The organism is Candidatus Njordibacter sp. Uisw_056, assembly GCF_047730085.1.
In the GTDB taxonomy this organism is placed as follows: Bacteria; Pseudomonadota; Gammaproteobacteria; order Pseudomonadales; family Balneatricaceae; genus Njordibacter.
Genome location: NZ_CP159830.1, coordinates 47501 through 104623, shown reverse-complemented (window position 1 = coordinate 104623; position 57123 = coordinate 47501). Strand labels below are relative to the sequence as shown.

The window sequence follows — 57123 nt, the reverse complement described above, 5'->3', positions numbered from 1 at the left end:
AAACGTGACTGAATACGGTGGTGGAAATCAAGGCGCATTAAGCCAGCACTGGCTAAAATGATGGCATCGTATTGGCCTGCATCTAGCTTGGCCAAGCGGGTGTTTACATTACCTCGCAAATCTAATAGTTGCAGGTCTGGACGCAAGGCCTTGACTTGCAACTGGCGACGCAGGCTGGACGTGCCCACTTTGGCGCCTTGTGGAAGGTCATCTAAGCAGCTGAAGTAGTTACTTACGAATGCATCACTGGGATCTTCCCTTTCACAGATCACACAGAGCCCCAGACCCTCTGGAAACTCCATTGGCACATCCTTCATGGAATGCACTGCAATGTCTGCTCGACCTTCTAACATGGCCTGCTCTAACTCTTTAACAAACAGACCTTTGCCACCCACTTTTGCTAACGGCACATCAAGGATTTTGTCCCCCTTAGTCTTCATGCCTAAAATTTCTACAGTAAGGTCTGGATGATAACGCTCTAGCTCTGCTTTTATAAAATAAGCCTGCCAAAGAGCAAGTTGGCTTTCACGTGTGGCGATACGGAGGGTGGTCATAGGCTTTAATAACTGAGTGAACATTAATATAATCCATAGTGTATCAAATTGCTCTGCTTGGTGTTTGAGATAGACACCATAATGGAGCTGATTTATTCATCAGTAGTAGGTAAAATACAGGCCTAGCAGTTCACTATTTATTAAGAATTCATTTATGCCTTCTGATTTAACCCCTGAAATTGAAAATCCTCGCCGTATTCGCAGTTTTGTTAAACGTGCGGGCCGTATGACTCCATCTCAAGAACACGCTTTGGAACACTATTGGGCCCTGTACGGTTTAGAACTTAATCAGGGGGCTCTGGATTTTTCAGACCTATTTGGTAATGACCACCCCATCATCATGGAAATTGGCTTTGGTATGGGGGACTCCCTGTCTACCATGGCTGCCACCATGCCAGAAAATAACTACATTGGTATAGAAGTTCATCGCCCAGGGGTTGGTCGGCTACTTAATAACCTAGCAATCCAAGAACTAAGCAACGTAAGGGTATTTTGTGAGGACGCTATTGAAGTGATGGCGCAGTGCATTACCGATAATAGCCTGGCCGGTGTACAGCTATTTTTCCCAGACCCATGGCACAAAAAAAAGCATAACAAGCGCCGTATCGTGCAGCCTAATTTCGCTCAAGATGTTCGCCAGAAACTCGCCACTGGTGGTGTATTTCATATGGCCACAGATTGGCAACCTTATGCAGAACACATGATGGAGGTAATGGAGCTAGCCCAAGGTTATAGAAACCAAGCGGGTGACACTCAGTATTCACCACAACCGGAGTTTCGCCCTAGCACCAAATTCCAACGTCGTGGTGAGGGCAAGGGGCACGGAGTGTGGGATTTGATGTATCAGAAACAATGCTAATCAACCAGCGCTCTATTTGGGATAAAGCACCATTTGTGTGCATCGAAAAATGGCAACTGTTTTACCAGATTCATCATGGCTCACAATAGCATCCCAAACCTGAGTAGATTTTCCTAAGTGAGCAGCAGTTGCAACACACCTAATAGTCCCCTCTCTTGCGGTACCAATATGGTTCGACTTTAATTCAATAGTAGTAAAACCAATGGCCCCCTCTGGAAGGTTAGCAGTGCTGCCATAACCTGCACACGTGTCTGCTAGGGTGACAATGCTGCCTGCGTGAAGATAGCCGTTAATTGCAAGTAACGATGGTATAACTTTAAGCTCTGCCTCAACCCCTTCGGAAGCCACACGTGTGACGTGAAGGCCAAGATGCCCGGGTAAGCTACCTAAACTGATATCATTAAAAAATTTAGGAGTGAATTTTTTTGATAGCATCATTTTTTCCTTGCAAACTAACTAGCAACTGAATGATCTGGTCGCATCCGGACCAGAAGCTGAGCAACATTATTACATGACCTAAGGGGTCTCCGTTGGGTGATGACTATGTGGTCTATTGCCAGCCATGGGTTTAGCGCATTAGTCAACAAGGCAACCTATAAGGCCAGTTTGACCTTAGCGTTAGTTGGCGATAGGGTTAACTCACCCATTTATTAAAATACATCGACTAGGGTTGCCTAATTTATGACTCCTGCAATAGACCAACTCACGCGTTTAGGTGTTCACCACAATGTGCACGAATATACCCACACCGCCAAAGTGGCGTCATACGGAAGAGAAGCTTCAGATAAACTGGGTGTGCCTCCCCAAAGGGTATTTAAAACACTGGTAGTGGATGCTGGAAACACGACTTTGGCGGTAGCGGTAATACCTGTTGATCAGCAGCTCAACTTAAAGCTTATGGCCACAGCCATTGGCGCAAAAAAAGTAGTTATGGCAAACCCCGCCGCAGTGAGCCGAAGTAGTGGCTATGTACTGGGTGGCGTGAGCCCAGTAGGCCAAAAGCGAGCACTCACTACGGTTATAGATAAGCGTGCTAAGGATTATGGCAGCATTTATGTGAGTGGTGGTCGCAGGGGATTAGAGGTTGAACTGGCTGCGGGTGATTTAGCCATGGTAACCCATGGCTTATTCGAGATCATTTCTTAAGCAGTTATAACGGCACTAGTTCAACTAGAACTTAATCGCTAAAGGTGACGTAACTGGGGTCGAGGTCTACTACCTGTGCGCTCATGGATGCAGAGGTGATACCCATATCGATAAGGCCCTGCACTATCATGTTGCTAAGCGCTTGCTTTTGATCTGCTGTGCGCCCTGCCATGATATGAGACGTGGCATGGATAAAACGATCCGAGCCTGTGCCTGCAATATGGTGGTCGTAACCTGTGCAGCGTACTTTAATATGATCAGACTCAAACAAACCCGATTTTACATGGGCGTCAAACACGCACCTTAATAGCTGGGTGGGCGTAACACTGCTGCTAAGCTGGTTAGAAATTTCTATGACGCAATGTGGCATGTGCAGGCCCTATTTATTAGTGTTATGGGTAACGTTTTTAGTGATACTGACCACTTCGGTCGTGCACAGCATCAACAAATATTTTGGCACTTTCTGGGTCTACAAACTGGTGAATGCCATGGCCTAGGTTGAAAACATGACCATCATTTTTACCAAAATCTGCCAATATACGACCTACTTCTGCCTGAATAGTGGGTGCGTCTGCGTAAAGCACACTAGGATCCATATTGCCCTGAAGCGCTACTTTATCTCCCACACGATTGCGGGCTTCACTAACTTCTATAGTCCAGTCTAAACCTAGGGCATCAGCTCCTGTTGCTGCAAGTTGCTCTAACCACTGGCCACCGTTTTTAGTGAACAAGATAACAGGGACTGCTCTCCCTTCAGATTCGCGAGTAAGGCCATTAACAATACGCTGCATATAATCTAACGAAAAGGCTTGATAACATGGGCCACTCAATACGCCACCCCATGTATCAAAAATTTGTACCGCTTGAGCACCTGCTGCAATTTGAGCATTTAAATAAGCAATCACTGAATCGGCTAATACACTGAGTACTTGATGTAATAGCTCTGGGGTTGAATACATCATCGCTTTGATATGACGGAAGTCTTTGCTGGAACCCCCTTCAATCATATAAGTTGCCAAGGTCCAAGGGCTACCAGAAAAACCAATCAACGGAACATCGCCAGACAATGCACCACGGATAGTGCTCACAGCATTCATAACGTAGCCTAAATCGGCATCTATATCTGGCACTGTGAGCGCTGCAACATCAGCTTCAGTGCGCACTGGCTTTTCAAACTTAGGTCCTTCTCCAGCCTCAAAGTATAGCCCTAGGCCCATTGCATCGGGCACTGTTAGGATGTCTGAGAATAGGATAGCTGCATCTAAATCATATCGACGTAATGGTTGCAAAGTGACTTCACAGGCAAAATCAGCATTCTTGCAAAGGCTCAAAAAATCCCCAGCTTCAGCACGTGAAGCACGATATTCGGGTAAATAGCGACCCGCTTGGCGCATCATCCATACCGGCGTTACATCAACAGGCTGGCCCATAAGAGCGCGAAGAAAACGGTCGTTTTTTAATTCAGGTTTAGAAGCAGTCATGGCAAGAAATAAGGCCTTAAAGCAGTTAGTAAATATTGCTGCCCATGATATAGATCACCTGCCTAATTGTCACGGATTGTGGCAACTATACAAGTGACCTACAGATGTTCTAAATAGGTTTATCAGGTTTAGTGGTAGAGTTTAGACTTGTAGATAATCTAAAATACCATCTGCGGCTCTTCGCCCTTCGTCGATGGCAGTGACCACTAGGTCAGAACCACGTACCATGTCACCGCCCGCAAAAATTTTCGCATTCGTAGTTTGAAAAGCGTAATTTTTAGCTATTAAATCAGACTCTTGGGCCACTTTAACAAGGTCCCAATCATTTATCTCAACCCCTGCATCAGCCATCCACTTTGTTGGACTTGGGCTAAAGCCAAAGGCTACGATAACCGCATCGGCAGCTACAACTTCTTCACTACCTTCAATCACAATAGGTCGGCGACGGCCATTTTCATCAGCTTCACCCAACTCAGTTGTGACTAATTTAATACCTGTGACCTTGCCATTTTTACCGATTATTTCAACAGGAGAGCGGTTAAATAAGAACTGGACACCCTCTTCCTTAGAGTTGGCCACTTCCTTAATCGAACCAGGCATATTAGCCTCGTCACGACGATAAGCACAATACACATTAGCTGCAGCTTGGCGAATTGCAGTGCGGTTGCAATCCATAGCCGTATCACCACCACCCAGTACCACAACTTGCTTACCTTTTAGGTCAATAAAATCAGCTGGATCTTTTTCAAAGTCCATGCGGCGGTTAATGTTAGAAATCAAATACGGCAAGGCCTCGTGCACACCCTCAAGGTTCTCACCAGGGAAGCCTCCACGCATCGATTTATAAGTGCCCATGCCCATAAAGACGGCGTCATATTCATCCATTAACTGGTCTAGGGTGATGTCTTTGCCTATTTCTACATTAAGTTTAAACTCAATACCCATACCTTCAAATATTTGACGGCGCTTAGCCATAACAGGTTTTTCTAGCTTAAATTCGGGGATACCAAAAGTAAGTAGGCCACCAATTTCTGGGTACCGATCAAACACTACGGCAGACACACCTCCTCGTGTTAAAACGTCGGCACAGGCCAAACCGGCAGGCCCAGCACCAATAACCGCCACTTTTTTACCCGTTTCAACTACATGGCTTAAATCAGGTGTCCAGCCCATAGCAAAGGCAGTATCAGTAATGTATTTTTCTACAGAGCCAATGGTCACTGCCCCAAAACCATCATTGAGGGTGCAGGCACCTTCGCATAAGCGGTCTTGCGGGCATACGCGGCCACAAACTTCGGGCAGTGAGTTAGTTTGATGACACAACTCCACAGCCTCTAGAATATTGCCTTCAGACACCAACTTGAGCCAATTAGGAATGTAATTGTGCACTGGGCACTTCCATTCACAATAGGGGTTGCCACACTCTAAACACCGATGGGCTTGGGGCTTGGCTTCTACCGGCGTATAAGACTGATAGATTTCCGCAAACTGGCGTTTACGCAAGTCTGGGTGCACCTTAACTGGGTCTTGACGACCTACGTCGATGAATTGAAAATGATTTTCTAATCGTTGAGCCATAATAGCCTCGTATACCTGGTAATGTATTTTAAAAACGTCGAATTATTCAGTCTTGGTGCGGGTGTTGGCCATAAGCTGCTGTAAATTCGCGGCTTTGGGCTTAACTAACCAGAACTTGCTGATATAATCTTCGAAATGACGACTTAATTCCCTGCCCCAACGGCTTCCCGTTGCTTCATGAAAATCATGCAAGATAGAGCGCAAATAACTACGATACTCTTCCATGTGCTCGCCACGAATGCGGTGAATTTCCACCAATTCGCTGTTGTATTTGTCTACAAAGGTGCGATCTACGTCTAATACGTAAGCAAAACCACCAGTCATGCCTGCACCAAAGTTATAGCCTGTTTCACCAAGCACAGTCACCACGCCACCTGTCATGTATTCACAACAATGGTCGCCTGCACCCTCAATCACGGCATGAGCGCCTGAGTTACGAACGGCAAAACGTTCGCCTGCACAGCCTGCGGCCATCACAGTGCCACCTGTTGCACCATACAAGCAGGTATTACCCATGATAGAGGTGACATTAGATTTAAAGCTAGATCCTTTGGGAGGATATATAACCAGCTTACCACCTGCCATACCTTTACCTACATAGTCGTTAGCGTCGCCTTCTAAGTACATGTTTAAACCACCGGCATTCCACACACCAAAGCTTAGGCCTGCAATACCTTTAAGATGTACTTCTAGCGGATGTTCAGACATGCCATTGTTGCCATGCACTTTAGCAATAGCACCAGACAATCTGGCACCTATCGAGCGATCACAGTTGGTGATATTAAAGCTAAAGTCGCCACCTGTTGAATTGGCAATAGCCTCTGCCATTTCATCCAACATCCTTTGGCTCATAGCGCCGGGGTCGTATGGCTGGTTTTTAGACACTTGGCAAGTGTTAGGATGGCTTGGGTCGATACCGTCTTGGCTCAACAAGGGCGACAGGTCTAAATTACGTTGTCTAGCAGTCACTCCACCACTAATTTCCAGTAGCTGCGTCTGGCCTACTAGCTCTTCAATGCTGCGCACACCTAGCTGTGCCATCACTTCGCGAGTTTCTTGCGCAATAAAAGTGAATAGGTGCTTCACCATTTCTACAGTACCGCGGAAATGATGATCTCTGAGTTGTTCGTTTTGTGTGGCCACGCCTGTAGCGCAGTTGTTAAGGTGACAAATACGCAGGTATTTACACCCTAAGGCCACCATAGGTAAGGTGCCAAAACCAAAGCTTTCTGCTCCTAAAAGTGCAGCTTTCACTACGTCTAGACCCGTTTTAAGGCCACCGTCTGTTTGCACTCTCACCTTGCCACGTAGGCCATTGCCTCGTAAGGACTGGTGGGCGTCAGCAAGGCCCAGTTCCCATGGGGAGCCCGCATAGCGGATAGAAGTGAGTGGGCTGGCTGCTGTGCCGCCATCGTTACCAGAAATAGTGATCAGGTCTGCGTAGGCTTTTGCTACACCTGCAGCAATAGTGCCCACACCTGGCCGCGATACTAATTTCACCGACACAAGGGCTTCAGGGTTTACTTGCTTCAAGTCAAAAATAAGCTGGGCCAAATCTTCGATAGAATATATATCGTGATGCGGTGGTGGAGAAATTAGGGTGACGCCAGGCACAGAATATCGCAGAGTGGCGATAAGGTCGTTAACCTTGCCCCCGGGAAGCTGCCCTCCCTCACCTGGTTTTGCACCTTGAGCCACTTTAATTTGTAACACTTCTGCGCTCACTAAGTAGGCAGGGGTAACACCAAAACGGCCAGAAGCAATTTGTTTAATTTTAGAGCGTTTGTTAGTGCCATAACGCAGTGGGTCTTCGCCACCTTCGCCAGAGTTAGAGCGGCCACCTAGCTCGTTCATAGCCATAGCTAAGGATTCGTGTGCCTCTGGAGACAAGGCGCCCAATGACATGGCGGCGGTGTCAAAGCGTTTGAATATTTCACTTAATGGCTCTACTTCACTAATATCGATCGCGTTAGATGGCTTTAGCTTTAGTAAGTCGCGCAGCGAGGCAACGCCGCGCTCATTGACTAACTTAGCATATTTTTTATACACGCCGTAATCACCCGTTTGCACGGCAGCTTGGACGGTAGTGATGATGTCTGGGTTATAGGCGTGATACTCGCCACCATGAATGTATTTAAGCAGACCACCTTGTTGGATAGGCTTACGATCTATCCAGGCTTCAGCAGCTAATAGCTGTTGGTCAGACTGGAAATCACTAAATTGCGCACCTTCTATGCGGCTAGCCACACCGTGGAAACACAGGTCTATAATAGGACTACTGATGCCAATGGCTTCAAACAACTGTGCGCCTCGATAAGAGGCAATGGTAGAAATACCCATTTTAGACATGATCTTAAGCAGGCCTTTATTAATCCCTTTACGGTAAGACTTATGGCAATCGATTGGGTTGCTAATAATCTCGCCAGATGCCACCATGTCGTTAATAACCCGATAACTAAGGTAAGGGTAAACCGCTGTAGCACCAAAACCGATCAACACTGCAAAGTGATGGGAGTCTCTTGCGCTGCCCGTATCCACAACAATGTTTGCATCACAACGCAAACCTTCATTAGTTAGGTGGTGATGCACCGCACCTGTAGCCATACAGGCTGGTATAAGCAACTTGCCCTTTTCAATCTCACGGTCACTCAGTACCACAATGCCTATGCGCTTGCGCACAGCTTCTGCTGCTTGGGCACACACATCTTTAATAGACGCTTCTAAGCCTACTTCTGGGTCATAATTTAGGTTGATGATTTGCACCTTGAAACCAGGCACATTCATGTGTAATAAGTCGGTGTATTTACTAGCTGATAAGATGGGAGAGCCTAATACAATCCGCTTGGCAAGCTCTGGACCCTCTTGGAAAATATTACGCTCTTTGCCTAGGCATGTTTCCAACGACATCACTACAGCTTCACGCAGTGGGTCTATGGGTGGGTTGGTCACCTGAGCGAATTGCTGACGGAAGTATTCGTATACGCTGCGCACACGGTTAGACAGCACGGCCATGGGCGTGTCATCACCCATAGAGCCTACGGCTTCTTGCGCTGTTTCTGCCAATGGACGGATCACCTGGTCACGCTCTTCAAACGTCACTTGATGCATTTTCATGTGGCGCTTAAGTTCACCTTCGGTGAAGTCTTCAAAACACTGCTCTTCATCCAAGGTGCCTTCTAGGCGGATGGCCGACTTACGCAGCCACTTTTTATAAGGCTGAGAGGCTTTAAGGCGGTCATCAATGTCTTTGGTGTGCATGATTTCGCCGGTATGGGTGTCCACCGCCAAAATTTGTCCCGGGCCTACGCGGCCTTTAGCGACAACATCCAATGGGTCATATTCAAATGTGCCAATTTCAGAGGCTGTTACTAGATAATCATCTTTGGTCATAACCCAACGTGATGGGCGCAAGCCATTGCGGTCTAGCAGACACACAGCATAGCGGCCCGTGTTTAATACCATGCCTGCAGGGCCGTCCCACGCTTCCATATGCATGGAGTTGTATTCGTAAAAAGCACGTAGTTCGGGGTCCATCAATTCATCATTTTGCCACGCTGGAGGCATGATCAAACGCAATGCACGAAACACGTCCATCCCACCCAACACCATAAGTTCTATCATGTTGTCCATGCTGGACGAGTCTGAGCCAGTAGTGTTTACCACGCCTTCAAGCTCTTGTAGCTCTGGGATAAGTGGAGTGGATAATACGTTTTGGCGAGCTTTTGCCCAGTTACGGTTGCCTTCAATGGTGTTTATTTCGCCATTGTGCGCTAAAAAGCGAAAAGGCTGTGCCAATGGCCAGCGAGGCAAGGTGTTGGTAGAAAAACGCTGGTGAAAGGTACAAATGGCTGTGGTTAACGTAGGGTCACCTAAGTCTTTGTAAAATACCGGTAGGTCTACCGGCATCATTAGCCCTTTGTAGGAAAGCACACGGTGAGACAAGCTACATACGTAAAAATTTTCGTCTGAGATTAAGGCATACATGGTGGTTTTTCGAGCCACTAATAAACGCGCTTCTAGCACTTCACCGCGAAGGCCTGGACTGTTTACGAATACTTGCTCGATACGCGGCTGGCAATCAGCGCCAATGGGACCAAGGCACGATGGATCTACTGGCACTTCACGCCATCCCACTACTTCAAGGCCATTGTCTTCTATGGCTTGATTTAGTACATTGCGAGAATGAGAAGCCTTATCTTCATCTTGGGATAAAAACACCATGCCCACACCAAAGGACTCTGTCAGCTCTTCAGAAAAGTGATCCAATGCCACCTTGCGCATAAAGACCTCTGGCATTTGTAGCAATAAGCCACAGCCATCACCCGTCTTACCATCAGCGGCAATACCACCACGGTGGGTCATACAGGTAAGGGATTCTATCGCCTTTTGCAACAAATCATGGCTAGGATCACCCTGCATGTGAGCAATGAGTCCAAAACCACAGTTATCTTTGAATTCTTTGGGATTAAAAAAACCAGCGTTCATCGGCATCTCTCTCGCTAATCTGGATGGCAGTGAGCCCATCACGGGTGTTAACAAGTGCTACAAAAACTGCTTCTAAATGAGACAAGAATCAGTAGGACACTTGCTTTAATTACAAACTTCTATAAGAGCTTATAAATTTATTGAATCAACAAATGGACAAGCATCCTACATGAGAAAACCACGGCAAACAAACTATTTGGGGTATAAGCTAGATAAATACCTACACAATTGGCGACGTTCGCCGAATTTGTAAAAATTATTCACCACTTGTGTTGAATTTATTACGAATCTGCTGTTGAATTTTTAAAACAGGCCGCGCCCATGGTTGCTGATTCCGCAAAGCTATAGGTAGTGATGATATGGCACTTTGAGCTTTACTAGCGCTTTCGTAGTCTCCAACAAGCAACATATACCAAGGCTGACCACCGCGGTCTAGTTTAATGGCATAAAGAGGCTGCGTAATATTTTTGTCCACTATAAAGGCTTCTAACGTGGTCTCCAGCCGGGCACCAAGAACCTGCAAGCTATAATGGTCGCTTGGTAATTTCAATACCTCCTTGTAACTGTATGGTTGCTTTGTCTTGGAAGTTGCCAAGGGCCAGGCCTTTAGCACCGATACAGGTATTAGGGCGGCCGCTTGCTTTGCCGGTGGTTGAGTTACCTGTGCTGCTGGCTTAGGTGACAGCTTTAGTTGAACCTTGGGCTGGGGACTCACATTTTTTGGTGCTGGAGACAGTTCAATAGGCTCCAAAGGCGGCAGTGCAGTTGCTATAGGCTCTATTACAACAGGTTGAACAGCCACTGGGGCCGATTCCACATGACGCTGCTCCAGCACATTAGCAGACACATAATTAAATAACCAAATACCCGCCAATACAACTAACACAAGGGTAGTGGCACCTATGTGAAGTAATGGCAAACCCGCTTGTTGAACGAAGCCCCCCTTATTAATGGCCTTATTAGCCAGCATATTAAGGTAACCAGGATTACCTTTGGCTAACTGATGTAATTGCAATAATTGGATAGGCGCAAGGCCATGATTGATACCAATCCGCTGCAGCCGTTGGCGTAAATAATCAGCACTTTCTTCCTGATTAAAGGGCGAAAGCACTAAATGATAAAACCGCTCCTGCCTAAGCTCGGCAAAATGGGGAGTTTCAATTCGCTCTACTACACTGTGATCTGCACATAAAATGACCTGGGGGCGGGCGTCTATTTTTGCATTGCGGGGCAATAAATTAGCTAGGAGTTCTAGCCCATCTTCGTCTAGCCACTGGGCGTCATCCACCACAATTAACAGCACTTCTTTTTGCAGTTTCAGCTCTTGGGCCAGTGCCTGTATCGCCATAATGCTGTGTTCTAGGCTTGCCTGGTTAGGCAGCTGCACAGGCAGTTGTTGGGCTAGTTGACGCACTACCCATGGCGCAGTAGCTGGTTCTTGCAATGCCAGATGAACGATACATGCCTTAGCAGGTTGAGCACGCAAAAACTGGTCAATAAAGGTCGTTTTACCAGCACCAGAAGGAGCACTGATCAGTACCAAGTAATCAGAGAAGTGGCTTAGATGCAGCAATGTCTCTAATTGCCGGCCCCGGGCTTTGGCTTGGTATTCAAAAGCCATTAAATTATCACTTTGATGACTCACTTCTTGCTGGTCTAATTGGCGCAGATAAGTGGCATAAGCTGATTTAAGGCTGTCACCCGTATTAGATTTTGGCAGAGGCAGGGTCACGGTCCTAACCCCCTAAACTGCCAAAGACTGGTCAAGGGTCTGCTGCAATAAATCACTACTAAAATCTGAAGTGACAATCGCTTCACCTAGCTGCTGAAGTAGGATTAAACGAATGGTGCCATCGGTGACTTTTTTGTCTACCTGCATATGTGTTAAGTAGGCTTTCCCATACATCTGGCTTGGGCCCCATAAGGGCAATCCAGCAGCTTTTAACAGGTTTTGAATACGCAGCACTTGTTGGTGTGAAATCCATCCCAAGCGCCACGATAAGTCAGCCGCCATAGCCATACCAGCACCGACAGCTTCACCGTGTAACCAGTGACCATAGCCCATTTCAGTTTCTATAGCGTGGCCAAAGGTGTGGCCAAAGTTAAGTAGGGCTCGCTGCCCATGCTCCAACTCGTCTGCAGCAACAATGCGGGCCTTGCAGGCGACGGATTGGTAGATAGCTTGGCTTATTAACTCAGGAGCCAGTTGACGCAGCTGATCTATATTCTGTTCTAGCCAGGTAAAAAAATCGGGTTCGGCAATAAGGCCATACTTAATCACTTCTGCCAGGCCTGCACAGAGCTCACGAGGGGGCAACGTTTGCAGGCTTTGGATATCAATAATTACACACTGAGGCTGATGGAATGCACCAATCATGTTCTTGCCAAGGGGGTGGTTAACGCCTGTCTTTCCACCCACAGAAGAATCTACCTGAGATAACAAGGTAGTAGGTATTTGTATAAAATTCACACCACGCTGATAAGCGGCAGCAGCATAGCCGGTCATATCCCCTATAACTCCTCCACCGAGAGCAATTAGAGTCGTTGTGCGATTATGACGTTGTTGTAGCAGGTGGTCAAAAATCAACCCCACTGTATCAAGATGCTTATACTGTTCACCATCTTGCAGCACTATGCTGTCCACTTGTAAGCCGCTAATACCGAGCCTTTGCAAACCGTTTAGAATGCCTTGCAGGTAGAGAGGCGCTATAGTGCTATTGGTCACCACCATCACTTGCTTGCCAGTAATGTGCTGGCGCAGCAGATCAGCCTGTTGCAAAAGGCCACTACCAATATAAATCGGGTAGCTGCGATTCCCTAGCTCAACGGTTAATGTATGTTGTACGCTGCTCATGATGATAGCTCTGGCCCATAACAGCCTTAAAATAGACTAGTTAGTTTAAAGGGAACGAATTGCTTCGATTTGCTTAATAATCTCTGCCACTAACAAACGGGGGTTTTGCGCACCTGTAGCCACTTGAATGTCTGCTGTTTCTTCATACAATGCATGGCGATGGGCAAACAAGTCTCTTAGCACTTGTTCTGGGTCTTCATTTTGAAGCAGCGGGCGATTTTTATCTTTTGATGTGCGCTCGAGCTGTTGCTCAACCGTCGCAAATAAATACACCACAGTGCCGCGGGCAGACAAATGTTGCCTATTTTCAGCTAACTCCACTGCGCCACCACCTGTAGCCATCACTAAATCCCTGTGCTCAGTCAACTCGGTGATCATGTTAGCTTCGCGTTTACGAAAGCCAGCTTCACCTTCGACATCAAAAATCCAAGGAATATCCGCACCAGATCTTTCTTCAATTTCCCTATCAGTATCTAGGAATTCTAGCTTTAATTCGCGTGCTAGCTGACGCCCAATGGTGCTTTTACCAGCGCCCATTGGGCCGATTAAAAATATATTCACAATGAAATTCCTTTTAGGAACAGCAACAACAAAACCCGGTCATCAAGCACGAAATGCTCACTGCCGGGTAGGATCAGTTAAATTATGCGGACTAACATTAACATAATCAAGGGTTAACTATGCGTGGAGTGACAAAAACCAAGAGTTCAAACCTCTCAGACCCTTGCTTTTGCTGCTCAAACCATTGACCTACAAAGGGTAACCCCGATAACACTGGGCTAGAGAATAATCGACCCAATTGTTGTTGATATAGCGCACCTCCCAGCACTAAAGTCTGCCCCAAACCGACCACTGCCCGAGTTTTTAATTTATGGGTATTGAGCGCTAACTGGCCATTAGGTAACAAATCACCAATAGAATCCTGCATCACTAACAGATCTAGCTGAACTTGGCCTTTGGGTAATACCCTGGGCGTTACCGTTAGACCCAATACAGCTCGTTTCCACTCTTGTTGCTGGCCATTGTCTGTAGCCACTAAATAGGGCACTTCTTGACCTGTTTGAATACTGCCTGAATACCCTTCTTGTACTAATATTTGTGGCTGTGCCAACGTGAGCACTTGGCCGCTGGCCTCCAGAGCCAAGAGCTCTAGGCTAAGCATGACATGAGCTCCGACTAAGCCTAACTGCAGACCACCCCCTAGCTGATTAAATGTGGCTCCAATTTGGCTTGCCTTTGCCGCTCCTGCTGTAGCTTGCGGCCCTAAGCTACTAATAAAATCTAACCCACTAGATTGGCTTAGGGTTGATTTGGCAATCACTATACGCCCCTCTATTAATATCTGCTCAAGTGGCTGGTCTAACTGGTTAATAGCCTCTATTAGAGTGGCAGCATGGGCATCATCATCGTAAACAAGAATCTGCTGGCTACGGCTATCTGCTAACAACTGCCCTTTGGGTGACAACATTGATTGCGCACTTTGCAGCGCAAGCAATATAGTGTCTGCCTCGCCATAACTCAATTTGACCATATGAAGTGGTAATACGTTGGTATTTGATTGATCAGTTTTAGCACCTACCATCAGCCCAACTTGAGTGTATTGGCAGTCCACCCCAATGGTACTGCAGACCAACTCAAGCCCAGTTTTAGGGTCCACATCTTGCAAAACAATACTAATTTCAAAGTCTAATGCATGGGTTAACACCAGATTAATTTGTGCTGCCTCTGCAAGCTCGTATAACACATCGACGAGGGGCGCTTTATGCACATCCATGGTAATCTTTTGGGCACTGACAAAAGGCGATAATATTAGCGCAAGTAACAGCATTAATTTAATTTTATTCATTTTTGGCAAACTCCAGTACGACAAAGGCGCTTTAGCATCAACCACTGCTGCCCCTTTGTAAGATTAACCCCTTGTCCACTAATATCGGACACACGCCATCCCTCAAGTGAGTCGTTAACTTCCACCCTCATCAAACGCCCATTATCTAACGATTTAATCCACGCCACTGCTATTTTCCCTTGCTGTTGACTATAGCCAATAAACTGAAAATTATCGGCAATATGCCACTTTTTACGATGCAAACTAATGTTAGATACTCCAACTTGCATAGCTATAGCCTGGGTGGGTACCGTTTTGGCATAAAATGCTTGGGCATAATGTTGAATGCCTTGAAGGGTAAGTGCTTGCTCTAAAGCACTAGGCACTGGGGTAAAAGGCTGAAAAAAAGACGCAGCACTGCTGGGCAACCATCGCATGGAAATTTGCCAGGGCCCAGAGGGTATTTGCATAATAGAAAACTCTTTCAGCCACCAGCCTGTAGCGCTCGGCAGTGGCGCCATATCAGCCCATTGTGTGGCGTCTAACTGTACCTTTATGTGCAGCCCTTGGCCCCGAACAATTTCCAAATCCTTCCCATATTTTGTAACTTGGCTCATCATAGAGCCCATAGGCTCAACGTCGCTGCCAACCCCCAATGAATCGGGCGTTAATTGTAAGGCAAAGGATTGCAATACTGGCGCTGCAGCAGCGCTAATAAAAGGCAAAGAAATGGACGGCATAAGATAACGAGCCTCAATCGTCCAACCATCCGCTGTTGTGCCAAGTACCTCCATTTGGATAGACGGCCAAACTTTAGCAATCTCTTGCCACCAACCTTGCCAAAGGTCCTGCCCACTGACGGTAAACACAAGCTGATAGCCTGCGTCTGCAGGCTGCCAGCGCCAAGTGTTGAGCCGCTGGCCGGGCTGTAGCATTATTAACAGCTTAGAAAGCTGCTGGATCGGCAGCCAAGCTTGAGAGTCTGACTGAGCCTTAAGAGCCTGGCCCAGTTCCATTTGCCGCCGCTCAAGGGAGCTGGCCCAAACTCCCTGCTGCTTTAAGTGTAACTGTTTAACCCCCTGAGAAACCTGCCAACTTAAATCGGCCTGCACATTAACTAAGTTGGCATACAGCAAGCCAAAGGCAGATAAACCAAGCAGTATAATCACCATCATAGAGCCATACAAAAACCCCCGCTTACGTCTTTTTATTGCAAAATGGTATTCAGCCCACGGTAAAAAATTAACTTCATTGGGTTTAGGTTGATACCAGACTAGCATCTGGGCACCACTATTTTATTTGCCATAAACCAAGCCATGGCATACTCAGCCTCTAAATCATCTGGCTTGCCTAGTATGGATGCTTTGGTCAACCCTTGGGGTTCGATACAGCCTATGACATAACCTGTAGTAGCATCGTGTAGGCTGGTAATGAGATGTTTTATGTGATCAATATAGTGGCTCTGAGTCACCACCAAAAAGCTAAGTTTGGAACAAAGCTGCAAATGGCAAACACGTAACTTTACTGGCTCTATATTGAGCGCTGCAGCGGCCATACGCTGATATTGGAGTTGCAAGGTCGCTAGATTGGTGCTCACTTCAAACAGATCTGCAGGGCAGTGCAGCCAACTGCAAAGCCGATTAGGAATGCCCACACTAACATGTAGGGAAGCATTGCCTAAAAGGGGCACAATTTGTGTAATAAAATCTTGCCACGCAGTATGTGCTTTTAAAGAGGTGCTAAGCGCCACTGAAGATAGACGTAATGACAAATGCCACTGACCTAAAACCCTTTGTTGCTCTGTCTCATGAGTGTTTTTAGCGCAGCCTAACAGCACTATTCGCAGCTTATCAACCTGCCAATCAATCCCTAAGGTAAGGGGTTTTACCCGGCGCCCAACAAAGTGCTGTAACATTAAACCCATCCTTGGGTGGCGAAACTTAATAGATCTTATATACTTTCGCTTCTGCCGTTTTGTTTATTCCCGTCGCTGCCTAGAGTTAAAGCATAGCATGTCATTAATACGCCGCCTGTTTAAATGGGTTTTTATACTAGGAATCATTGGCACGCTTACCATTGCAGCAGTGACCTGGTTTTACCTTATGCCTCGGTTACCCGATGTAAATAGCCTAAGGGATTACCACCTACAAACGCCCCTGAGAGTGATGAGCCGTGATGGCAAACTCATTTCAGAGTTTGGTGAGCAGCGCCGTATTCCTTTGCGCATAGACCAAGTGCCTCAGCATTACATTGACGCATTGTTGTCTGCTGAAGATGAAAACTTTTATAGTCATTACGGCGTTGATCCTAAAGGGCTTTTAAGAGCAGCAGTTAGAATGGTACAAGCCGGCGGAAGAATTCAAGGTGGTGGCAGCACGATTACCATGCAGGTAGCCCGCAACTACTTATTAACCCTTGATCAGACCTTTATCCGCAAATTTAATGAAATATTATTATCTTTTCAAATTGAGCAAGAACTCAGCAAAGAACAAATACTGGAAATGTATTTTAACAAAATGTTCATGGGGCACCGATCTTATGGCATAGAGGCTGCATCTAATGTGTATTATGGCCGCTCAATTAGTGAACTAGGCCTGCCTCAGTTAGCTATGCTTGCTGGGCTCTATAAAGCCCCATCTCGATATAACCCTATTTCTAATCCACAACGCTCTAAAATACGCAGAGACTGGATATTAGGCCGTATGCTGCTGTTAGACTACATTAATGAAGAGCAATACCAGACAGCCATTGCCGCCCCTATTACGGCCCGATTTCATAGTTTGAAACCAGAAACATCAGCATCTTATGTTGCAGAAATGGTACGTAGTGAATTATTTAGCTCTTTCCCTATTGAAGACGTTTATACTGGTGGTTATCGGGTCTACACCACTATTGACAGTCGGCTTCAAGACGCTGCTCAGCTGGCAGTACAGAAGGGGCTATTAGCCTACGATAGGCGCCACGGGTATCGTGGTGTGGAAAAAAATCATGGGCCTAGTGTCACTGCGGAGGAAGCCGAACGATTACTTAATAGAACCCCTGTATTTGGCCCATTACAGCCTGCAATCGTACGCCAAGTTAACGAAGAGTCGGCAGAATTACTACTGCGTTACGGCCAAACTATTAGTATTAACTTTAGTGATATGAGCTGGATTAGGCCAAGAATCTCCATCGATTACTTGGGCAGTGCGCCCAAGACTATTAGCGATATCTTAAGCCCTGGTGACCAAGTTCGAGTGCGCCAAGCCTATGCTGATTCAAACGTGTGGTACCTGTCCCAAGTGCCTGACGCACAGGCGGCGTTAATTGCCCTAGACCCAAAGGACGGCGCCATGATCGCTTTAGTAGGTGGTTTTGAGTATTTGCACAGCAAATTTAATCGAGCAACTCAGGCACTGCGTCAACCTGGCTCTAATTTTAAGCCTATTATTTATTCTGCAGCCTTGGAACAAAAGTTTACCGCTGCCACCTTAATTAACGATGCACCTGTGGTGTTTAATGACGCTAGCCTAGAAGACTCATGGCGCCCAGAAAACTACAGTGGGAAATTCTTTGGTCCCACACGTTTGCGCAAAGCACTGTATAAATCTCGTAACTTAGTCTCTATACGGATTTTACGGGAAATTGGCATTAAATCAGCCATCGATTATGCTACCCGCTTTGGTTTTAAGCCTGAGCAGCTGCCACGCAATTTATCCCTTGCTTTGGGCAGTGCAAGCGTACCTCCCATCGATGTAGCTACAGCCTATGCAACCTTCGCCAACACAGGCTATCAAGTTCAGCCCTATTTTATAGAGAGGATTGAAGACAGCTTTGGGCGAGTGCTTTTCCAAGCTGAGCCCACCACCGTATGCCATAACTGCGACTATGTAAGGCTCAGCGATAAAGTGGACCTAAGCCCGCCAAGTGTGGTGGCAACAACAAAAATCACTACCGGTGCCATCGTTGCGTTAAATGAGGCCTTAGATCAAGAGGATGCTCAGCAAAACAGCCTGTTAGTGGAGCCAGATCGACCTATCACCCATTTGCCAATCGCTCCACGCATTATGGACGAGCGGGTTAATTATATTATGCATACTATTCTTCAAGACGTGGTAAAAAAAGGCACAGCGCGCAGAGCTCAAAAATTGCAACGTAATGATTTAGCAGGGAAAACAGGCACTACTAACGACCAAAAAGACGCCTGGTTTTCTGGCTATGTAGACTCTATGGTAGCCACAACTTGGGTAGGCTTCGACCAGCCCAAAACCTTGGGTAGGAATGAATTTGGTAGCACGGCAGCGCTGCCTATTTGGATCGACTTTATGGAAATAGCCCTAAAGGATGTGCCTCAAACACAACGGCGGCAACCAGACAAAATGGTCACCATTAAAATCGACGAGGCCACTGGCGCATTGGCACGGCCAGGCGACCCGTCTGCAGTAGAAGAAATTTTCCGTGCAGAACGTACTCCTGAGCAAATGGCATTGCCTAAAGGCAGCCGCTCTAGCAATGGCATTAACGAAGAAGAAACTAGGCCCGAACAGGTGTTTTAGTTGCTGTTCAGTACTGGGGTTTGCTCAAGCATATGTAAGTGAGAAACACTCATAACACCCGCATGAAAACCTTTTTTGAGCTGCTTTTTAGTTAACTTACGCCAAGCGAGCCAACCCCTAACAGTAATAGTTTGCCCAACCCATCGCTGCATTTTCTTGGGTGTATCGATGTTAAAGCCCGGTGCTGCAAGAAGGTGCTTGGGAATTCTCACTGCCACTTGCCCTCCAAGGCCTATGTACCAGTAGTGTTGGCTGTCGCTAACATCGTTCACTTCACCAGCCATACGCATAAACCCACCTAGGTTGGGCTTAAGTAAGGCAGCTGCATGAACACGCGATACAGGGGCTTGCCATATACCCAAACCATTTCTGCGGGCTACTTCTTCTCGCTGCCACAAGCAATTCTCTGCGCCTTGCTCATTCATACTAATTACATAGGCTAAGCCTTGGCCGACTAAAAAAGTGTCCACACTCACTCCAGAGCCATCATAAAGCCTTACCAGCCAACGCCCATAGTGATCTTTAATGTTGGGAAGCAGTTGTAGGTAAATGAATTTTTGTTGCTGTAATTTTTGATTGAGTTGGGTTTTAGCCTGCTGCGCGTAGGCCTGCTCTGGGCGCCCCTTATGGGCCATTTCTGTGGTATTTATTTGCCCCAAACGTAACCGATGTCCATTAGCTAAACTTAGGCTGTCCCCATCCTGAACATACCAGCTTTTTACTTTATACGTTTGACCCAATATCGGATTACCAGACCACTCATTGGCTTTTTCCATTGCTGCCTCTGTCAAAGCAGAGCATTGAGCGTAAATACGGGGACTAATAAATAGTAATAAGACGATGGACAACACTAAGGGTATTCTCACGCTATATTTTATTGGCTTCATATTTATATTTACTTAATTGTTACCTTAGACTTACTGGTTAACTTGATATGTTGTGCGCCACTAACCCACTGTGCTCTGTAATATATAAATACAGCATAGCCTATTTATATGAATCGGCCACGTTAGGTGTTTATGTTTACAGTGGCCCTGGCATTTCAACCATTAGATTTTTACTAATAGCGCCATATAGCAGCATAATCATTACATGTTTTTACATTTGGGGTTCTAACTTAGCCTTTAGTTTTGTGGTCTTAAGTGGTTAAATTATGCCCATCGATAACCAGTTGATTCAATCCCGCGAGTAGTGAGCCACCAAACGGTCAAAAAATTTACCTTTGAGGGTTAATTTGTTTATTCGCGTTTTTATATATTGTGGGATCATTTTATGTTGCTTTTAGAAAGCGAAAAATCAAGAGTAATAGAAATGGCTTGGGAGGATCGCACACCTTTTGAAGCGATAGAAGAACAATTTAGCCTAAATGAAACAGCAGTTATTAAATTTATGCGCCGTAGTTTAAAGCCCAGAAGCTTTAAACTGTGGCGTGAAAGAGTGAATGGGCGCTCAACTAAGCATGTAAAACTCCGCAGCAGCGACGTGACTAGAAGCCATTGCCCAACGCAATACAAGCAACGTTAGCCAAGCTGTGCACTTGGCCCTTAGGCTTTAATTAGTGCAGCTTGAAATAACAAAAATACTAGATAAGGCAGACACAATGACCACCAGAGCAATTCTATTTGGTTCTATAGGCACTCTTGTCGAAACATCAGAGCTTCAGCGGCTTGCATTTAATCAAGCTTTTTCTGAGGCCGGGCTAGACTGGAACTGGAGTGCTGATGCATATCAGCGCTTGCTAGCAAAGTCTGGAGGACGTGGGAGAATTCAGGACTTTGCAAAGCAACATGGCATTAAGGTGGATGCACAGCAGCTCCATCAGCGCAAAACTGAAATTTTTGATGCTATGATGACCAAAAAGGGCCTACTTTTGCGCCCAGGCGTAGCTGATGTAATCCACTATGCATTGGACAATAATGTGCTTTTGGCTTTTGTAACAAGCACATCTGAGGCCAATGTTGATGCTGTTTTTTCTGCTCTTGGGGATCAAGTTAAGCGCAATGACTTTAGCTTCGTGGGTAACGACTTAATGGTTTCTAAGGCCAAACCAAGCCCAGACATATACCACAAAGCGTTATCAGATCTCCACTTAAACTCACAAGACTGTATCGCTATAGAAGACACATCCGCTAGCATGAGTGCAGCTTTAGCTGCGGGTGTAAGGTGTGTTGGTTTCCCAGGTGCGTTTGCTGGAGACAATGACTTTACTGGTGCACTACTTGTCACAGAGACCCTGTCCCCCGAACAGTTAAGTACCTAGGGCGCCAGCATTGAATAGCTTGGGGCGATTAAGGAGCAGGTTATGCGAGTAGCGGTAAAAGACACCAGCCAGTACCCTTGGTTTATAAGGCCTTTCTTTTGGAAACAAAAAAGAAAATACGGTGTAGTACTTCAGCCAGGGTTAGTGTGGGCAAGGGTGCCTAAGTTATTTGCATCGGTAGCCATTTTGTATGGCGCTCTAGATCGAAAAAGCTCACCCGTCGACCCTGTCTTGCGCTCACTAGTAACGGTGCGAGTGTCACAGATCAATTGGTGTCACTTTTGCGTTGATATCAACGCCTCCACCTTAGCTAAGCGAGCAGGATCCTTGGAAAAAGCTGAGCAGGTTGCACAGTGGAAAGACAGCCAAATTTTTAGTGAGAAAGAGCGGGTAGTGCTTGAATATACTGAAGCGGTTACCTTTTCAGATCAGCAGGTAACAGAAGAGTTAATGCTGCAGTTAAAGGGCTTCTTTGATGATGATGGTGTGGTGGAATTGACTGGGCTTATTGCCTTCCAAAACTTATCAAGCAAGTTTAATAGCGCACTAGACGTTCCAGCACAGGGTTTTTGTAAATTGCCGTTTGATCCCACCAACGACAGCCAAGTATAGCCGTGCCAGTGAGCTATGCCACTGGAGGTGTGTTGAACATAGTGCCTACAATAAAGTTTGGTCCAAAGGTCATATGTTTCCTCATGAAACAGCTCAGGCTAGTATTGACTTAAAAGCCAAAGTGCTTTTCCTGATACATTGGTCTAAATTTGACGTATCAATACATGATTGGGACGAACCCACCATTCGTATCATTAAAGAAGCAGATAAACGAGCCATTAATATTGCAACACCTCGCAAGCCGAAACCCTTGCTTATAGCCCAAGCCACTAGCTACAATAGCGATTAGACATCTTCTATATCACTGTTTACAGGAACACCCATGAGCAAAACCACTGAGACCACAACTAACCAACAATGGGGAGGCCGTTTTAGTGAGCCTACCGATGCCTTTGTGGCCCGCTTTACTGCGTCTGTGGATTTTGATCAGCGGATGTACCGCCAAGATATTCAAGGTTCTGTAGCACACGCCAAAATGTTGTGCCATGTGGGGGTGTTAAGTGCTGATGAACGGGATGACATTTTACGTGGGTTAGAAGAAATTCGTATTGAAATAGAACGGGGAAACTTTACTTGGTCTGTGGCCCTAGAGGACGTTCATATGAACATTGAAGCAGCCCTTACAGCAAAAATTGGCATGGCCGGTAAAAAGCTACATACTGGGCGCTCTAGGAATGATCAGGTGGCAACAGACATACGCCTGTACTTGCGCGACGAAATAGACCTCATTTTAAATGAAATTAGCCGTTTACAGATGGGATTTATCACTCAAGCCAAGGCTGAGAACGCCACTATTATGCCAGGTTTCACTCACCTTCAAACGGCACAACCTGTCACTTTTGGCCACCATATTCTGGCTTGGAATGAAATGCTACAGCGCGACTACGAGCGCTTACAAGATCTGCGCAAACGCCTTAACATTTCTCCTTTAGGTGCTGCAGCTCTGGCCGGTACCAGTTACCCTATTGACCGGCACATGACCAGTAAGTTACTCGGTTTCGATCGGCCCTCAGAGAATTCTTTAGACTCAGTCAGCGACCGTGACTTTGCTATTGAGTTTTGCGCTGCTGCAAGCCTAATTTTAATGCACTTGTCTCGCGCCTCAGAAGAACTCATATTGTGGACGTCCATACAGTTCGACTTTATTGACCTGCCTGACCGCTTTTGCACTGGCTCGTCGATTATGCCACAAAAGAAAAACCCCGATGTGCCAGAGCTTGTGCGCGGTAAAACTGGCCGTGTAAACGGTCATCTAATTTGCCTATTAACGTTGATGAAAGGCCAGCCTCTAACTTACAACAAAGACAACCAAGAGGACAAAGAACCCCTATTTGACACGATTGACACGGTAAAAGGATGCCTAAGAGCCTATGCAGACATGGTGCCAGCTTTGGTGCCTAAGCGTGATCAAATGCGCGCAGCCGCACTAAAAGGCTTTGCCACTGCCACAGATTTGGCAGATTACTTGGTGGGTAAAGGCTTAGCCTTTCGTGATGCACACGAAGTAGTCGGTAAATCAGTAGCCTATGGTATTGCCACCGGCAAAGACTTAAGCGAAATGAGCTTGTCTGAATTACAAGGATTTAGTGACTTAATCACTGGTAACGTCTTCGATGTGCTCACTTTGGAAGGCTCAGTCAGTGCCAGAGACCACATAGGTGGCACGGCACCAAAGCAAGTATTGGCAGCAGCGCAAAGGGCCTTTGAATTAGTCTCTGAACGCTAGTCTAGTAGCTGATCTAACACACTGCAGTCTAGAGTCTCATCAGCCTGCTGCTGCAGTGCTAGGGTTAAACACTGGCCAAACGTTTGCTCGTGGTCTGTAGTTAACAACCAGATGTTTTGTACTCGCTCAAAGTGCAACCCCCCAGCCAAACAAGCCAACCAAATTTGTTGCAACGGGGGCTGTCGACTCAATATTACCTGGCTTCTGTTCTCGCAGGTGATCGTCAATAAACCACTGCTGTTGACAAAATCTATGTCACTTTGGGCTTCATCTAATATTTCTTCCACCTGCAAAAACAAGTTATCTACTCGCTCATGGAACAGTGCTTCACTCATAATATTCTCTTAGGCTGGGGATGTAGGGTAAATATGCCCCCAAAGTATAGCATTGCTTTCGTCTTAGCTAGTGCGCAAACTAGAATCAAGGGTATAATCTTTAGCATATTACAGCTATGTTAACTGAGAGCGTTATTACGTGAAAAAATTTATGTGTATGCTTACACTAAGCTTGGCAATAGCCAGTTGCGGCCAAGCGGGTAGCTTGTATATTCCTGACACTGTGCAATCTGATGCGCAAACTAGCAATTATTGAGTTTAAGAATGGATAATTTTGAATACCGCGGCGAAAAACTACACGCCGAAGACCTTGACCTAAACCAGATTGCAGAACAGTTTGGCACCCCTACTTATGTGTATTCTAGAGATACGTTAGAACGCAATTATGTGGCCTATAGCCAAGCCCTTGAAGGTTGTGAGCATTTAGTTTGTTACGCAGTAAAAGCCAATAGTAACATTGCTGTATTAAATGTTTTAGCTCAGCTTGGTGCCGGTTTTGATATTGTTTCTGTGGGTGAGCTAGAGCGTGTTCTTGTTGCTGGTGCAGATCCTAAGCGCATTGTGTTTTCAGGTGTTGGCAAGCAAACCCACGAGATGCAACGCGCCTTAGAAGTAGGTGTGCACTGCTTCAATGTAGAATCTGAAGCCGAATTAGAGCGCTTACAAAGTGTGGCTGCAGGGATGAACTGTATTGCCCCTGTGTCGCTGCGCATTAACCCTGACGTAGATGCTAAAACCCACCCTTATATTTCCACCGGCTTAAAGGAAAATAAGTTTGGCATTGGCATTGATCAGGCCCCTGCTGCTTATGCTCAAGCCGCCGCCATGACCCATATCAAGGTAATTGGTGTGGATTGCCACATCGGCTCTCAGCTCACTTCTATTGATCCTTACCTTGATGCTATGGATCGCTTGTTTGGGTTAATTGATACCATTACAGCACAGGGCATCGCTATTGAGCACTTAGATTTAGGCGGTGGTTTAGGCGTGTGTTATGGCGATGAAGAACCCCCAGCTATAGCTGATTTTATGGCCCGAGTGCGAGCCCATCTTGGTGATCGCAAATTGGCCCTAGTATTTGAACCCGGGCGCTCTATCTGTGCAGATGCTGGCATTTTACTTACCCGTGTAGAATACATCAAGAATAACCAAGACAAGTATTTCGCTATTGTTGACGCCGCGATGAATGACCTTATTCGCCCAGCCCTTTACAGCGCCTGGCAGGACATTATTCCGGTTAACTTGCACTCTAATTCGCAGGCGCATAACTTTGACATTGTTGGCCCCATTTGTGAAACCAGTGATTTTTTAGGTAAAGACCGTAACCTTGCTATTGAAGCTAATGACCTACTCGCTGTGTGCAGCTCTGGTGCCTACGGTTTTGCGATGGCATCAAATTACAACAGCCGCAATCGCGCTGCGGAAGTGATGGTTGATGGTGACAAGTCTCATCTTATTGGTGAGCGTGAAGAGTTATCACAGCAGTGGGCACGAGAGCACTTGCTGCCAAAAAGTTAAGGGAAAGGTTTAGAATGCTATTACGCTTTGCCAAAATGCATGGTCTAGGTAACGACTTTATGGTGGTTGACCTAATCAGTCAGCGGGTGCATTTATCCGCTGACCAAATTCGCTGCCTAGGTGACCGAAATACTGGCGTGGGTTTTGACCAGTTGTTGCTTGTAGAAACGCCACAATCTCCAGACGTGGACTTTCGTTATCGTATTTTTAACTCTGATGGAACCGAAGTAGAGCACTGTGGCAACGGTGCGCGCTGTTTTGCAAGGTTTGTACACGATCAACGCTTAACAGGAAAGCGCGACATTGCGGTGCAAACTAGCAATGGGCGTATGGGGCTAAAAATGCTTAAAGATCATTGGGTAGAGGTCGATATGGGTGAGCCTGTTCTACTACCAAGCCAAGTGCCTTTTGACGCTCCTGCGCAAGCGCCTAGCTATAGGTTGGAACATAACGGCCAAAGCTATACTATTGGGGTAGTCTCTATGGGTAATCCTCACGCAGTTATAGTAGTGGACGATGTAGCGGCTGCGCCAGTGGTTGAATTAGGAACTAAGCTAGAACAACATCCCCGTTTTCCCAATAAAGCTAATATTGGCTTTATGCAAATTATTAACCGTAACACTATTAAACTGCGCGTTTTTGAGCGTGGTGTTGGTGAAACCAAAGCCTGTGGAACTGGCGCTTGTGCGGCAGTTGTGGCCGGCCAACAGCAAGGCTTGCTAGACACGAATGTCACTGCCCAACTCACCGGTGGGGACCTAACAATAGATTGGCAAGGCCCAGGCCACCACCTGTTGATGAACGGGCCCACCACCCATGTGTATGAAGGTCAAATTAAGCTATGAGTAAAATTAAGTCTAATACCGTTGCTACTAAAGATGAGCCTCTAAATGCTGATGCTGTAGCCAGCTATTTGCGCCAAAATCCAGATTTTTTCAACCAATACTCATCTCTGCTGGCCGACATAGAGCTGGCACACGATTGTGGCCAAGCAACCTCACTGATTGAGCGCCAAACTCAAGTTATGCGTCAGAAGATAAAACACAACGCAGACAGGATGTCAGATATTTTAACCACGGCGCGGCGCAACGATGTGCAGTTTGAAAAAACCAAACGTTTGGTCATAGAACTTGCTGCCGCTGCTAACCTCAATGATCTCACAGAAGCCTTAAAGCAGAGTTTCTTAGGAGAATTCGATGCAGATGCTGTGCATTTAGCAATTTTCTCTGGCCTCAATGTCACTGACACTCACCCCTGCTTGAGCAGTGCTGAGCATCCAGAAGAAAATACTTATAACGCCGAAATTAAAGCCCTTGCCTCTAGTAAATGGGCCTATTGCCAGGGCTTTAAAGTTACCTCTATGAGCCACCTCTTCCTTGACCATAGCAAACTAAAATCTAGCGCCATTGTCCCACTATACCTAGCTGACCAGCCTTTAGGCGTGCTCATTATTGCCAGTAACTGTGCTGATCATTATAGCGACCAACTAGACACCTTGTTTCTCAACCACGTGGCCGCGGTTACAGGCCGTTGCCTAGGGCGTATTCAGGTCTAATATGGCACATCCAAACGCGCCCCTTAACCAAGTAGTTCAGCAGTACCTAGACTACTTGGCTTATAACAAGCGCTATTCACCCCATACAATTAATGCATACGCAAGGGATATGCAGCGTTTAATAGAAACCCTTGAAGACCAAGGTCATCGCACTTGGGCAGACGCCCAAGCAGATACGATACGTGATGCTATGGTTACAGCTAGGAAGACTCACTTAGCGCCTAAGAGTATCCAGCGTATACTTTCTAGTTGGCGTAGCTTTTTCACCTATTTACTACAACAAAACTTGGTCAAGCTTAACCCTGTAAATGGTATTCGTGCACCCAAGTCACCGCGCAAACTACCCAACAGCCTAGACCCAGATCAAATCAGCCAAGTCCTCAATGCCACCATTGCGTCAGATGACCCTATGGCTATGCGAGACAAAGCCATGTTGGAGCTCACATACTCCTGTGGCTTGCGTCTGGCAGAACTTGCTAGCCTTAATGTTTTTGATATTGACCTAACTGATGCTAGCTTAATCGTTACAGGCAAGGGTAATAAAACCCGTCAATTACCTATTGGCCGTCAGGCTATTGTGGCCCTTAAATTGTGGCTACAGCAACGTGGGCAATTAAAGTGCTACGATGCAAATGCATTATTTATTAACCACCGAGGTCAGCGAATGGGCCTGCGTGGTATTCAAATGCGCATGGCCAATATGGCAGCGGCCCATGGCCAACACATACACCCCCATATGTTGCGCCATTCTTTTGCCAGCCACCTACTGCAATCCAGTGGAGACCTAAGGGCAGTGCAAGAATTACTTGGCCACAGCAACATTAGCACCACCCAAGTATATACCCATTTGGATTATCAACATTTAGCCAAGGTATATGATAAAGCCCATCCTAGGGCGCAAGAGAAGACCCCGCTCAAAGAGAAACCTAACCATGATTAACGTGATTACCTTTGATTTAGACGATACCTTATGGGCTATAGCGCCTGTTATTGAGAAAGCCAACCAGCGCATGCTGGAGTGGATGAATGACCATACCCCTAAATTTAGCCAAGTTTATGATCACCATGGCATTAACCAGCTAAGAGACGAAGTGATTGCGGACAACCCTCATCTACAGCATGACTTAAGCCAAATTCGGGTCACGCTGATCCGTTTAGGGCTATCACGCTGTGGTTATGATACTGCTGATGCGTTAGCCCAACAGGCTTTTGATGTGTATTTTGCTGGCCGTAATGATGTTGAGCTATTTGCCGGTGCTCAAACGCAGCTCAGCTCGCTTAAACAAAATTACCAAATAGGTGCGCTCACCAATGGCAACGCCGATTTGGCGCAGGTCGGCATAGATCACTTATTTGATTTCTATTTTAACTCCGCACAACTTGGCGTCAGTAAGCCTCACCCAGATTTTTTTGCTCGGGCACTGACACATACTGGCTTCACAGCTGAAGCTTTTATTCATATTGGAGACCACCCAGAGCATGATATTGCAGGTGCTCAAGCCTGCGGCATGCGCACGATCTGGATGAACCCAGAAGACAGACCATGGCCTGTTGGGCAACCTAGGGCGTGTGACGAGATTCAACACCTTGACCAGCTTGGTGCGGCAGTGGACAATATTAATGGCCACTGAACACGCCTTCGCACCTTATGTGCGTGCACTGGGGAAGGGCAAGCGCGGAAGCCGCTCCCTGAGCCAAGATGAAGCCCGTGATGCCATGAGCATGATTTTGCACCAACAAGTAGAGCCAGAGCAGCTGGGCGCGTTCTTAATGCTGTTGCGCTTAAAGGAAGAGACCCCGGGTGAGCTTGCTGGATTTGTAGAAGCCGTCCGTCATTTTCACAATTATTCTCCAGCGCAGGTGTCTGGTGTTCAGGTGGATATTGATTGGTCCAGCTATGCTGGTAAAAAACGGCATTTGCCATGGTTCTTGCTGTCGGCACTCACCTTAGCTGGCCAAGGCATTAAAGTGTTTATGCATGGCGCCAAAGGCCATACTCAAGGACGCATTTATAGCGAAGACGTACTGCAGCAATTGGGTTTACCTGTGGCTCAGAATTGGGCTCAAGTTGAAACCCAATTACGTAGCAAAAATTTTAGCTTTATGAGTTTACAACACTTGAGCCCAGCCCTAGACCAACTTATTGGCCTACGCGCTATTTTTGGTTTACGTTCACCAGTGCATACTTTAACTCGGTTGTTAAACCCATTGGCTGCGAAGCATACGATTGATGGTGTATTTCATCCTGCATACGGCCCACTGCATCAACAAACAGCCATGTTGTTAAAGCACCCCCGCAGTTTAACTATCCGGGGTGACGGTGGTGAAGCTGAAGTGCGCCCTGATAGTGAATGTGAATTACAATGGGTGGATGAACAAACGAGTAGCAGCCAGATATGGCAACGACACCTTAACAAGCGAGATACTCAGGAGCAGCTACTAGACCCGCGACGCTTGCGGTTACTTTGGAAAGATGATCAAAAAGACACCTATGGTGAAGCTGCAGTTATTAGTACTTTAGCCAGTTGCTTGGTACTTTTAGGCAAAGCAACAGAGCAACAAGGGGCCACTTTACTGGCCACACAATGGTGGCAAAGTAGGGATCGCGACCTTATGTAATATAGTTATATTAAAATAGTTTTTTATAACTATTTAATTTTAGTTGTATCGTATATATAATTCATTTAGTATTCCGCTGTTTTAAGGCTAACAGTTCTGGGCAGGGGGTAAAAAAAGGTGCTATTGGCATGAATAAAGCAATTTATCCAGGAACGTTTGATCCGGTAACACATGGTCACGTTGACCTCATTCAGCGGGCATCAAAACTGTTTGAAGAGGTGGTTGTTGCGGTGGCGGAAAGCCCAACAAAACGACCTATGCTGGACCTAGAGAAGCGCGTAGAGTTGACACGGATCATCACAGAGCCTCTGGGAAATGTGACTGTTATTGGTTTTTCTGGCCTATTGACGGAACTGCTAACACAGCAAGGAGCAAATATTATTCTGCGAGGCTTGCGAGCCGTGTCAGATTTTGAGTACGAGTTTCAGTTAGCCAAGATGAATCGTGTGCTGGCGCCTGATGTAGAAAGTATGTTTTTAACCCCTGCGGAGAAACACTCTTTCATTTCATCAACTCTAGTGCGAGAAATTGCCTCATTAGGGGGTGATGTGTCACAGTTTGTCCACCCACTAGTGGCTGAAGAGCTCAAGCAGCATTTGAGCAAGTTAAGAAATTAAGCATTGCCAACAGATTTAACAAGATCAAGTGGCGTATAAATAGGAAGAGTAACATGTCTTTAATTATTACCGACGACTGCATCAACTGTGATGTGTGTGAACCGGAATGCCCTAATGAGGCGATCTCGCCAGGGGAAGAAATCTACGAAATCGACATGAATAAGTGCACTGAGTGCGTAGGCCATTATGATGAGCCACAGTGTGTAGAAGTTTGCCCAGTAGATTGTATTCCTCTTGATCCTGACAACGTTGAGACTCAGGATCAACTCATGGACAAATACATCCAGCTAACTGCAGCCTAATTGTGCCAGGCGTTGCTCATGTCAAGGAGACTAACGCTGGCAGCGCTTACAGTATACTGTACTGCGCTGCCCTATTCGGCTTTCTGTTAAGGCCTGATCACAATTGACACACGCCTGACCTGCTCTGCCATACACTTGTAACTGTTGCTTGAAGTAACCTGGCTTACCTTCACTGTCTACAAAATCTCTTAACGTGGTGCCACCCTGCTCTATTGCCGCTGAAAGCACTTGTTTGCAACTTTTTACAAGCTTTCCTAAACGGGCAGCTGAGATTCTTCCTGCTTGCCTATGTGGATGAATCCCAGCCATAAATAGCGCTTCGTTAGCGTATATATTTCCCACTCCAACCACTTGCTTAGCATCCATTATCACACTCTTAATCGCTTGTTTTTTGCCTTTAGACACCCGCAGCAAATGCACAATGTCAAATTCATCTGACAGTGGTTCAGGCCCTAAACTGGCTAATAAGGGGTGCTCCATTACTGGGTTGTCTTGCCATAAAACACAACCAAATCGGCGCGGATCTCTGTACCTGAGGGTCACTTCTGAAAATACCAGGTCGACGTGATCATGGTATGCTGGTGGTTCTTTATGAGCCACAATCCGCATACTACCTGTCATACCAAGGTGCCCTATAATGGCACCATGATCAAACTCAAACAGTAGGTATTTGCCTCGCCGCACTACTTGGCGTAAGCATTTACCCTCTACTTTACCCGCTAGATCAATGGGCACTGGCCAACGCAAACGGGGATCTCTAATAACGACATGTTGTAAAATTTGACCCTGAATATGTGGCACAATGCCCGCTCTTGTAGTTTCTACTTCTGGCAACTCTGGCATCAATAATTCTCAAATATTTATTTAATACTCACTGGCGCCTATGAAGCCACGAAACATGCATTATTTCAATGGCCTAGAACAGCATTTTTATTCACTCTTGTTGACAGTACTTATGAAAAGGTTAAGGTAGGTGTATATCGACAGCCTGTTTTGTGAGAAAAATATATGCTTCAATCCGTAAAAGTGACAGATTACATGACCCGTCAGCTCATCACATTTTATGCTGACACCCCGTTATTTCAAGCCATTAAAGTTTTTTCTGAGCACCCAGTGTCTGGTGCTCCAGTCGTTGATGAAGCGGGCTATTTAGTGGGTGTGATGTCTGAAGTAGATTGCCTTAGAGGCATTTTGAATAAAACTTACCACAAGGAAGAGGTCGGTGGCACTGTAGGTGAATTTATGACTACCAAAGTTGACACGGTCGATGGCAATACCGACATCATTGCTGTTGCAGAGCAATTTATTCAGCGTGGTCGGCGCCGTATACCGGTAGTCGAAGAAGGTAAGCTAATTGGCCAGGTTAGCCGCAAAGATATCCTTAGGGCTGTGCATGATTTCATTTGCAAGGAACGCCATTAAGCTAATGAGATGTTGGTTTCATTTATGCTAAAGTAGCACGCTAACTTTCGTTTTAATCATTGGTTATATCTCCCTATGAGCCGCCTCACTAACAAACATATTATCCTCGCCATCACCGGCGGCATAGCGGCCTATAAAAGTGCAGAGCTAGTGCGGCTGCTAATAAAGGCAGGCGCTCAGGTTGAAGTCGTGATGACATCTGGTGCCACAGCGTTTATTACCCCACTCACTCTGCAAGCCCTTTCTGGCAACCCTGTTCATCAGCACCTGCTTAACCCTAAAGCCGAAGCCGGCATGGGGCACATACAACTGGCCCGATGGGCAGACTTATTGCTCATTGCACCAGCCAGCGCCAACGTTATGGCGCGCTTAGCCCAAGGTCAGGCAGACGATTTGCTTACAACCCTTTGTTTGGCAACCGATGCACCTGTGCTTTTGGCACCGGCGATGAACCAAGCCATGTGGCGAGACCCAGCCACGCAAAGCAACCTAACGACACTGCTAGCAAGGGGCATACAAATACACGGCCCCGCAGAAGGCGAACAAGCTTGCGGTGACACTGGCGCTGGTCGAATGTTGGAGCCAAGCGAGCTGTTAACCACCGTTAAAGCACAGTTCGACCAAGGCCTGCTAGCGGGTAAAACTCTAGTGATTACTGCAGGGCCCACCAGAGAAGCAATAGATCCAGTGCGATACATCAGCAACCATAGTTCAGGCAAGATGGGCTACGCTTTGGCTCAGGCTGCAAGGGACCAAGGTGCAACGGTTACCCTTATTAGTGGCCCTACTCATCTAGCAAAGCCAGATGACATTAAATTTGTTGCCGTTGAAAGCGCCCAAGACATGCTTGAGGCAAGCCTTAACGTAGGCCATAGTGCAGATTACTTTATAGCTGCAGCCGCAGTAGCTGATTATCGCCCTATTATAGCGTCACAAGAAAAGCTGAAGAAGCTTAATGCAGATGACAGGCTCTCATTAGACCTGGTACAAAACCCAGATATATTAGCTACTATGGCTAAACAACACCCCCAAACCATCTGCATTGGTTTTGCTGCAGAGACAGAAAACTTAATTCTTAATGGGCAAACTAAACTGGGCCGCAAGGGTGTGCATATGATCATTGCCAATGACGTTTCCAATACTGACATTGGCTTTAATAGCGATAATAACCAGGTCAGTTTAATCACTTCTAATGGTGTAGAAGAATTACCCTTATTATCCAAACAACAATTGGCTCGCCGACTCATCGTGGCCATAACCAACACCTCTCACAAGGCATAAACCACATGACCCAACGTCCACAATTAGCTGTAAAAATACTCGACCCACGGGTGGGCCAAGAGATTCCGTTACCTACTTATGCTACAGCTGGCTCTGCCGGCATGGATCTGCGCGCCTGTATTGATCATGCCATTACCCTAAACCCTGGCCAAACAGAGTTAATCCCTACGGGAATGGCAATTCACATTGAAGATCCAAACCTGTGTGCTATGTTACTGCCTAGGTCTGGCCTTGGTCATAAACATGGCGTAGTTTTGGGTAATTTGGTAGGCCTTATAGATTCAGACTACCAGGGCCAACTCATGGTGTCCTGCTGGAATCGAGGCGGCACTCCATTTATAATTGAGCCATCAGAGCGCATCGCTCAAATGGTGCTTGTGCCCGTGGTTCAAGCCGAGCTCACCATTGTTGATGATTTTGATGCCAGCCTTCGAGGCGTCGGTGGTTTTGGGCATTCTGGTCGTCAATAGAACCTTCACACACTGAATTATAGGATATTACCCGCATGGATCGCCTTCGCTACCAACCCCCCCTTCCACTAGCCAATGAAATTTTTCGGGCATACGACATCCGAGGCATTGTCGACAAACAGCTCAGTGAAGCCATGCTCTACCATATTGGCTTGGCCGTAGGCACCCAGGTGATACGCAATGGCGAATACAGTATCGCTGTTGGTGCTGATGGCAGATTATCTAGCCCAAGGTTAGGCCAAGCGTTAATGGCTGGTTTATCTGACACTGGCTGCCACGTGCTGCATTTAGGCGCTGTGCCTACGCCAGTATTGTACTTTGGAGTTAAAACCTTAGACACCAAATCTGGCATTATGCTTACGGGTAGCCATAACCCTTCTAATTATAATGGTTGTAAAATTGTCATTGGTGGCCAAACTTTAGCTAACGAAAGCATTATAGCGTTGCGAGACCTTATTGACCTACAAGACTACGAGCGTGGTGTGGGCAACATTGAAGACCATGTGATCGATCAGACCTATCAGGATCGAATTAGCCATGACATTAAGCTGGCTAAGCCCCTAAAAGTCGTACTAGATGCTGGCAATGGTATTGCTGGAGACATTGCACCAAAGCTATTTAAACAATTGGGCTGTGAGGTTATCGAATTATTCTGTGAAGTCGATGGCAACTTCCCTAACCATCATCCAGACCCTGGTAAACCGGCTAATTTGGTTGATTTACAAGCCGCCGTTGCAGAGCATAAAGCGGATATTGGCCTTGCCTTTGACGGTGATGGTGATCGTGTCGGGGTGATTACCGAGGCTGGACAGATGATTTATCCAGACAAGCTGCTTATGCTGTTTGCAGAAGATGTAATTAGCCGCAACCCTAATGCAGAGATTATTTATGATGTGAAGTGCACTCGTCTTTTAGAACCTTTTATCCAGAGTATGGGCGGTGTACCCACCATGTGGAAAACTGGGCATTCCCTAATTAAAAGTAAAATGATTGAAACAGGGGCTTTACTTGCAGGTGAAATGAGCGGTCACATTTTCTTTAAAGAACGCTGGTATGGATTTGATGATGGCATATACAGTGCTGTTCGCTTGTGCGAAATATTAGCCGACAGTTGTGAACCAGCAAGCGCTATATTCAAGCGTTTTCCAGAAGATTTCAGCACCCCAGAAATTAATATTAATGTTACTGAAGACGAAAAATTTGAGTTAGTAACACAGTTACAGCAGGCGCAATTCCCCGCGGGCAAAGTGTCTACCATTGATGGCATCCGTGTGGATTATAAAGATGGCTGGGGTTTAGTAAGAGCCTCTAACACCACCCCTGTTTTAGTGTTACGCTTTGAGGGCGAGAGCAAAGCTGCATTGCAACGTATTCAAGATGAATTCCAACGCCACTTACATGCCGTTGATGCCAAACTTACCGTGCCGGACTACCACCTATGACACTCGATCGCCAAGCTGCCATTAACGTAGCACAAGTATTAAGCGAAGCCTTGCCCTATATTCAACGCTTTACTGGCAAAACAATTGTGGTTAAGTTTGGTGGTAACGCCATGATTGACGACGACCTCAAGAACAGTTTTGCACGAGATATTGTGATGATGAAACTGGTGGGGATGAACCCTGTTGTTGTACATGGTGGAGGCCCACAAATTGGTGATCTACTCACCAAGCTCAACATAGATTCGCACTTTGTTAATGGTATGCGCGTCACAGATACCGCTACCATGAATGTGGTAGAAATGGTGCTTGGTGGTGCGGTTAATAAAGATATCGTTAACCTCATCAATCAAAATGGTGGCCAAGCGATCGGTTTAACAGGTAAGGATGGCAAACTTATACAAGCTAAACAATTAAGAGTGACTCACCAAACGCCAGAAATGTTGGCACCTGAGATTATTGATATTGGCCATGTCGGTGAAGTAAGTGCCATTAATACCGACGTGCTCGACATGTTGCGCAATAGTGACTTTATTCCTGTCATTGCCCCTATTGGGGTAGACGACGAGGGTAACTCATATAACATTAACGCCGACTTAGTAGCTGGTAAAGTCGCAGAAATCCTGCAAGCCGAAAAGCTTATGCTGCTGACCAATACTGCGGGGCTGTTAGATAAAGAAGGTCATTTATTAACTGGCTTATCAACTAATCAAGTTGATAAATTGATTGCCGATGGCACCATTTATGGTGGCATGTTACCTAAAATAGCTTGCGCGTTAGATGCCGTAAAAGGCGGAGTGAAGCGTGCCCATATTATTGACGGACGAGTGAATCATGCTACGCTATTGGAAATCTTTACTGATCAAGGTGTAGGCACCCTGATTACAGACACCACTGATAACACTAAAACACCTTAAAGAAGCCACAATAGCACTATGACTGAAGCTAAAATATCCCGTAAACAACAAATCTTACACGCCCTAATGGAAATGTTAGAAGATCCCAATATGCGTATCACCACAGCTGCTTTAGCTAAACGTGTAGGTGTGTCTGAGGCCGCTTTATATAGGCACTTCGCCAGTAAAGCGCAAATGTTTGATGCCCTAATTGAGTTTGTTGAGGACACTATTTTTAGTCGTGCAAAGATGATCCAGCAACAAGAACTAGGTGCTCTGGCTAAATGCCAGCAAATTCTTACGCTGCTACTTACCTTTGTAGAGCGCAATGCGGGCATCAGCCGAATATTGACAGGCGAAGCTCTAATAGGTGAGAACGAGCGATTAGGCAACCGAGTTAACCAGCTATTTGAAAAATTGGAGACTCAGCTTAAGCAAATTCTTAGAGAAGCAGAACTGCGTGAAAGCTTGCGAACTAAAGACACACCTACTAGCAGTGCCAACCTATTGATGGCCGTCGTAGAAGGTAGGATTCGCCAGTATAGCCGCACAAACTTTCGCCATAAGCCCACGGCCACTTGGGCAGATCAATGGTCTACTTTAAGCCAAAATCTCATGCGCTAGGATTTTACGCTGCGGGGGCACACTATGCCACGAGCACGCCAAAGTCTTCACGGTACCTAAGCATCGCCTCAACGTGTGCGTGATTGGCGCTATTTTCTTGCAAGTATTCCAGTACGTCATTAAAGCTAATAATACTGACCACTTTGATCGCGTAATCTCTCTCTACTTCCTGAATAGCTGACAGATCACCTTGGCCTTTTTCCATGCGGTCAATGGCAATCAGTGTGGCAGCAGGGGTGGCCTTATGAGCGTCGATGATGGCCATTACTTCTCGAATTGCCGTCCCTGCAGTAATGACATCATCAACAATAGCCACCCTCCCTCTGAGCTCAGCGCCCACTATAGAACCGCCTTCCCCATGGGCTTTAACTTCTTTACGGTTAAAGGCATAAGGCATATCAATACCATGATGCTCACTTAAAGCTACCACCATGGCAGTAGCCAGTGGAATGCCTTTATATGCTGGGCCTAAAATGACGTCACATTTAATGCCTGAGTCAACTAAAGCTTGGGCAAAGTATCGGCCCAATCGAGCCAGGGCAGAACCTGTGTTAAACAGGCCAAAGTTAAAATAGTAAGGGCTTAGACGACCAGATTTTAAGGTGAATTCACCAAAACGCAAAACGTCACGCTCAATGGCAAACTCTATAAATTCTCTTTGGTAGTCTTTCATAAGTTTCTCTAAGTTATTTGTCGCCAATTTACCTGTTGGTATTATACACCATGGCCTGAGGCGAAGGATGCCATTAGAGAGAGTAAATGTAAGTAAATCACCAGACATTTCAGAGTCCGATGTGGGCCATATGTCTAGACCGTGGTATAATCACTAGGAAATAATAAAATCAATTCCTAATGCGAATTTGCAGGCTCTAATATAAGCTTATTTGCGAGTGACCCAACAATACCCATGCGTGTTATTACTTTAAATGTTCAAGGTTTACGTCAGGCAGCCGAACGCGGCCTGTTTGATTGGATGATAACCCAAGATGCCGATGTGGTGTGCTTGCAAGATATTCGTGAAAAAGACTATCAGCTCGACGAGCCGCTATTTCATCCAGAGGGCTGGCATGTCTACTTTTTTGATGCGTTTGAGGATGGTTATGGTGGTACCGCCATTTATAGCCGCCACCAGCCAAAGGCAGTTATGACGGGGCTTGGTTTTTCTGGGTGTGATTTTGAGGGTCGTTTTATCCAAGCTGACTTCGAAAAAATTAGCATTGCGTCTATTTCTGTGCCTTCAGGCCTGGGTGATGACGATAAACAAGACGCTAAAAACGAGTTTATGGACCAGTTTAGTAACCACCTACGCAAAACCCTGCGCAAGCGTCGTGAGTTTATTTTCTGTGGCACCATAAATACAGCGCATAAGCCCGAAGACCTTTCTGGGTGGTATGTAAATCAAAAGAATTCTGGCTTTTTACCGGAAGAGCGCGACGTCTTAGATGAGATTTTTTTCCAACTAGAATTTTGTGATGCCTTTCGTCAGGTCAACCAAAATGAGCGCCAGTTTACCTGGTGGCCAGACTACAACAGAGCATTTAAGCTTAACGAAGGTGCGCGGCTAGATTATCAAATTACTACCCCTAATTTACGCCGCAACGTCCGTAATGCTGGTATTTACCGTGAACAGCGTTTCTCTAATCATTCGCCATTGATTATCGACTATACCTGCGACTTATGATGACACTGCACGAGAGCTGCTGCTGAAAGTGACAAATAAGAACAGCAGCCCACAACAAGCCTAGTCTGCTAAAGCAGCTGTTTGGAGTGCTGCAATCTCAGTAATACCCTTGCGGGCTAAAGCCAACATTGCCATCATTTGGTCTTGGGTGTAGGGCGAGCCCTCAGCAGTGCCCTGAACTTCGATAAACCCACCGTCTGCAGTCATTACTACATTCATATCCGTTTCGGCCTTCGAATCTTCGTCATAATCCAAATCAAGCACCGGCTCATCTTTATATATGCCCACAGAGATTGCTGCAATCTGACGCCTAAGAGGATCTCCTCTCATAGCGCCATTTTTATCTTTCTTTAGCACATTAATGGCATCTACCATAGCAATGTAAGCCCCAGTAATAGAGGCTGTGCGCGTACCACCATCGGCTTGCAGAACGTCACAATCTAAGGTAATGGTATTTTCACCCAGTTTTTCTAAATTTAGCGATGCGCGTAAAGAGCGACCAATCAAACGTTGGATTTCTAAAGTACGCCCACCCTGCTTGCCGCGAGCCGCTTCACGACCGTTACGAGAATGGGTAGCGCGGGGCAACATGCCATATTCAGCCGTTACCCAACCACTGCCAGAGCCACGTAAAAATCGGGGCACACCGCGCTCTACTGTCGCTGTGCACAGCACACGGGTATCACCAAATTCGATCAGTACCGAGCCTTCTGCATGCTTGGTAAAGCCGCGGGTAATTTTGATGTCACGTAGTTGATCAGTTGCTCGGCCACTAGGGCGTGTGAAATTGAGCTTGATACCTTTAAGCTGATCGGTAATGGAGGATGTCATGGGTAACCTTGGTTCATTAATGATGAGCTTCTATTTTAATCCAGTTAAGCACAGATGACACCTAGCATTTAAAATTTACTGCATGCAAAAAGTAATAACTGTCAAACAATGGCTTGTTGTTAGGCTGACATTCCCGCCAAGCTTGCATATAATCGGGTTCTGTTTATTTTTTCAATACAGCGGCCCTATCATGTCCAACACTTCTGGCGCACTATATATCCTTTCGGCTCCCTCTGGTGCAGGCAAAACAAGCCTGGTAAAAGCCCTTTTGGCACAAGATAGCCAAATCTGTGTATCGGTGTCTCACACAACACGAACTATAAGGGATGGCGAGCAGGATGGTGTGGACTATAACTTCGTAGCTCAGAAAGACTTTGCCCTTTTAGTGGGTCAGCAACAAATGCTTGAGTACGCAACTGTGTTTGAGAACAGCTACGGCACCTCTAGGCAATGGGTTGAGTCAAGCCTTGCTCAAGGCAAAGATGTAATCCTAGAAATTGATTGGCAGGGTCGTGATCAAGTCTTGGACATTTTCCCACAGGCCATTGCTATCACTATATTGCCACCATCCCAACAAGCCTTACAACATCGCTTGCAAGGCAGAGGTACAGATAGTAATGCCGTTATTGCCAAGCGAATGGCTGAGGCACATAGCGAAATTAGCCATTATTCTGGTAGCCACTTTTTAGTCATCAATGACGACTTTCAACATGCTTTAGCTGATTTGCAGTGTATTTTTACCAGCAGGCGCTTAAAAACCCCTCAACAAACACATAATCACGACCAATTATTACAAGAACTCTTGTCAACAGGTGGCTAAATTTTGTACACTAGCGCGTCTAATTTTGGCCGTTAGTAAACGCCGAACGGCATCGATCATAAATAACAGGTAACACACATGGCTCGCGTAACCGTAGAAGATTGTTTGGAAAACGTTGATAACCGCTTTGAGCTCATCATGGTGTCCACCAAACGTGCTCGCCAACTTGCAACTGGTGGCAAAGAAGCCCACATCGAGTGGGAAAATGACAAGTGCACTGTGGTTGCTTTGCGCGAAATAGCTGAGGGATTCATTAATGCTAGCATTTTGGATGATCATGATGAGATCAATCAACAGTTTACTGAAGTTCCGGCAGATCAAGATGTACTCGATGAAGTGACGCAAACTGTTGCTGAAGCAAGTGAAGAAGTTGTTCAGGGCAGCCCTGATATTGACGAGTAATTTCGTCGCTACTCTTAGGCTATAATTACCCCATCTAAAGGAGCCCTAGGCTCCTTTTTTGTGGGTTTTATTAACCAATTCAACAAAGTTTCAACAAAACTGCCAAGTTTGGATAGTTTTCCGTTAACATGGGTCTATTACCCTGAACGGATGCCGAACTATGCCTACCATTGACGCCCTCGCAACGCGTCTTGACGACTACCTTGAACCTGCTCAGGTGAATGCAGTTCGGCGGGCATATTACTATGCCGAACAGGCCCATGATGGCCAAATGCGCAAGAGCGGTGAAGCCTATGTCACTCACCCCCTCGCAGTAGCAAGCATCCTGGGCGACATGCACATGGACCATGAAAGCCTGATGGCCGCCATGCTGCATGATGTTATTGAAGATACACAAGTAGACAAACAAGGCCTTGAAACTCAATTTGGAGAGACTGTGGCTAGCTTAGTTGATGGGGTTAGCAAGCTCACCCACCTAGAATTTAAAACTCGCGCAGAAAGCCAAGCTCACAACTTCCAAAAAATGGCTATTGCCATGGCTAAGGACATTCGTGTTATCTTGGTGAAACTCGCAGACCGCTTGCACAACATGCGCACTATTGGTGCTATGCGGCCAGATAGCCGCCGCCGCATTGCCAAAGAAACGACTGATATTTACGCCCCTATTGCTGGCCGCTTGGGCATGCATGATTTAAAAATAGAATTAGAAGACTTAGCCTTTGCCGCCTACCACCCAATGCGCCACCGGTACATTCAGCGAGCAGTCGCTGCAGCGCGGGGTGAGCGCAAAGCACTGTTGGAACAAGTGCAGATTGCTCTAGTTGATTGCTTGGAGCACGAAGAACTGCCAGGCGTTATTAGCGGGCGTCAAAAACACCTGGCGGGCATCTACAATAAAATGCGCGAGCAGAGCAAATCCTTTAGGGAAATTATGGATGTATTTGCCTTTCGTATTGTAACGGACAAGGTAGACACCTGTTACCGTATCTTAGGAGCAGTGCATCACCTCAATTTATATCGCCCAGTACCCGGACGTTTTAAAGACTATATTGCAATCCCTAAGTCAAACGGCTACCAATCTATTCACACCACGCTCTATCGCGCAGGTTCTGGGGTACATACCCCTATCGAAATACAAATACGCACCAAAGAGATGGACGATATTGCCAACCATGGTGTAGCAGAGCACTGGCTGTACAAAAACACTAATAGCCGTGCTCAGCGCGCCCATAACCACGCCCAAAAATGGATTCAAGAACTGGTAGAGATGCAAAAACGCTCTGGCAATGCCATGGAGTTCATTAACCATGTTAAGCATGATCTATTCCCAGATGAGGTGTATGTTTTCTCTCCTAAAGGTGGAGTGTTTTCATTGCCTGCTGGAGCAACGCCTGTTGATTTCGCCTACGCTGTGCATACGGACATTGGCAATACTTGTATTGCTTGTCGTATCAATCGCCGTCTTGCGCCGCTTAGCCAAAAGCTGGACAGCGGAGACACAATAGAGATTGTCACTACTGCAAGTGCGAAGCCCAACATGAGCTGGCTTAACTTTGTGGCTACAGCGAAAGCTAACAGTAATATTCGTCACGCCCTAAAGCACCAAGCGACTGATGACGCTGTGAATTTGGGACGTCGCCTGCTAAACCAAGAGTTAGGCAGCAATGCGTTAAGCTTAGAGACGGTAGATGCCAATCAGTTAAAAAGCTATGTTGCTGAACAAAAACTAGTGGATGTAGATGCGTTACTAGCCGAAATTGGTGCCGGAAAACGTTTAGCCTATATTGTCGCCTCTGCTCTAACCCGGGACGCCTCCGATACCGAAGGGCACACTAGTGGTATTGGGCCTATGGAAATTCATGGCACCGAAGGCATTATGATTCGTTATTCACGATGTTGTCGCCCTATTCCAGGCGATACCATTGTTGGCCATCTCAATGCTGGCTATGGCATTGCAGTTCATCGAAGTTTCTGCAACAACATTCAAGACATCGGTCGAGACAAAGATAAAACCTTGGCGTTAGTCTGGGCAGAAACTGGAGACCGAGACTTTGACGTGTGCTTAGAGATTGAAGTGTCAGCCAGTCGCGGCATCATTGCCAGCCTGGCCACCAGCGCCGCACAAGACAATGCCAATGTTGAGAAAATTGATGTGAATGAAAAAGATGCTCGCCTTTCTGTTGTTAACTTAGAAATTTCCGTGCTCAATCGTGTTCACCTTGCACAGGTCATTAAATCTATGCGCAAAATCCCAGGCGTCATTCGTCTTAACCGCACCTAAGGCCCTTATTTCATGGAAGTGACCCAACTCAGTGGTGTTGGCCCTGCACTCGCTGCTAAATTAGGGAAATTGGGCTTACATACAGTTGAAGACCTCCTGTTTCACTTGCCAAACCGCTACCAAGACCGCACCCGACTGGTGCCCTTGTCAGCCCTCAAGCCAAAAACAGCTTGTTTAGTAGAGGGGCAAATCACTAGCACGTCTGTTCAACGAGGACGCCGGGTAAGTTTGCGCGTTAGCATTAGCCACAATAATGCAACTCTTGGTCTGCGTTTTATGCATTTTCATGCCAACCAAGCCAAAAGCTTCACTGCAGGCCGCAATATTCGCTGCTTTGGTGACATTAGGCCCGGGCCACAGGGTTTGGAGATGGTGCACCCCGAATATGTACTGTTTGATGATGTGCCGCCAGCTTTGGCAGATCAATTAACCCCTATCTACCCCACAACTGACGGCCTAAGCTTAACCCGCATGGGCCAGCTAATTAGCTTAGCATGGCTCCAACTAGAGCAAGGCACACTGGCACTCGATGAACTGCTGCCACAGCAGCTGATTAGTCGCTATCAATTACCCAGCTTAAAGGAAAGCTTAAAGCAGCTGCACTATCCAACTTTACATCAGGATCTAAATCAGCTGCAAAATGAAGTGACCCCAGCAAAGTTGAGGCTAGTGCTTGAGGAGTTGATTGCTCAGCAGCTCACCCTAAGCCAAGCCAAGAAGCAGAGCCAACAGTTGCCTGCCCCTGTAATGATGGTAAAGGAGGGCTTAGAACACGGGCTGATCAAAAACCTTCCATTTCAGCTTACCAAAGCACAACAGAGGGTTTGGCAGGAGGTGGCGAGTGACCTTATCACTCCGGCACCAATGGTGAGAATGGTGCAAGGGGATGTTGGCTCAGGTAAAACTGTATTAGCAGCTTTAGCCGCTTGTCGTGCGATTGATAACGGCTGCCAAGTGGCCGTATTAGCGCCTACTGAAATTTTAGCAGAGCAACACCTACATAGCTTCAGCCACTGGTTAAATCCGCTAGGGGTCAACGTAGTCTGGCTTACTGGCAAACAAAAAGCCCAAACAAAACGCCAATCTCTTGCTGCAATTACTAGCGGTGACGGGCAGGTAATCATAGGCACGCATGCACTCTTTCAAGACGCCGTGCACTACCAACATTTAGGTTTAGTCATTATTGATGAGCAACATCGGTTCGGCGTAGCCCAGCGCCACAGCTTAGTGAAAAAAGCACCCCAAGGTTGCGGCCTTCACCAGCTGGTAATGACCGCCACACCTATTCCTCGTACGCTAGCTATGAGCGCCTACGGCGACCTTGATCACTCTGTAATCGATGAGTTGCCTCCAGGGCGAAAGCCTATTAATAGTGTGCTCCTTAACAACAATAAACGTGCAGATGTGATAGAGCGCATCCACTTGGCCTGCAGCAGCGGCCAGCAGGTATACTGGATCTGCCCTCTTATAGAAACCTCAGACGTGTTGCAATGTGAAGCAGCTCAGGATACTGCAGCACTTTTAACCCAACAACTTGATAATATAAAAGTTGGCTTGGTTCATGGCCGCCTTAACGGGGCTGAAAAAGCCGATGCAATGGCGCGCTTTAAGTCTGGTGACATTCAGTTGCTCGTGGCCACTACAGTGGTAGAAGTGGGTGTTGACGTGCCCAACGCAAACCTTATGGTGATTGATAATGCTGAACGTTTGGGGTTGGCCCAGTTACACCAATTACGCGGCCGTGTTGGCCGTGGGCAAGCACAGAGTCATTGTTTGTTTATGTACCAAGCACCACTATCTAAAATGGGGCGAGAACGATTAGATATTTTACGCCAATCTAACGACGGTTTCGTGATTGCAGAAAAAGATCTTCAACTACGAGGGCCAGGAGAGGTGCTTGGTACTCGCCAAGCCGGTGCGATTGGTTTGAGAATTGCTGATTTAATGCGTGACGCCTACTTATTACCTGAAGTGAAGCGCATCGCTGCAGGCTATGCATCCCACCCGAAAAAAACCCGCCAAATTATTTTAAGGTGGGTAGGAGACAAGCAAGCATTTGCTAAGGTGTGAATTAGCATATAGTGGAAATAGTTCACTATAGGAAATATAATCCAGTAATTATTTGCGCTTTATATCAATATAAGGTCGTTTTATGCATAAGAGATGATTTTATTGGTTTACAATTCGTCAAATTCGTCTATCATCATCAACCTGAACTGTGAATTATAACTCCGATGAATAATCGAGATTCGGTAACCACTGGTTTCAGTAACAACAATAAAAAAATAATCTAATTTTTACCGCACTAAAAACGACAAAGCCCTTAGGAGGCTCCTTACTATGAAACTAATCAATAAAGTCTTAACTGGCATGGCTCTAACTGCTATGACTGCTACCGCTGCCCAAGCTTCTACTCTAGAAGACGTGCGTGCTGCTGGCGAACTCAAATGTGTTGTAACAACTGGCTTGGCCGGTTTTGCTGCACCTAATGCTGACGGCCGCTGGGAAGGCTTTGACGCCGACTTCTGTCGTGCTGTAGCTGCTGCCGTACTAGGCGATGGCGACAAAGTTCAGTTTGTACCTTCAACAGGTAAGACTCGCTTTACTATGTTGAGCTCTGGTGAAGGCGATATCTTGTTCCGTAACACTACTGAAACTCTTAGCCGTGACGTTGACTTGAAGCTAAGCTTCTTGCCAGTTAACTTCTATGATGGTCAGGGCTTCATGGTTCCTGCAGCACTAGGTGTAACTTCCGCAACGGAGCTTGACGGCGCTTCTGTATGTATCCAAACAGGTACTACTACAGAGTTGAACTTGGCTGACTACTTCCGTGCTAATGGCATGTCATACGAGCCAGTGCCAATCGAAACTAATGAAGAAGCTTTTACTAACTACGTAGCGGGTCGTTGTGACGTTTACACTACTGATGCTTCAGGTTTAGCGTCTACTCGTGCCAAGTTTGATGATCCTACTCAGCACGTTGTGTTGCCAGAAATCATCTCTAAAGAGCCATTAGGTGGTGCTGTACGTCACGGCGACGACCAGTGGCATGATATTGGCAAGTGGGTTGTTAACGCTTTAATCAATGCTGAAGAAATGGGTGTTACCCAAGCTAACGCAATGAACCTTGCTGCCAACGTTGGCAAGAACCCTGGCATCAACCGTTTGGTTGGTTCTTCAGGTTCTATGGGCGCAATGCTAGGCCTAGATGCTAAGTGGGCTGCACGTGCTGTTGCACAGGGTGGTAACTACGGCGAAATCTACGAGCGTAACGTTGGCCCAAATACTCCGCTAGAAATTGCACGTGGTCTAAACAACTTGTGGAATAACGGTGGTGTACTTTACGCTGCTCCAATTCGTTAATTGATACGAATTTGCAGTGCAAAACTGGGGTGCTACGGCACCCCAGTTCATATCTGGAACTTAATAGTCTTTGGTTGCTACACCTCTGATTACTAGTCAAATGTTAAGTTGGTAAACTACCCTTAACGGCTGATATCTACGTAGCACGGTTCACTCTATGAGCATTCCTACATCCAATACCAATCCTTTATTACGCGCTTGGTATGACAAAGAAACCCGTTCAATCATTGTGCAGATTATCGCTGCCGCACTGATTCTTGCATTTTTTTCCTTCATCATTAATAACGCTGTAGTCAACTTATCCAACATTGGCAAAGACATCAATTTTAGCTTCCTCTGGGATGATGCCAGCTATGACATCAACCAACACTTAATTGAATATAGCTCCACGTCTAGCCATTTTAGGGCGATGATTGTGGGCCTTATCAATACCTTACTAGTTGCCGTTGCCGGTATTGTGCTGGCCACCATTCTTGGCTTTCTGCTAGGTGTGATGCGTTTATCAAGCAACTGGTTAACACAAAAAATCGCTTATGTTTATATTGAATATATGCGTAACGTTCCAGTTTTATTGCATATTTTGCTACTACATGGCTTGATTGTAAGCTCGTTACCACGGCCAAAAGGTTCTTACAATTTTGGCGATACCTTTTTCTTAAATAATCGTGGCTTTCAAATGCCCAGCCCAGAATTTCAATCTTTATTTTGGGTAGTGAGTGGCTTTGTGGTTGGCGGCCTAGCGTTTGCTTGGTGGTTTAGCCGACATGCGCAAAAGGTTCAAGACACAACGGGTAAAGCATACCCGGTAGCCCTCATTAATATAGCGGCGATCGTATTGCTGCCCCTAGCTGTTTACTTTATTTTAGGCAGCCCCATTGAGTGGGATGTACCTGCCCTGAAGGGTTTTAACTTTAAGGGCGGCATGGTGATTCGCCCTGAATTTATCGCCCTATGGTTAGCTTTGTCCCTATATACAGCAGCCTTTATTGGTGAAATAGTCCGTGCCGGCATCGTGGCTATCGATCATGGTCAAACTGAGGCAGCCCAAGCTTTGGGTATATCTAACAGCCGCGTACTTAAACTGGTGGTTATTCCCCAAGCACTTAGGGTAATTATTCCACCCTTAACGAGCCAGTATTTGAACCTAGCTAAGAACTCATCTTTGGCTCTAGCGATTGGCTACATGGACATTGTGGCTACCATCGGTGGTATTTCTCTTAACCAGACAGGCCGAGAAATGGAATGTATGTTAATTGTAATGGGTATTTACCTAGCCATTTCTTTGATCATTTCCTCAGGAATGAACTGGTACAATAATCGTATGCAGCTAGTGGAACGTTAAGGTAGAGATGACAATGACTAAAGAAACATATGCCCCGGGCACGCATCCTAGCCTGCCACCACCAAAAAACACTGTGGGTGTTATTTATTGGTTAAAAGAAAATTTATTTTCTTCAGCCACTAACTCCATCGTCACTTTGGTGTCTATTTACCTCTTATACTTAGCCCTACCCTCAGCCATTAACTGGCTGTTTATTGACGCGACCTATGTGGGAACAACCCGCAAAGACTGTGCTCCAGATGGGGCCTGCCTTGCTTTTATTGTTGAACGTTTTAACCTATTTGTATATGGCTTTTATCCAGCTGAACTACGCTGGCGTGTTAACCTTGCAACCCTTCTTCTTGTGGTTGCAGGTGCAGCAGTATTGTGGGATAAAATCCCAGCTCGCAAGCAAATGCTAAAATTCGCTATGGTTTATCCTTTTATTGGCGCTTGGCTGTTAAGTGGTGGGTTCGGGTTAGAACCTGTTGGCACCCACCTATTTGGTGGCCTAATGTTAACCTTGACAATCGGCGTGACTGGTATCGTTTTCTCTTTACCTTTGGGTATCCTACTGGCTCTGGGTCGCCAGTCTGACCTACCTATTATTAAATACTTTTGCATTGGTTTTATTGAGTTTATTCGTGGTGTGCCTTTAATCACTCTGCTGTTTGTAGCGTCTACTATGCTCAGTTATTTTCTGCCTCCAGGCACTACGTTTGATTTGTTGGTGAGAGTTCTCATCATGGTGACTTTGTTTGCATCCGCTTATATGGCCGAAGTTATTCGGGGTGGCTTACAAGCATTACCTAAAGGCCAGTTAGAAGCTGCAGAGTCATTGGGTTTAAACTACGGCCAGGCCATGCGTTTCATCATTCTGCCACAGGCATTAAAGATCTCGATTCCTGGTATTGTTAACACCTTTATTGGTCTATACAAAGACAGTACCTTGGTTATCGTTATCGGCTTGTTAGACCCCTTAGGCATTGGCCGAGCTTCTGTTGCCGATTCGGCCTGGTTAGGCTTGTCGACTGAAGTTTATCTCTTCGTCGCTGTTTTCTTCTTTATTTCGTGTTTTGGTATGGCTCGGTACTCTCTTTATCTTGAGAACAAGCTCAACACCGGCCACAAGCGATAGCAACTAATTTTAAAGGTTTATCAAGATGTCAGAAACACAAAGTAATGCCACCAACGATCTCTGTATTGAAATTCGTAACATGAATAAATGGTATGGAGACTTCCACGTTCTAAAGAATATTAACCTTGCCGTCACTCGGGGTGAGAAAATTGTCATTTGTGGGCCTTCTGGATCAGGCAAATCAACTATGATTCGCTGTATTAACCGTCTAGAAGAGCACCAAGAAGGTGACATTATTGTGGATGGCACTGAGTTGACCAACGACCTTAAAAACATTGATGCTGTGCGCCGAGAAGTAGGTATGGTATTCCAGCACTTTAACTTGTTCCCGCACCTCACGGTATTGGAGAACTGCACTTTGGCTCCAATCTGGGTGCGTAAAGTTCCTAAGGCTGAAGCAGAAGCTACGGCGATGGAGTTTCTTGAGCGGGTTAAGATCCCTGAGCAAGCTAACAAGTATCCTGGCCAACTGTCTGGTGGCCAGCAGCAGCGTGTGGCGATTGCCCGGTCTTTATGCATGCGTCCTAACATTATGTTATTTGACGAACCCACATCTGCACTTGACCCTGAAATGATCAAAGAAGTCCTTGATACCATGGTGTCTTTGGCTGAAGAAGGCATTACCATGTTATGTGTAACCCACGAGATGGGCTTTGCCAAAAAGGTAGCAGATCGGGTGATCTTTATGGATGAGGGTGAAATCATTGAGTCAAATACACCTCATGAATTCTTTGATAACCCACAGCATGATCGTACTAAGTTATTTTTAAGCCAGATCTTAGGTCACTAAGATAACGTGCTGATGGCATTCACCTAACGCGTGAGTGCCATAATTAACCCTTACTCATTTTTCTAGCCCCCAAACAATCATGCTCTTGCCCCAACAACTTGCGACTATTGAACAACAGCTAGGCCGCCGCCCCAGAGGTTTGAAAGCCATTGCTTCCAGCTCTGCTAATGGTGTCCCTTTAGTACTTAAGATGCGTCCTTTAGTTGATAACAAGCCATTCCCTACCGTGTACTGGCTATCATCTAGGGACCTTCATAAGGCCATTAGCCAGATAGAAATGGTGGGCACCGTAAAAAGACTAGAAAAGCGCTTGCAAGATGAGCCAGATTTGATGGCCGCTTATCAAGCAAATCAGCGAGAGTATGTAGCCGAGCGCTGGGCAAGTTGCTCATCAGAGGACTTGGCTGAGCTTACTCGTTTGGGTTATGTTGATCTACTAGACACTTATGGCATCGGTGGGTTGCGCGATTGGGAGCAAATCCGCTGCTTACACATGCACTATGCCCACCACCTTTGTGGTAATAATGTGATTGGTCAGTGGCTAGATGAGCATTATGGACTCAATGAGTTATTGATCACTAACTAAAGCTCTGTCAGAGGTCTTGAAATTGCGACTCAGAGCGATTCTTCGCTACCCTGTCAACATCATAGATTCTTCCACTCATGCACAGGTACACCCCTTCTGGGAGCGCCTGCACCGCAGCTACAGCCACACCTAGATTAAAATCTGCATCTGATAGCTTCATTAGTGCTGGTTGCATCGCGCCCATAATCACCACAGTTTTCCCCAGGGCCTGCTTTAGCACCTGCCCGGTATCCACCATAGTGTCCGTTCCATGAGTGATAATCACATGTTTTGCGGGATGAGCTTGAACTGCCGCTAGAATTTCTTCACGATCAGCATCAGTCATGTCCAAACTATCTTTAGAGATCACTTGGCTGACGTCGTAATCAAAATTTACGTTAACCCGTTGTAGGATTTCAGCAGCGGCAGGTGGTCCAATCTTATAGTCACTTAGGGCGTCGAAGTAGACCTTGTCGATAGTGCCACCAACGGCAAGAATATGGAGTTTCATAAAATCATTCCTATTTGCCCCAGGGGCACAGTAACTCAACCTTTTGGCGGCCAAGTTTATTAAGTGTTTCAATGTTGTCTGCGAATATCTGCTCAGGGTCTGCGACGTGAGCAAGGGCTTTGGTAATTTGTGCTTGACGCAGAAGATGTATGGTTGGATAAGGTGAGCGATTTGTAAAGTGACTAAGGTCCTCAAAAGCCACACCCTCAAACTGATATTTTGGGTGGAATGATGCTAATTGTACATGCTCTGTTAGTTCTGCCTGCTCCAATAGCTGCTGAAACCAATCTAACAGGTCTAGGTAATCATCGAAGGCCTCTAGGCCCTGAGGAAACATCAACAAGCTAGTGGCAATAGTCTGTTCATCAGCATCAAGCAAACGCTGCAGTTCGGTAACATAAAATTGCTTGAGCTGGGCGTCTTTGGTGCCACTGCAAACGCCATAGTGCACTTGGTCTTGAGCCACCACACTGTGTGAAAATGGACACAGATTTAAACCTAGCACCATTTGGTTAAGCCAAAGGCGGGTGGTTTTAATCACCTCGTGATCAGCTTGGGAGAGTTTCTTAGGGCTAAACTTATTGATACAATGGTTCCTTTATTTTTCGCATAATTGATGAGCTTACTGTGCCTATTTCTCTGGTTCATTCACAAAAACCTTACCCCTCCACGTGGCGCAGTTACAGGCGGCCAATGTGCCATAATATTCCTCGGCACTGGCAAGCTTGGCTGCAGGATAAAGGGTCATTAACACAACGCCTTATCCATGCAAGTCATGGCCAGTTTTCAGTGCGTGTGGTTAGTAATGAGTGGGGTGTCCCAAGCCAGTCTGAAGCTCAAGCACTGGCCCTAAAACCACGCCAAAAAGCTATTATCCGCGAAGTTGAGCTGCTTTGTCACGGCCAAGTTTGGGTGTGCGCCCGAAGTATTATACCCCACAGCACACTTAGTGGTGGTTTACGGAAATTTAAAAATATTGGCAGCAAGCCATTGGGCGCTTTGTTATTTAAGCACCCTAATATGGTGCGCGGCGCATTAGAAGTTACCTGCCTTCAACAAAGGCATAGCCAACAACAGCATTGGGCGCGGCGATCTGTATTTTATTTAGATAGTAAGGGCATTTTGGTAACCGAAGTTTTTATGCCTCCGATGGCGTTTGTATTGCCGCAAGACGTTTAGGCAGTAGTTCTTGTAACCTAAAAAACAGCTGTTCATAGGCGGCAAGCCCGCCGTTTAAAGGATCTACAAGTTCATCAACCCCTGCAAGCAACCGGCAGCAGGGCAAGTTATCTGGGTTTAAGTCAGCGCCAAGTTGAGTAACAAAATCTAAGTGTTCCTGGGTCATTGCCCATAGGTCATCTGCCCACTGCAAGTCTGCAGCCGTGAGCGGCTGACTAGTACCTTGCCAATGAATATTAGCTGCCCCTAGCACTATAATAGCTTCTTCTGTTGTAGCGTCACCTGCCTTTGCTCGAATACCTCGAGACTCAATTTCAAGGTTTAATTCATGTAATAACGCCCATTGGTGAGAGATGGCATGGGCCATTTGTGACCTACAGGTATTTCCTGTGCAGATTAATAGCAGCTTATGGGTTTTTGTTGGCATCATGATCACTTTCAGCAGCGACAGTAAAGACGCATATGGTAGCATGGTGACTTTGCTATAAGTTGAACCATTATTGTGATTTCGATACTGCGCCGCTGGCCCCATTTTAAAAGTCTTATGCGTCTAGACCGTCCAGTGGGTACCTATTTGCTTCTTTGGCCGGCTTTATGGGCGCTTTGGTTAGCTGCTGAAGGTATGCCTAAGCTAGATGTATTGCTGATTTTTGTAGTTGGCGTGTATGTGATGCGTGCTGCAGGGTGTGTGATCAATGATTACGCAGATCGCAAAGTAGACGGATTTGTGCAACGTACTAAACAAAGACCATTAGCAACAGGCACCGTTAGCCCCAAGGAGGCGTTGGTGTTATTTTTTGGCCTATGTTTAGCCGCGTTTCTATTAGTGTTGTTGACTAATGGTTATACCATTGCCTTGTCTTTTGTAGCGGTTATCCTGGCAGCTGCTTACCCGTTTATGAAGCGATATACCCATTGGCCACAGGCGATCCTCGGGGCGGCATTTGCCATGGCTATACCCATGGGGTTTGCTGCACAAACACAAGCCACAGGCCTCACCGCGTGGCTTACCTTCTGCGCAGCGGTTTGTATGACTATCGCTTACGACACCTACTACGCCATGGTAGACCGAGAAGATGACTTGAACATTGGCATAAAGTCTACGGCAGTGCTTTTTGGTCGTTGGGATCTAGCTATAATTGCAGCGTTTCAGCTAGGGTGTGTAGGATTATTGTTTACTGTGGGCCTAATAAATAGCCTTAATAGCCCATTTTACGTGGGCTTAGCCGTTATGGCAGGGTTTTTTATATATCAAAATCACTTAGGCCGAACTAGGCAGAACACAAACTACTTTAAAGCTTTCATTAATAGTCAGTGGGCAGCATTGAGCGTGTGGATTGGTCTTTTAATCAACTATATTTAATGGCTCATGCTCATTGACATAGAGGGCTGTGGCCCCAGCTACGGCGATTGGCATGGCAAAAAAGTTGACCACAGGAAGCATTAACAAAAGTGACACACCACCACCGAACCCCAGATGCAGTAAGCGCTGCTGGCTCAAACTACGCTTCATTTTTCGGAAGCTTATGCCATTGTTATCCATGGGATAATCAACATACTGAATAACCATCATCCAAGCAGTGAGCAAGACCCACAACCACGGGGTTATCACGTTGATTCCTGGAATCAAGGTTAGTATCAGTAGAATAAGAATTCTTGGGAGGTAATAGGTTAATTTACTAATTTCTCGGCCGATAGACCTCGGGATACTTGCCAGAATCGACCCAAGGTTAGTGATACCTAGTTCTTTCCCTGTTAAATGAAGTTGTACTTTTTCAGCTAACAAGCCATTCAGTGGGGCGGCTATGAAATTAGCGAGCAAGTTAAAGCTAAAAAATACGGCCATACCAAATAAAATGACTAGAAGAAACCACAAGAACGAAGTTATTCCACCCATCCACTCTGGTAGCCAGGCCACAATGTCTCCCATCCAACCGCCTACGAAGGAAATGAGCACCAACAGACCCACACCAAACATAATAATGTTTACCAATAGCGGCAGCAACACAAATAATCTTAAGCCAGGGTGGGAAAGTAGTCTTGCCCCTTGGAGCAAGTACCCAAACCCTTTAACTAATGTCATTACTTATATCTCTTTGTAAGCCAATGGCAAACAGCTATGGGCTTGGTCTAGGGTAAGGGGAATTATCACGCGGGCTGGGACGTTACCCATGGCTCATGCTAATACCGATATTGCTTACGCCGTCTGCTATGGCAACTAATTTAAGCTGGTCTATTTGTGAGGCTTTTGCAATCGGTTGAGATAATAACAGCTTAATCACATCAGCGTGAAATGCCAGTTCCTGCACCATAAGTTCATGGGTGGATATATGCCGAATAAGTTGCTCATCACTTAGTTCATCGTCGGCATGGAGTTCAACAAACTTAGCTACGCTCTCTCGTGACAAGTGGGCCACGCTAGCCGCATCTTCAAAGCTTGCGTGATCAACGCAGTGAAGAGTCGCCATTAAGGCCACAAGGGCGTCAAACGCTAGGCCTGCACCAAAGCTTTCATCTTCTTCACTGTGCACGATCGCCTCAATTTTGGTTAGCTGAGTATCTGCGTTCATGTTGCCACGCAGGGATAGCTGCTTCCAAACTTGGTCTAAAGCTGTTCTGGCAATACTAACCTGGTTATTTTCTGAGAGGCTATCGTATAACGCATAGTGAGGGAAGATGCGCTCACATAGAGCAGCCGAGAACGCTATTTGCTGCCAGTCCTGCATGTCTCTAAGTGGTGCATATAATTCGTCAAAGTACATAATGTCTCACCCAAGTAGCCAATATGACCCTATTATAAAGGGTTATTGCCCTAGGGTCATGGGCGATCAACCAAAGTCTGTCAGACTACCACCACATTACCCTCGTGCAATGGCGATTGCAGCAATGATTATGCCGCCACCAAACACTCTTGAAATGGTGTTGGCCCAAGTAGATTCGCCCATATAATTAAACATTCGCCGCCCCATAACGCCATAGCTAATCATAACTATGGCCAAACAAGTCATTTTTAGTAAACCAAAATAAATAATATCCTGGATAAAGTATTCTGGCCGAGTAAACTGAGGAAACAACGCCATAAAAAATAACAGCGCTTTTGGGTTAGATAATGAGGTAAGCATACCCTGGCGATAGCTGGACCAGGTGCTTTTATGTTGCTCAGCATGGGTATTTTCATTAGCCTTGGGCTTACCAATGCCATAACGAATGATTTTGTAACCTAAATAAACCAAATAGACAGCTCCAGCGTACCGCAAGGTATCAAACACACTGGGGTTTTGAGTTAACACTAGAGCTAAGCCTGTGGCCACTAAGCTGATCCAAATAACATTTGACGTTAATAAGCCTAGTGTTCCAGCCACAGCATTACGGAAGCTAAAGGCTGATTGGTAGAGGATAAACATCACTCCTGGCCCTGGGGTAACTTCTAGGAATAAGGTGATTGCTAGGAATTGTAATGTGGACTCTAATGTCATAATTTTTCCAATTTTTAGTTAGGCAGATGCAAGTCGTTACAATAGTCGTCACTTTTCAGCAATGCATAAAAAACCCCTAGTCTGATTAAGGCTAGGGGTTTTTTAGTACTGAATGAGGTGCTTGGCGATGACCTACTCTCACATGGGGAAACCCCACACTACCATCGGCGCTAAAACGTTTCACTTCTGAGTTCGGAATGGGGTCAGGTGGTTCCATCTCGCTATGGTCGCCAAGCAATAAAAAGGTGAATGAAGATCGTTAAATCGCCATCCTTGAATTTGTGATATGTCTTCGTTTAGGTATTACACAACTTGCGCTTACCGAGGGCTTACCCATCGTACTTCTATCGTAAACTTAATTGTTTGTACTTCATAATCACACACTCTCATGCGTTCATATTAGCTTGTACAACGCTTTTGGCGTTATATGGTCAAGCCTCACGAGCAATTAGTATTGGTTAGCTCAACACGTTACCGCGCTTACACACCCAACCTATCAACGTCCTAGTCTTGAACGGCTCTTTAGGGAGTTAAACTCCTGTGAGATCTCATCTTGAAGGGGGCTTCCCGCTTAGATGCTTTCAGCGGTTATCCTGTCCGAACGTAGCTACCCGGCAATGCCACTGGCGTGACAACCGGAACACCAGAGGTTCGTTCACTCCGGTCCTCTCGTACTAGGAGCAACTCTTCTCAAATCTCAAACGTCCACGGCAGATAGGGACCGAACTGTCTCACGACGTTCTAAACCCAGCTCGCGTACCACTTTAAATGGCGAACAGCCATACCCTTGGGACCGGCTTCAGCCCCAGGATGTGATGAGCCGACATCGAGGTGCCAAACACCGCCGTCGATGTGAACTCTTGGGCGGTATCAGCCTGTTATCCCCGGAGTACCTTTTATCCGTTGAGCGATGGCCCTTCCATTCAGAACCACCGGATCACTATGACCTACTTTCGTATCTGCTCGACGTGTCTGTCTCGCAGTTAAGCATGCTTATGCCATTGCACTAACCTCATGATTTCCGACCATGATTAGCATACCTTCGTGCTCCTCCGTTACTCTTTGGGAGGAGACCGCCCCAGTCAAACTACCCACCACACAGTGTCCTCGATCCGGATTACGGACCTGAGTTAGAACCTCAAACATACCAGGGTGGTATTTCAAGTTTGGCTCCACGATGACTAGCGTCACCGCTTCAAAGCCTCCCACCTATCCTACACAAATAGGTTCAAAGTTCACTGTGAAGCTATAGTAAAGGTTCACGGGGTCTTTCCGTCTAGCCGCGGATACACTGCATCTTAACAGCGATTTCAATTTCACTGAGTCTCGGGTGGAGACAGTGTGGCCGTCGTTACGCCATTCGTGCAGGTCGGAACTTACCCGACAAGGAATTTCGCTACCTTAGGACCGTTATAGTTACGGCCGCCGTTTACCGGGGCTTCGATCAAAAGCTTCGCTTGCGCTAACCTCATCAATTAACCTTCCGGCACCGGGCAGGCGTCACACCGTATACGTCCACTTTCGTGTTTGCACAGTGCTGTGTTTTTAATAAACAGTCGCAGCCACCTGGTATCTTCGGCCGCCATCAGCTTAAGGAGCAAGTCCCATCACCAACAGCGGCGTACCTTCTCCCGAAGTTACGGTACCATTTTGCCTAGTTCCTTCACCCGAGTTCTCTCAAGCGCCTTGGTATTCTCTACCTGACCACCTGTGTCGGTTTGGGGTACGGTCACTCAATATCTGATGCTTAGAAGCTTTTCCTGGAAGCATGG

Annotated in this window: 57 protein-coding genes and 2 rRNA genes (2 of these 59 only partly in view); 34 read left to right on the top strand and 25 right to left on the bottom strand. The window is 46.3% G+C overall.

What is annotated here, in order from left to right; all coding sequences use genetic code 11:
- Positions 1-578, bottom strand: the 5' portion of a protein-coding gene (gene hemC, locus ABXT60_RS00515) for a hydroxymethylbilane synthase (protein WP_443630832.1). Its footprint begins 373 nt before the window's first position; the window shows 578 of its 951 coding nt (coding positions 1-578); its start codon is at positions 576-578; its stop codon lies off the left edge, out of view.
- A 130-nt stretch (positions 579-708) separates the two neighbouring features.
- Between hemC and trmB the strand changes: the two genes are divergently transcribed.
- Positions 709-1413, top strand: coding sequence for a tRNA (guanosine(46)-N7)-methyltransferase TrmB (trmB, locus tag ABXT60_RS00510; protein ID WP_443630831.1), 705 nt, complete (start codon positions 709-711; stop codon positions 1411-1413).
- Between the two features lie 12 nt (positions 1414-1425).
- On the opposite strand, the gene ABXT60_RS00505 is transcribed toward trmB, so the two are convergent.
- Positions 1426-1851: a PaaI family thioesterase gene (locus ABXT60_RS00505; RefSeq protein ID WP_443630830.1), complete on the bottom strand. Its 426-nt coding sequence runs from the start codon at positions 1849-1851 to the stop codon at positions 1426-1428.
- A 243-nt stretch (positions 1852-2094) separates the two neighbouring features.
- Here ABXT60_RS00505 and ybaK point away from each other — a divergent pair, with 243 nt between their 5' ends.
- The gene (gene ybaK / locus ABXT60_RS00500) at positions 2095-2559 is read left to right on the top strand and encodes a Cys-tRNA(Pro) deacylase (protein ID WP_443630829.1); all 465 of its coding nucleotides are present in this window, start codon (positions 2095-2097) and stop codon (positions 2557-2559) included.
- A gap of 31 nt (positions 2560-2590) precedes the next feature.
- Here the strand turns inward: ybaK and ABXT60_RS00495 are convergent, their stop codons facing one another.
- From ABXT60_RS00495 to ABXT60_RS00450, 10 genes are all read right to left on the bottom strand, one after another.
- A complete protein-coding gene (locus ABXT60_RS00495; protein ID WP_443630828.1) occupies positions 2591-2929 on the bottom strand; it encodes a 5-carboxymethyl-2-hydroxymuconate Delta-isomerase in 339 nt (112 codons plus the stop codon).
- 37 nt (positions 2930-2966) lie between these two features.
- Positions 2967-4040 carry a uroporphyrinogen decarboxylase gene (gene hemE, locus ABXT60_RS00490; protein WP_443630827.1) on the bottom strand — a complete coding sequence of 358 codons (1074 nt, stop codon included), beginning with the start codon at positions 4038-4040 and terminating at the stop codon, positions 2967-2969.
- A 141-nt stretch (positions 4041-4181) separates the two neighbouring features.
- On the bottom strand, positions 4182-5618 hold the full coding sequence (locus tag ABXT60_RS00485) for an FAD-dependent oxidoreductase (protein ID WP_443630826.1): 1437 nt from the start codon (positions 5616-5618) through the stop codon (positions 4182-4184).
- Between the two features lie 42 nt (positions 5619-5660).
- Positions 5661-10103 (bottom strand): glutamate synthase large subunit, encoded by a 4443-nt coding sequence (gene gltB, locus ABXT60_RS00480; RefSeq protein ID WP_443630825.1) that lies wholly within the window; start codon positions 10101-10103, stop codon positions 5661-5663.
- Between the two features lie 256 nt (positions 10104-10359).
- A complete protein-coding gene (locus tag ABXT60_RS00475) occupies positions 10360-11835 on the bottom strand; it encodes an AAA family ATPase (protein ID WP_443630824.1) in 1476 nt (491 codons plus the stop codon).
- A gap of 12 nt (positions 11836-11847) precedes the next feature.
- Complete coding sequence (gene aroB, locus ABXT60_RS00470) at positions 11848-12957, bottom strand: 3-dehydroquinate synthase (protein WP_443630823.1); 1110 nt, start codon at positions 12955-12957, stop codon at positions 11848-11850.
- Between the two features lie 45 nt (positions 12958-13002).
- On the bottom strand, positions 13003-13518 hold the full coding sequence (aroK, locus tag ABXT60_RS00465) for a shikimate kinase AroK (RefSeq protein WP_443630822.1): 516 nt from the start codon (positions 13516-13518) through the stop codon (positions 13003-13005).
- A 106-nt stretch (positions 13519-13624) separates the two neighbouring features.
- Positions 13625-14803 (bottom strand): secretin N-terminal domain-containing protein, encoded by a 1179-nt coding sequence (locus ABXT60_RS00460; protein ID WP_443630821.1) that lies wholly within the window; start codon positions 14801-14803, stop codon positions 13625-13627.
- Positions 14800-16062 carry a hypothetical protein gene (locus ABXT60_RS00455; RefSeq protein WP_443630820.1) on the bottom strand — a complete coding sequence of 421 codons (1263 nt, stop codon included), beginning with the start codon at positions 16060-16062 and terminating at the stop codon, positions 14800-14802. The genes ABXT60_RS00460 and ABXT60_RS00455 overlap by 4 nt, the downstream gene beginning before the upstream one ends.
- A complete protein-coding gene (locus ABXT60_RS00450) occupies positions 16056-16697 on the bottom strand; it encodes a hypothetical protein (protein WP_443630819.1) in 642 nt (213 codons plus the stop codon). Before ABXT60_RS00450 ends, ABXT60_RS00455 begins: the two co-directional genes overlap by 7 nt.
- 97 nt (positions 16698-16794) lie before the next feature.
- Here ABXT60_RS00450 and ABXT60_RS00445 point away from each other — a divergent pair, with 97 nt between their 5' ends.
- The gene (locus ABXT60_RS00445; protein ID WP_443630818.1) at positions 16795-19317 is read left to right on the top strand and encodes a penicillin-binding protein 1A; all 2523 of its coding nucleotides are present in this window, start codon (positions 16795-16797) and stop codon (positions 19315-19317) included.
- On the opposite strand, the gene ABXT60_RS00440 is transcribed toward ABXT60_RS00445, so the two are convergent.
- The gene (locus ABXT60_RS00440; protein WP_443630817.1) at positions 19314-20204 is read right to left on the bottom strand and encodes a thermonuclease family protein; all 891 of its coding nucleotides are present in this window, start codon (positions 20202-20204) and stop codon (positions 19314-19316) included. The genes ABXT60_RS00445 and ABXT60_RS00440 overlap by 4 nt on opposite strands.
- 385 nt (positions 20205-20589) lie before the next feature.
- Between ABXT60_RS00440 and ABXT60_RS00435 the strand changes: the two genes are divergently transcribed.
- The 5 genes from ABXT60_RS00435 (at position 20590) to argH (ending at position 23915) form a co-directional block, all read left to right on the top strand.
- The gene (locus ABXT60_RS00435) at positions 20590-20841 is read left to right on the top strand and encodes a TIGR03643 family protein (protein WP_443630816.1); all 252 of its coding nucleotides are present in this window, start codon (positions 20590-20592) and stop codon (positions 20839-20841) included.
- A 76-nt stretch (positions 20842-20917) separates the two neighbouring features.
- The gene (locus ABXT60_RS00430) at positions 20918-21577 is read left to right on the top strand and encodes an HAD-IA family hydrolase (RefSeq protein WP_443630815.1); all 660 of its coding nucleotides are present in this window, start codon (positions 20918-20920) and stop codon (positions 21575-21577) included.
- 42 nt (positions 21578-21619) lie between these two features.
- Positions 21620-22189, top strand: a complete 570-nt coding sequence (locus ABXT60_RS00425; RefSeq protein ID WP_443630814.1) for a carboxymuconolactone decarboxylase family protein — start codon at positions 21620-21622, stop codon at positions 22187-22189.
- A 73-nt stretch (positions 22190-22262) separates the two neighbouring features.
- A complete protein-coding gene (locus ABXT60_RS00420) occupies positions 22263-22478 on the top strand; it encodes a hypothetical protein (protein WP_443630813.1) in 216 nt (71 codons plus the stop codon).
- A 33-nt stretch (positions 22479-22511) separates the two neighbouring features.
- The gene (gene argH, locus ABXT60_RS00415; protein WP_443630812.1) at positions 22512-23915 is read left to right on the top strand and encodes an argininosuccinate lyase; all 1404 of its coding nucleotides are present in this window, start codon (positions 22512-22514) and stop codon (positions 23913-23915) included.
- Here argH and cyaY read toward each other — a convergent pair.
- A complete protein-coding gene (gene cyaY, locus ABXT60_RS00410) occupies positions 23912-24250 on the bottom strand; it encodes an iron donor protein CyaY (RefSeq protein WP_046484831.1) in 339 nt (112 codons plus the stop codon). The two genes, argH and cyaY, sit on opposite strands and share 4 nt — an antisense overlap.
- Positions 24251-24514: 264 nt before the next feature.
- Here cyaY and lysA point away from each other — a divergent pair, with 264 nt between their 5' ends.
- The 8 genes from lysA to ABXT60_RS00370 all read left to right on the top strand — a co-directional run bounded on the left by lysA (position 24515) and on the right by ABXT60_RS00370 (position 30861).
- On the top strand, positions 24515-25768 hold the full coding sequence (lysA, locus tag ABXT60_RS00405; protein WP_443630811.1) for a diaminopimelate decarboxylase: 1254 nt from the start codon (positions 24515-24517) through the stop codon (positions 25766-25768).
- 14 nt (positions 25769-25782) lie between these two features.
- Complete coding sequence (dapF, locus tag ABXT60_RS00400) at positions 25783-26613, top strand: diaminopimelate epimerase (protein WP_443630810.1); 831 nt, start codon at positions 25783-25785, stop codon at positions 26611-26613.
- Positions 26610-27323 (top strand): DUF484 family protein, encoded by a 714-nt coding sequence (locus ABXT60_RS00395; protein ID WP_443630809.1) that lies wholly within the window; start codon positions 26610-26612, stop codon positions 27321-27323. The genes dapF and ABXT60_RS00395 overlap by 4 nt, the downstream gene beginning before the upstream one ends.
- Position 27324: 1 nt before the next feature.
- Positions 27325-28263 (top strand): tyrosine recombinase XerC, encoded by a 939-nt coding sequence (xerC, locus tag ABXT60_RS00390; protein ID WP_443630808.1) that lies wholly within the window; start codon positions 27325-27327, stop codon positions 28261-28263.
- Positions 28256-28954 (top strand): HAD family hydrolase, encoded by a 699-nt coding sequence (locus tag ABXT60_RS00385; RefSeq protein WP_443630807.1) that lies wholly within the window; start codon positions 28256-28258, stop codon positions 28952-28954. Before xerC ends, ABXT60_RS00385 begins: the two co-directional genes overlap by 8 nt.
- Positions 28944-29942 carry a glycosyl transferase family protein gene (locus tag ABXT60_RS00380; RefSeq protein WP_443630806.1) on the top strand — a complete coding sequence of 333 codons (999 nt, stop codon included), beginning with the start codon at positions 28944-28946 and terminating at the stop codon, positions 29940-29942. The genes ABXT60_RS00385 and ABXT60_RS00380 overlap by 11 nt, the downstream gene beginning before the upstream one ends.
- A 128-nt stretch (positions 29943-30070) precedes the next feature.
- Positions 30071-30559: a pantetheine-phosphate adenylyltransferase gene (gene coaD, locus ABXT60_RS00375; protein WP_443630805.1), complete on the top strand. Its 489-nt coding sequence runs from the start codon at positions 30071-30073 to the stop codon at positions 30557-30559.
- A 53-nt stretch (positions 30560-30612) separates the two neighbouring features.
- Positions 30613-30861, top strand: coding sequence for a YfhL family 4Fe-4S dicluster ferredoxin (locus ABXT60_RS00370; protein ID WP_046484856.1), 249 nt, complete (start codon positions 30613-30615; stop codon positions 30859-30861).
- Positions 30862-30891: 30 nt separating this feature from the next.
- Here the strand turns inward: ABXT60_RS00370 and mutM are convergent, their stop codons facing one another.
- On the bottom strand, positions 30892-31704 hold the full coding sequence (mutM, locus tag ABXT60_RS00365; protein WP_443630804.1) for a bifunctional DNA-formamidopyrimidine glycosylase/DNA-(apurinic or apyrimidinic site) lyase: 813 nt from the start codon (positions 31702-31704) through the stop codon (positions 30892-30894).
- A gap of 165 nt (positions 31705-31869) precedes the next feature.
- Between mutM and ABXT60_RS00360 the strand changes: the two genes are divergently transcribed.
- The 6 genes from ABXT60_RS00360 to slmA all read left to right on the top strand — a co-directional run bounded on the left by ABXT60_RS00360 (position 31870) and on the right by slmA (position 36993).
- Entirely contained in the window at positions 31870-32283 is a 414-nt protein-coding gene (locus ABXT60_RS00360) for a CBS domain-containing protein (protein WP_443630803.1), read from the top strand.
- Positions 32284-32358: 75 nt separating this feature from the next.
- Positions 32359-33564 (top strand): bifunctional phosphopantothenoylcysteine decarboxylase/phosphopantothenate--cysteine ligase CoaBC, encoded by a 1206-nt coding sequence (gene coaBC, locus ABXT60_RS00355; protein ID WP_443630802.1) that lies wholly within the window; start codon positions 32359-32361, stop codon positions 33562-33564.
- 5 nt (positions 33565-33569) lie between these two features.
- Positions 33570-34034: a dUTP diphosphatase gene (dut, locus tag ABXT60_RS00350; RefSeq protein WP_443630801.1), complete on the top strand. Its 465-nt coding sequence runs from the start codon at positions 33570-33572 to the stop codon at positions 34032-34034.
- A 35-nt stretch (positions 34035-34069) separates the two neighbouring features.
- Entirely contained in the window at positions 34070-35476 is a 1407-nt protein-coding gene (locus ABXT60_RS00345) for a phosphomannomutase/phosphoglucomutase (RefSeq protein ID WP_443630800.1), read from the top strand.
- Complete coding sequence (gene argB / locus ABXT60_RS00340; RefSeq protein WP_443630799.1) at positions 35473-36390, top strand: acetylglutamate kinase; 918 nt, start codon at positions 35473-35475, stop codon at positions 36388-36390. Before ABXT60_RS00345 ends, argB begins: the two co-directional genes overlap by 4 nt.
- An 18-nt stretch (positions 36391-36408) precedes the next feature.
- On the top strand, positions 36409-36993 hold the full coding sequence (slmA, locus tag ABXT60_RS00335) for a nucleoid occlusion factor SlmA (protein WP_443630798.1): 585 nt from the start codon (positions 36409-36411) through the stop codon (positions 36991-36993).
- 22 nt (positions 36994-37015) lie between these two features.
- Here slmA and pyrE read toward each other — a convergent pair whose 3' ends face one another.
- A complete protein-coding gene (gene pyrE / locus ABXT60_RS00330; protein WP_443630797.1) occupies positions 37016-37666 on the bottom strand; it encodes an orotate phosphoribosyltransferase in 651 nt (216 codons plus the stop codon).
- Positions 37667-37900: 234 nt separating this feature from the next.
- Here pyrE and ABXT60_RS00325 point away from each other — a divergent pair, with 234 nt between their 5' ends.
- Positions 37901-38674: an exodeoxyribonuclease III gene (locus ABXT60_RS00325; RefSeq protein WP_443630796.1), complete on the top strand. Its 774-nt coding sequence runs from the start codon at positions 37901-37903 to the stop codon at positions 38672-38674.
- Between the two features lie 60 nt (positions 38675-38734).
- Here the strand turns inward: ABXT60_RS00325 and rph are convergent, their stop codons facing one another.
- Positions 38735-39505: a ribonuclease PH gene (gene rph, locus ABXT60_RS00320; protein ID WP_046484873.1), complete on the bottom strand. Its 771-nt coding sequence runs from the start codon at positions 39503-39505 to the stop codon at positions 38735-38737.
- Positions 39506-39695: 190 nt separating this feature from the next.
- On the opposite strand from rph, the gene gmk reads away from it, so the two are divergent.
- From gmk to ABXT60_RS00275, 9 genes are all read left to right on the top strand, one after another.
- Entirely contained in the window at positions 39696-40325 is a 630-nt protein-coding gene (gene gmk, locus ABXT60_RS00315; RefSeq protein WP_443630795.1) for a guanylate kinase, read from the top strand.
- Positions 40326-40403: 78 nt separating this feature from the next.
- Positions 40404-40727: a DNA-directed RNA polymerase subunit omega gene (rpoZ, locus tag ABXT60_RS00310; RefSeq protein ID WP_443630794.1), complete on the top strand. Its 324-nt coding sequence runs from the start codon at positions 40404-40406 to the stop codon at positions 40725-40727.
- 160 nt (positions 40728-40887) lie between these two features.
- On the top strand, positions 40888-43008 hold the full coding sequence (locus ABXT60_RS00305) for a RelA/SpoT family protein (RefSeq protein ID WP_443630793.1): 2121 nt from the start codon (positions 40888-40890) through the stop codon (positions 43006-43008).
- 12 nt (positions 43009-43020) lie between these two features.
- A complete protein-coding gene (gene recG, locus ABXT60_RS00300; protein ID WP_443630792.1) occupies positions 43021-45078 on the top strand; it encodes an ATP-dependent DNA helicase RecG in 2058 nt (685 codons plus the stop codon).
- Between the two features lie 270 nt (positions 45079-45348).
- Entirely contained in the window at positions 45349-46371 is a 1023-nt protein-coding gene (locus ABXT60_RS00295) for an amino acid ABC transporter substrate-binding protein (protein ID WP_443630791.1), read from the top strand.
- A gap of 157 nt (positions 46372-46528) precedes the next feature.
- Positions 46529-47713 carry an amino acid ABC transporter permease gene (locus tag ABXT60_RS00290; protein ID WP_443630790.1) on the top strand — a complete coding sequence of 395 codons (1185 nt, stop codon included), beginning with the start codon at positions 46529-46531 and terminating at the stop codon, positions 47711-47713.
- 13 nt (positions 47714-47726) lie between these two features.
- On the top strand, positions 47727-48830 hold the full coding sequence (locus ABXT60_RS00285; protein ID WP_443630789.1) for an amino acid ABC transporter permease: 1104 nt from the start codon (positions 47727-47729) through the stop codon (positions 48828-48830).
- A gap of 25 nt (positions 48831-48855) precedes the next feature.
- Positions 48856-49620, top strand: a complete 765-nt coding sequence (locus ABXT60_RS00280) for an amino acid ABC transporter ATP-binding protein (protein WP_443630788.1) — start codon at positions 48856-48858, stop codon at positions 49618-49620.
- Between the two features lie 79 nt (positions 49621-49699).
- On the top strand, positions 49700-50206 hold the full coding sequence (locus ABXT60_RS00275) for a DUF501 domain-containing protein (protein ID WP_443630787.1): 507 nt from the start codon (positions 49700-49702) through the stop codon (positions 50204-50206).
- 7 nt (positions 50207-50213) lie between these two features.
- On the opposite strand, the gene ABXT60_RS00270 is transcribed toward ABXT60_RS00275, so the two are convergent.
- Both ABXT60_RS00270 and ABXT60_RS00265 read right to left on the bottom strand, forming a co-directional pair.
- Positions 50214-50696, bottom strand: coding sequence for an asparaginase domain-containing protein (locus ABXT60_RS00270; protein ID WP_443630786.1), 483 nt, complete (start codon positions 50694-50696; stop codon positions 50214-50216).
- A 10-nt stretch (positions 50697-50706) separates the two neighbouring features.
- Positions 50707-51237 (bottom strand): DUF1415 domain-containing protein, encoded by a 531-nt coding sequence (locus ABXT60_RS00265; protein WP_443630785.1) that lies wholly within the window; start codon positions 51235-51237, stop codon positions 50707-50709.
- 152 nt (positions 51238-51389) lie between these two features.
- On the opposite strand from ABXT60_RS00265, the gene ABXT60_RS00260 reads away from it, so the two are divergent.
- The gene (locus ABXT60_RS00260; protein WP_443630784.1) at positions 51390-51875 is read left to right on the top strand and encodes a chorismate--pyruvate lyase family protein; all 486 of its coding nucleotides are present in this window, start codon (positions 51390-51392) and stop codon (positions 51873-51875) included.
- Here ABXT60_RS00260 and ABXT60_RS00255 read toward each other — a convergent pair.
- Positions 51835-52305: an arsenate reductase/protein-tyrosine-phosphatase family protein gene (locus ABXT60_RS00255; protein ID WP_443630783.1), complete on the bottom strand. Its 471-nt coding sequence runs from the start codon at positions 52303-52305 to the stop codon at positions 51835-51837. The genes ABXT60_RS00260 and ABXT60_RS00255 overlap by 41 nt on opposite strands.
- 114 nt (positions 52306-52419) lie before the next feature.
- On the opposite strand from ABXT60_RS00255, the gene ubiA reads away from it, so the two are divergent.
- Positions 52420-53238 carry a 4-hydroxybenzoate octaprenyltransferase gene (gene ubiA / locus ABXT60_RS00250; protein ID WP_443630782.1) on the top strand — a complete coding sequence of 273 codons (819 nt, stop codon included), beginning with the start codon at positions 52420-52422 and terminating at the stop codon, positions 53236-53238.
- Here the strand turns inward: ubiA and cysZ are convergent.
- From cysZ to ABXT60_RS00225, 5 genes are all read right to left on the bottom strand, one after another.
- Entirely contained in the window at positions 53221-53958 is a 738-nt protein-coding gene (gene cysZ / locus ABXT60_RS00245) for a sulfate transporter CysZ (RefSeq protein WP_443630781.1), read from the bottom strand. The genes ubiA and cysZ overlap by 18 nt on opposite strands.
- Before the next feature lie 82 nt (positions 53959-54040).
- Positions 54041-54637, bottom strand: coding sequence for a DUF416 family protein (locus tag ABXT60_RS00240; protein ID WP_443630780.1), 597 nt, complete (start codon positions 54635-54637; stop codon positions 54041-54043).
- Positions 54638-54733: 96 nt separating this feature from the next.
- Complete coding sequence (locus tag ABXT60_RS00235; protein ID WP_443630779.1) at positions 54734-55351, bottom strand: LysE family translocator; 618 nt, start codon at positions 55349-55351, stop codon at positions 54734-54736.
- Positions 55352-55470: 119 nt separating this feature from the next.
- Positions 55471-55586: ribosomal RNA gene (rrf, locus tag ABXT60_RS00230) — 5S ribosomal RNA — on the bottom strand.
- Positions 55587-55778: 192 nt separating this feature from the next.
- A 23S ribosomal RNA gene (locus ABXT60_RS00225) occupies positions 55779-57123 on the bottom strand (it continues 1544 nt past the right edge of the window).

What these genes read in the sequence shown, in the direction of transcription:
- ABXT60_RS00370 (WP_046484856.1), top strand. Translation starts at nt 30,613, where the DNA reads ATGTCTTTAATTATTACCGACGACTGCATCAACTGTGATGTGTGTGAA.
- coaBC (WP_443630802.1), top strand. Translation starts at nt 32,359, where the DNA reads ATGAGCCGCCTCACTAACAAACATATTATCCTCGCCATCACCGGCGGC.
- ABXT60_RS00280 (WP_443630788.1), top strand. Translation starts at nt 48,856, where the DNA reads ATGTCAGAAACACAAAGTAATGCCACCAACGATCTCTGTATTGAAATT.
- dut (WP_443630801.1), top strand. Translation starts at nt 33,570, where the DNA reads ATGACCCAACGTCCACAATTAGCTGTAAAAATACTCGACCCACGGGTG.
- ABXT60_RS00395 (WP_443630809.1), top strand. Translation starts at nt 26,610, where the DNA reads ATGAGTAAAATTAAGTCTAATACCGTTGCTACTAAAGATGAGCCTCTA.
- argH (WP_443630812.1), top strand. Translation starts at nt 22,512, where the DNA reads ATGAGCAAAACCACTGAGACCACAACTAACCAACAATGGGGAGGCCGT.
- ABXT60_RS00380 (WP_443630806.1), top strand. Translation starts at nt 28,944, where the DNA reads ATGGCCACTGAACACGCCTTCGCACCTTATGTGCGTGCACTGGGGAAG.
- ABXT60_RS00270 (WP_443630786.1), bottom strand. Translation starts at nt 50,696, where the DNA reads ATGAAACTCCATATTCTTGCCGTTGGTGGCACTATCGACAAGGTCTAC.
- rpoZ (WP_443630794.1), top strand. Translation starts at nt 40,404, where the DNA reads ATGGCTCGCGTAACCGTAGAAGATTGTTTGGAAAACGTTGATAACCGC.
- ABXT60_RS00450 (WP_443630819.1), bottom strand. Translation starts at nt 16,697, where the DNA reads ATGTTACAGCACTTTGTTGGGCGCCGGGTAAAACCCCTTACCTTAGGG.
- ABXT60_RS00325 (WP_443630796.1), top strand. Translation starts at nt 37,901, where the DNA reads ATGCGTGTTATTACTTTAAATGTTCAAGGTTTACGTCAGGCAGCCGAA.
- ABXT60_RS00255 (WP_443630783.1), bottom strand. Translation starts at nt 52,305, where the DNA reads ATGATGCCAACAAAAACCCATAAGCTGCTATTAATCTGCACAGGAAAT.
- ABXT60_RS00505 (WP_443630830.1), bottom strand. Translation starts at nt 1,851, where the DNA reads ATGATGCTATCAAAAAAATTCACTCCTAAATTTTTTAATGATATCAGT.
- ABXT60_RS00425 (WP_443630814.1), top strand. Translation starts at nt 21,620, where the DNA reads ATGCGAGTAGCGGTAAAAGACACCAGCCAGTACCCTTGGTTTATAAGG.
- lysA (WP_443630811.1), top strand. Translation starts at nt 24,515, where the DNA reads ATGGATAATTTTGAATACCGCGGCGAAAAACTACACGCCGAAGACCTT.
- ABXT60_RS00275 (WP_443630787.1), top strand. Translation starts at nt 49,700, where the DNA reads ATGCTCTTGCCCCAACAACTTGCGACTATTGAACAACAGCTAGGCCGC.
- gmk (WP_443630795.1), top strand. Translation starts at nt 39,696, where the DNA reads ATGTCCAACACTTCTGGCGCACTATATATCCTTTCGGCTCCCTCTGGT.
- ABXT60_RS00285 (WP_443630789.1), top strand. Translation starts at nt 47,727, where the DNA reads ATGACTAAAGAAACATATGCCCCGGGCACGCATCCTAGCCTGCCACCA.
- ABXT60_RS00235 (WP_443630779.1), bottom strand. Translation starts at nt 55,351, where the DNA reads ATGACATTAGAGTCCACATTACAATTCCTAGCAATCACCTTATTCCTA.
- ybaK (WP_443630829.1), top strand. Translation starts at nt 2,095, where the DNA reads ATGACTCCTGCAATAGACCAACTCACGCGTTTAGGTGTTCACCACAAT.
- ABXT60_RS00420 (WP_443630813.1), top strand. Translation starts at nt 22,263, where the DNA reads ATGTTTCCTCATGAAACAGCTCAGGCTAGTATTGACTTAAAAGCCAAA.
- ABXT60_RS00460 (WP_443630821.1), bottom strand. Translation starts at nt 14,803, where the DNA reads ATGAATAAAATTAAATTAATGCTGTTACTTGCGCTAATATTATCGCCT.
- ABXT60_RS00495 (WP_443630828.1), bottom strand. Translation starts at nt 2,929, where the DNA reads ATGCCACATTGCGTCATAGAAATTTCTAACCAGCTTAGCAGCAGTGTT.
- ABXT60_RS00305 (WP_443630793.1), top strand. Translation starts at nt 40,888, where the DNA reads ATGCCTACCATTGACGCCCTCGCAACGCGTCTTGACGACTACCTTGAA.
- dapF (WP_443630810.1), top strand. Translation starts at nt 25,783, where the DNA reads ATGCTATTACGCTTTGCCAAAATGCATGGTCTAGGTAACGACTTTATG.
- recG (WP_443630792.1), top strand. Translation starts at nt 43,021, where the DNA reads ATGGAAGTGACCCAACTCAGTGGTGTTGGCCCTGCACTCGCTGCTAAA.
- cysZ (WP_443630781.1), bottom strand. Translation starts at nt 53,958, where the DNA reads ATGACATTAGTTAAAGGGTTTGGGTACTTGCTCCAAGGGGCAAGACTA.
- hemE (WP_443630827.1), bottom strand. Translation starts at nt 4,040, where the DNA reads ATGACTGCTTCTAAACCTGAATTAAAAAACGACCGTTTTCTTCGCGCT.
- coaD (WP_443630805.1), top strand. Translation starts at nt 30,071, where the DNA reads ATGAATAAAGCAATTTATCCAGGAACGTTTGATCCGGTAACACATGGT.
- ABXT60_RS00440 (WP_443630817.1), bottom strand. Translation starts at nt 20,204, where the DNA reads ATGAAGCCAATAAAATATAGCGTGAGAATACCCTTAGTGTTGTCCATC.
- ABXT60_RS00430 (WP_443630815.1), top strand. Translation starts at nt 20,918, where the DNA reads ATGACCACCAGAGCAATTCTATTTGGTTCTATAGGCACTCTTGTCGAA.
- ABXT60_RS00240 (WP_443630780.1), bottom strand. Translation starts at nt 54,637, where the DNA reads ATGTACTTTGACGAATTATATGCACCACTTAGAGACATGCAGGACTGG.
- ABXT60_RS00345 (WP_443630800.1), top strand. Translation starts at nt 34,070, where the DNA reads ATGGATCGCCTTCGCTACCAACCCCCCCTTCCACTAGCCAATGAAATT.
- trmB (WP_443630831.1), top strand. Translation starts at nt 709, where the DNA reads ATGCCTTCTGATTTAACCCCTGAAATTGAAAATCCTCGCCGTATTCGC.
- ABXT60_RS00260 (WP_443630784.1), top strand. Translation starts at nt 51,390, where the DNA reads ATGTGCCATAATATTCCTCGGCACTGGCAAGCTTGGCTGCAGGATAAA.
- ABXT60_RS00445 (WP_443630818.1), top strand. Translation starts at nt 16,795, where the DNA reads ATGTCATTAATACGCCGCCTGTTTAAATGGGTTTTTATACTAGGAATC.
- ABXT60_RS00385 (WP_443630807.1), top strand. Translation starts at nt 28,256, where the DNA reads ATGATTAACGTGATTACCTTTGATTTAGACGATACCTTATGGGCTATA.
- rph (WP_046484873.1), bottom strand. Translation starts at nt 39,505, where the DNA reads ATGACATCCTCCATTACCGATCAGCTTAAAGGTATCAAGCTCAATTTC.
- ABXT60_RS00435 (WP_443630816.1), top strand. Translation starts at nt 20,590, where the DNA reads ATGTTGCTTTTAGAAAGCGAAAAATCAAGAGTAATAGAAATGGCTTGG.
- ABXT60_RS00295 (WP_443630791.1), top strand. Translation starts at nt 45,349, where the DNA reads ATGAAACTAATCAATAAAGTCTTAACTGGCATGGCTCTAACTGCTATG.
- ABXT60_RS00360 (WP_443630803.1), top strand. Translation starts at nt 31,870, where the DNA reads ATGCTTCAATCCGTAAAAGTGACAGATTACATGACCCGTCAGCTCATC.
- xerC (WP_443630808.1), top strand. Translation starts at nt 27,325, where the DNA reads ATGGCACATCCAAACGCGCCCCTTAACCAAGTAGTTCAGCAGTACCTA.
- ABXT60_RS00485 (WP_443630826.1), bottom strand. Translation starts at nt 5,618, where the DNA reads ATGGCTCAACGATTAGAAAATCATTTTCAATTCATCGACGTAGGTCGT.
- ABXT60_RS00455 (WP_443630820.1), bottom strand. Translation starts at nt 16,062, where the DNA reads ATGCTAGTCTGGTATCAACCTAAACCCAATGAAGTTAATTTTTTACCG.
- argB (WP_443630799.1), top strand. Translation starts at nt 35,473, where the DNA reads ATGACACTCGATCGCCAAGCTGCCATTAACGTAGCACAAGTATTAAGC.
- gltB (WP_443630825.1), bottom strand. Translation starts at nt 10,103, where the DNA reads ATGAACGCTGGTTTTTTTAATCCCAAAGAATTCAAAGATAACTGTGGT.
- aroB (WP_443630823.1), bottom strand. Translation starts at nt 12,957, where the DNA reads ATGAGCAGCGTACAACATACATTAACCGTTGAGCTAGGGAATCGCAGC.
- ubiA (WP_443630782.1), top strand. Translation starts at nt 52,420, where the DNA reads ATGCGTCTAGACCGTCCAGTGGGTACCTATTTGCTTCTTTGGCCGGCT.
- pyrE (WP_443630797.1), bottom strand. Translation starts at nt 37,666, where the DNA reads ATGAAAGACTACCAAAGAGAATTTATAGAGTTTGCCATTGAGCGTGAC.
- ABXT60_RS00290 (WP_443630790.1), top strand. Translation starts at nt 46,529, where the DNA reads ATGAGCATTCCTACATCCAATACCAATCCTTTATTACGCGCTTGGTAT.
- slmA (WP_443630798.1), top strand. Translation starts at nt 36,409, where the DNA reads ATGACTGAAGCTAAAATATCCCGTAAACAACAAATCTTACACGCCCTA.
- mutM (WP_443630804.1), bottom strand. Translation starts at nt 31,704, where the DNA reads ATGCCAGAGTTGCCAGAAGTAGAAACTACAAGAGCGGGCATTGTGCCA.
- cyaY (WP_046484831.1), bottom strand. Translation starts at nt 24,250, where the DNA reads ATGAGTGAAGCACTGTTCCATGAGCGAGTAGATAACTTGTTTTTGCAG.